Source organism: Undibacterium sp. Ji22W (assembly GCF_049340305.1).
GTDB lineage: Bacteria > Pseudomonadota > Gammaproteobacteria > Burkholderiales > Burkholderiaceae_D > Undibacterium.
Genome location: NZ_JBMPOU010000001.1, coordinates 1,556,990 through 1,607,512, shown reverse-complemented (window position 1 = coordinate 1,607,512; position 50,523 = coordinate 1,556,990). Strand labels below are relative to the sequence as shown.

Here is a 50,523-nt window from a genome sequence, read left to right as displayed (position 1 = left end):
TCCCGAACAGGACCGTGAAACGACTTTGCGCCGATGATAGTGCTGCAACCAGTGTGAAAGTAGGTCATCGTCAGGCTTTTATTCCGCATAGCCCCTGATTCCCAGTGAATCAGGGGCTTTTGCTTTTGGCTTTCGGCAAAAATCTCCCCTTATTGCACATTAAACTTTTCTCGAACTCACCTCATAATTTATCTTTGAGGTTTTAGGCTCGTGCAGTTTTTCTATATTTTAGTGGATATATTTGAACCAAGCCCCCAATGTTTTTGTCATAGTTATCAGTAAGTCTAAGTCAATAAAAATGGATGAAAATGGCATTTGAAATGCATAGTCGGTTTTCATCTTGAGAATATTTTTGGGAGAGTTTCGTGCAAAATATTAGTCGTAATATGATTGTTGCATCCTTGTTGGCAATATCTGCGTTGGTAAGTGCAGCGGATGCACCTAAGAAAAAATGGGATGTGAATAGTCCGCCAGGTGAAAGTAAAACGGCAAAATTAGATATTAAAACCGGCACTTGGATGAGCGTCGATGTGAGCCCTGATGGTAAGCAAATTATTTTTGATGTACTTGGTGATTTGTATCTCATGCCGATAGCTGGTGGCGAAGCGAAAGCATTGACACATAGCATGGCTTGGGAGATGCAGGCGCGGTTTTCGCCTGATGGCAAACAAATCGCTTATATGTCAGATGCTGGTGGTGGCGATAATATTTGGGTAATGAATGTCGACGGTAGTAATCCTCATGCGGTCACAAAAGAAGATTTTCGTTTGTTGAATAATCCCGTGTGGCATCCAAATGGCGAATTTATCGCCGCCCGCAAACATTATTCAGGTACACGCTCTTTGGGGTCAGGTGAAATTTGGATGTTTCACTCTAGCGGTGGTTCTGGTGTTCAGATTAATGAGAAACCAAATTGGCAAAAAGACTTGGGTGAACCAGCATTTTCACCAGATGGACGCTACGTTTACTATTCACAAGATACGACAAGCGGCACCGCGTTCGAATATAACAAAGATTCAAACGGTCAGATTTATCAAATTTTTAGAAAAGATTTACGTGATGGAAAAACTATTTCATTCGTAAGTGGAGCGGGTGGCGCGGTTCGTCCCACGCCTTCGCCTGATGGCAAATATTTGGCTTTCGTGCGTCGAGTGCGCAATCAATCAACCTTGTTCTTGAAGGATTTGAAGACTGGTGAGGAGTTTTCAGCTTGGGGCCATTTGGAACGTGATATGCAGGAAGCATGGGCGATACACGGCGTATACCCTGCTTTCTCATGGATGCCTGACGCGAAACAGATCGTAGTGTGGGCACAGGGCAAAATATGGCGGGTAGATCCGTTTGCTCAATCGGCTAAAGAGATTCCATTTCATATTCAAGATACGCGTGAAATTAGACCAGCAGTCCGTTTCGAAACAGCTGTTGGTAGCGATCAATTCGATGTAAAACAATTACGTTGGGTTAATGTGGCGCCAAGTGGAGATAAAGTCATTTATTCTGCGATGGGGCATCTGTATATCCGTGATTTGCCGAATGGTACGCCACGTCGCTTGACTAAACAAACCGATCATTTTGAGTATTTCCCACGGTTTTCTCGAGATGGATTATCCGTTGTATTTACGACTTGGGACGACAATAAATTAGGCAGTGTACGTATTTTAAATCTGCGTACTGGTCAAGAAAGTCTATTGACTAAAGAGCCCGGTAAATATTCCGACGTCAGCATTTCGCCCGATGGAAAACAAGTTGTTTTTGTGAAAGCGCGTGGCGGCTATTTAACTACACCTTGGCATGGATTAGAGACCGGTGTTTTCGCAGTTGCTGCGGATGGCAAGTCATTGCCTCGTAAAATCGCAGACGACGGAAATGCACCGCAATTTTCAAGTGAGAATGATGCGGTTTATTTGACTCGCACAAAATACGCGGGCGAGGTTGAATGGACGACTTCCTTGTTTCGCGTTGCATTAGATAAAACGGAGGACGTCGCTGTTGCGAAAGGTGATTTCGTTTCGGCATTTTCAATTTCTCCCGACGGTAAATGGCTCGCATTTAGTGAGCGTTTTCATGCCTATGTAATGCCTATGCCCTTAGCTGGTAAAGCGATTAGTGTGGGTGCGAAAGCAGATGCTTTGCCGGTTAAGCAATTAGATGTGAATGCCGGAGATTATTTGCATTGGTCTGGTGATAGCCTGAAGCTGCACTTTTCCTTGGGTGACGAGTTGTTTACAAGTTCCCTGACGGATGCTTTCAATTTTGTTCCAGGCGCAGCAAAAGAAGTTGCGAAACCAATTGAAAGCGGCATGAAAATTGGATTCCGTGCAAATGCAGATAAACCGAGTGGCGTGACGGTAATTTCTGGCGCTCGTGTAGTCACTATGAAAGGTGACGAAGTCATTGAGAATGCGCGGGTGGTGGTAAAAGACAATCGCATCTTGGCCGTTGGTAGTGTAAATAGTGTAGCGATTCCAGCTGGCGCAACACAAATAGATGCAACCGGTAAAACCATCATTCCAGGCTTGGTCGATGTGCATTGGCACGGTGGAATGGGTGAAGGCCAAATTATCCCGCAACAAAGCTGGGTCGATTTTGCGTCCTTGGCGTTTGGTGTCACCACAATTCATGATCCATCGAATAACACTTCTGAAATCTTCACACATAGTGAGATGCAGAAGGCGGGTAATGTTGTTGCACCTAGAATATTTTCAACTGGTACGATTTTATATGGGGCGAAAGCCAATTTCAGTGCTGTCGTGAATAGCCTGGATGATGCGTTAACTCATATGAAGCGCCTTAAAGCAGCCGGAGCCATATCAGTAAAGAGTTATAACCAGCCGCGCCGCGAACAACGACAACAAATTCTGGAGGCTGCTCGTCAAACCGGCATGATGGTGGTGCCCGAGGGCGGCTCGCTGTTCCAGCACAATATGACGATGGTGATCGACGGTCATACCGGAGTAGAGCATTCGATCCCGGTTGCAAATGCCTATGATGACGTAAAACAGTTGTGGTCACAGACTCAGGTTGGTTATACGCCGACTTTGATTGTTGGTTATGGCGGTCTAGATGGCGAGCATTATTGGTATGCCCGTACCGATGTCTGGAAGCACCCGATCTTATCGCGTTATGTTCCGCGTTCCGTATTAGAGCCTCGTAGTGTGCGTCGTGAGACTGCACCAGAAGAAGACTTTAATGTATTTAATGTTGCTCGTACCGCGACTGAGCTGCAACGCGTAGGTATTCCTGTCAATATGGGCGCGCATGGGCAGCGCGAAGGCTTGGGGGCACATTGGGAAATGTGGACTTTAGCTCGCGGTGGTATGAGCTCATTGGAAGCGATTCGAGCGGCGACGATGAACGGCGCACGCTATTTGGGAATGGACAAAGATATCGGTTCGCTAGAAGTGGGTAAGTTAGCTGACATGGTCATTATTAGCGGTGATGTTTTGAAGGATATCCGTCAGTCGGATCAGATCGCTCAAGTGATGATTAACGGTCGTCTATATGATGTAAATACCATGAATGAAGTTGGTGCACGCAGTAAAGCCAGAAAGCCTTTATTCTTTGAAGGTAAAAATGGTGGCAATATGCCTGTAAATGTCGAAACTTATGGTGAGGGGCACGGTCATTAATCTAAGATTTTAGTTTTTGTTTGCTAAGCAAAAAAATGCCGCATTAAGAAATCTTATATGCGGCATTTTTGATTTGTTCGAGATGAAAATGTCGTTTATATGCAGGTGCTTATCCTAGAGTGAATATTGATAGAATAAATCATGAAATTGATCAATATTTAAATAAATCTAGAGTTTACTCATTTTTCACCAGAAAAAAGCCCAATTTGATGTTATTAATGCCTTAAAGCTGACATCACGCGCCTGCAAGTTCAGCTAAATACTTTAGAATAGAGGGCTACGTTAAAAATATAGTGAATAGCTGGCTAAATAGCTGCTATTGACGCAGGGAAAAACCATGAAACTATCGAATACCCAAGAAATCGTTGAAGAATTACGCGCTGGTCGCATGGTGATTTTGGTCGATGAGGAAGATAGAGAGAATGAAGGGGATTTAGTTTTGGCGGCTGAATTCGTCACACCTGAAGCAATAAATTTTATGGCTAAATATGGTCGTGGATTAATTTGCCTGACACTGACGGAAGAGCGTTGCGCTCAACTTAATTTGCCGATGATGTCGAGTCGGAATGGCACTGCATATGGTACTAATTTTACTGTGTCGATTGAAGCTGCTGAAGGAGTAACAACCGGCATTTCTGCAGCAGACCGCGCACGCACTATTCAGGTTGCCGTGGATCCGAAGATGACTGCGGACGATATTGTGCAACCCGGCCATATCTTCCCTTTGAAGGCACAAAAAGGTGGTGTGTTGATGCGTGCAGGTCATACAGAGGCCGGATGTGATTTTGCGGAGTTAGCTGGATTAAATCCATCTTCTGTGATTTGTGAAATCATGAAAGATGACGGTACCATGGCGCGTTTGCCAGATCTCCTCGAGTTTGGGGTAACGCATGGTTTAAAGATTGGGACAATAGCCGACTTAATTCGTTATCGCAGTCAAAATGAGAGTATGGTTCAACGTGTAGCTGAGCGTGAGATGAATACTGTTCACGGCATGTTCAAGGCAATTGTCTATCGAGATTTACCAAGTAATTCAGCACATTTGGCATTAGTGCATGGTAGCGTTAGTGCAGACCAAGAAGCGTTGGTGCGGGTGCATCAGCCAGTTTCTATTTTGGATCTATTGGAAAGCCAGGTCTCAACGCACTCCTGGAATATTGCAAATGCTTTAGCGGCGATCAAAGCATCAGATAATGGCGTTATGGTTTTGTTGAATTGCGAAGAGACAGCCGAGCAATTGTTTGCGCAATTTAATGCTTTAGATACGCCTGAAAAACGTCCACAAGGCCGTGCTGCACGTATGGATTTAAGGACCTATGGCATTGGTGCTCAGATCCTCAGAGACGTTGGTGTTGGACGCATGCGTTTATTGGCAAATCCGCGAAAAATGCCTTCTATGACGGGCTTTAATTTGGAAGTTACAGGGTACTTGGATTGCCCAGAGGATTGATAGTCATTGCAAATAGTTGTGGTGCTTTCAAAATAATCTATTAGAAATGTATGTGGTCGAGTCGACCTGAAGGGAAATAAAATGACAGTTGGACACTACGAATCAAATTTAGATGGAGCAGGTGTGCGTGTCGGTATCGTGCAAGCGCGCTTTAATGAAAATATTGGTGCTGGTTTGTTGGATGCATGTTTGCAAGAATTAAAGAATTTGGGTGTAATGAATGAAGACATTCTTCATGTGACTGTTCCGGGTGCGTTAGAAGTTCCTTTGGCTCTGCAGAAAATGGCTGCCACTAACCAGTTCGATGCACTGATCGCTTTAGGTGCGGTGATTCGTGGCGAAACATATCATTTTGAATTGGTTTCAAATGAATCGGGTGCTGGCATTACACGCGTTGGACTTGATGCAGGAATTCCTATAGCAAACGCTATTTTGACGACAGAAAATGACGAGCAAGCAGAAGTCCGTATGCAAGAAAAAGGTGCGGACGCGGCGCGTGTTGCAGTAGAAATGGCCAATTTAGCATTGGCCCTAGAAGAGTTGGCTGAAGCGACAGAGGACATTGATTATGACGACGAGTAAATTATTCACTAATCATATTTAGTTGCAAAGATAGATCAATAGAGAATGAGCAGAACCTGCAGATTAATCTGCAAAGTCAGAAAGAAAAGATAGGAAACAGAATGACATCAAGTACCCAACACGCAAATCCAAGCAAAAGCCGTTCACCGCGCCATCGTGCTCGTGAATTCGCTTTGCAAGGCATCTATCAATGGCTTTTGAATAATGAAGATTCTGGTGTGATTGATGCGCATATTCGCGAAGCACATGGCTTTGATAAAGCGGATAGAGAGCACTTTGACGCATTGTTGCATGGCGCGATTAACCAATCTATAGAATTGCGCGAAGCATTTTCGCCATTTATTGACCGTGGAATTGCCGAGTTGTCGCCGATTGAACATGCAGCATTGTTAATCGGTGCGTATGAACTGAAAAATCACATCGAAATCCCATATCGCGTAATTATTAATGAGGCTGTCGAATTGACAAAGTCATTCGGCGGTCAAGATGGTCATAAATATGTGAATGGCGTTCTTGATAAGCTCGCGACACGTTTGCGCACTGCAGAGGTCGATGCGAAAAAATAGGCCTTAAATGCTTCGTTGTATTGCTTAAGATTTCGTTTTAAAGAGTTTTGATTTCTCAACCAGAATTCAAACACCTATTGATTGGTTAAAAAGCCCCGGCTCAGCGTGTGAGACGGGGCTTTTTTTGTGCCAGATTACTCAAAGCTGTATTCCAATAACACTTGCGAGGCATCGTTCCCTTTAGTGCTCCATGTAGTGCGTCCGTGCCCCTTAATGCCGGTGAAATCTCCGGTTCCGGAACCATAAATAACATTTAAGGTACTGATAGACTGGCCTGACTTCATCGAACCTATGTGCTGTAAGATAAAGCCACCGACGCGATCGCCGATTCTCCCCGTTAAATACTCAAGTCCGACGAAGTTGGACGTACCGGCCGCACCAGCAAATGCCAAGCATTCAAAGCGCGATTCTGCTTCAATATCGCCGAGATAGAGGTGTGTTAATTTTGAACGTCTCAATCCTGTCGTTAGATCTAACTTTTCGTCCATACCAAACAGCTTAACTGTGCCGCATGCCAACATTTCGCTCTCCCCCAAGGCGTTTCAAAAGATGATTTACAGGCTTTCTGGTGCATTGAAGTAGACCTTGTCTTCAGAAAGTGAAAGCTTCTTTTGAATGTTTATTTATTACGTTATTTTTGTTTTGAATACATGTCGGACTTGATGCCTCTTATTTGTATCTTTATTGAGTATTTCAAAAAATGCATATCATGTCTAGTCACAAATTCACATACTCTATGTTATTTTGTTATGGCTTGGATGTTGTGCAAAAATTATTTTAACTTAAAAAATAGTAAACTATGATGAAATTTAGACAAATTGAGGCGTTTCGTTGCCTTATGGTCGCTGGGACTAGCATTGGCGCCGCCAGAAAAATGAATATTACACAGCCAGCGATTAGCCGTCTGGTTTCCGACTTAGAGGACTCTCTCGGTTTTCGGCTTTTTAATCGATCAAAAGGACGACTGGAGCCAACCACGGCTGGAGTGCGTTTTTACCGCGCGGTTGAAGAGAATTTTCTTGGATTGGAGCGTTTAACGCAGGTCGCAAGTAATATCCGTAACGATGCACCAGAGGGCATTTCCGTGGCGTGCTTGTTCGTACTCTCTACAACATTGATGCCTTTGGTCTTAAAAGAATTTTTTAAATATCACCCTGATGTGCCAGTGACTGTTGATACGTGCAATGGACCGGAAATTCTGGTACGCCTGCAAGATATGAAAGTGGATATGGCAATTGCCCTGGATTTTCCAGCATTTGCTGGGGTTGAAATAGAAAAAATCTTAAAAGTGAATGTGATGTGCGCTATGCCTGAAGGGCATCGCCTGAGCTCTAGGGAATTAATTTATCCTAACGATCTGGATGGAGAGGACATGATCGGGTGGGTGCCGATTATTTCGCAAAACTATGAAAAAGAGCGAAAGAGTCTCGCAGCGGCTGGAAGTGTTCCAAGAAATGTCGTGAAAACACACACTTCACATACTCGGTATGCAATGGTGGCAAATGGCCTAGGTTTATCTATCGTGGAGCCTTTTGCTGCCAAAATTTGGAAGGCAAATGGTGTTGTCGTGCGCCCATTTGCTGGCAATATTAGTTATGAATACGTATTGGCCTATCCGGGGGGCGGTATCCGCTCAGAGTTGATGCATGATTTTAGAGATGCTGTGATGAAAGTCGCCAAAGAATATGACTTTGGTTTTGATGCTCGAGCCGAGTCCAATGCAGACTGACATGCATTTAGCCATTTAACGTACGTGAAATGCAAAAAAAGCATTCAATAAATTCGTATTTCTACGTTCATTGAATGCTCTTTTTCGTCCGTGAATTTTGTCAGTAAAGTGAAGCAGCTTGATCCGTCATCCGAAAGCTGTCGATCTTAAATGCCAGCTAATTGTTCTGCTTTGATTGAGGAATGCTGAGTAATTTCTTCACTACGTTTCTCATTCACTGTTTCTTGCGGACGTGAAATCATTGTTGGTTTTGCAGTAGTAGAAAAAATGGAGACGGTTTTTCCAGCTGCGACGTCTTTTAAACGCTTATATTCAGCCATCACCAAGCCACCGTAGCCTCCATCGGTCTCGTTCTCTGCAGCGCCAACATAGCGTTTCAGGCCAGCCTCAATGGACCCAGTGCTAGCAACATATTCCTTTAAGATCATCGCGCCAACTTTGATATTGGCAACAGGATTAAGCGCTGCTTTGATGCCACCTAACTCAGCAAATTTGTCGTGATGAACTTTCGACATGACTTGCATCAAGCCTTGTGCTCCTACTGGACTTTCGGAAAATGGATTGAAGCGCGATTCAATCGCAATCACAGATAAGATAAGCAAAGGATCCAGTTTCGTTTCTTTGGCAGTCAAATATGTTGCCGATACCAGCATATTGATTGCCTCATCAGCGACGCGATAGCGTTTTGCCAGCCAATTAGTGACAAGCTGCTGTTGGCGTTGATTGCCAAGCAGATTCTTATAACTGTTGTTGACAGCAGTTTCTACGTGCGCTTCGCTTTCATCGCTGACATTGGCGATTAATTGTGGCGTTGCCATCAGTGAAGACAAATCAGGCTCCGCTGCCTTGCCCTCTGTATTACTTGCTGTGTCTGCCGCAAAAGGGGAAAGTGCGCGGAATTTATCGGCTAGCCCTGGGTTGACGAACATGCTGGCGAGAACCAGTAAAGCTAACAGGCCTATACCAGATGTCATGTGTAGAACTGTGGTCAATGTGCTGACTTTAGTTTTGCTAGCAATTAAGCGTGCCATCTCTTTTTCTGCAGATAAGCACTTGCTCGGCGAACGAGCTGTTAGAATCAAATTTTGAAGCATACAACCTCCTGAAATTTCGAGAAGTGTCACGCAGGCAAAGTCGGTGAATGAGTTTGCATGCCATCTGCGAATCAGAAACATCATCTTGGTATCGAAAAAATGATACTAAGACGCCGGAGTTCCTCATTCTTTTCGGTCTTGCTATGGCATGGCAGAAAAGAATGAATAACGAAATTCGGGTTGAGGCTTTCGCCTAGATTGACATAAGGAGATTTGTTGTCCTTAGGTTTTGGAGGGAACCCGATTCCCAAACTTTAATATTTCAAATTCTGAATCAACTAAGAATTTGAATCGAACCCTGAAATATTACTGTAAATCAATTCAGTGGTTTTTTAAGTTGGGCGAATTGTAGGGGGGCATTTATATCGAGTCAATACTATAGATTCAATTCTTAATTACTTTTAAGTCTTACTTTTTGTGTTGCAATGCAGCAAAACCTAATAAAATCAACTACTTGCCGCTGAATTTTAAGTAAAATTGTTGACCATTTGAAATCGTAAAAATAGATGAAATATTCCGACTTGAGGGATTTTATTTCCCAATTGCAGCAACAAAATGAATTAAAACAGATAGTTACGTCGGTCTCTCCGAATCTGGAAATGACCGAAATATGTGATCGTACCCTGCGTGCAGAGGGCCCTGCTTTGCTATTTGTGAATCCCACTGGGCATTCAATACCCGTGTTGGGTAATTTGTTTGGAACGCCTAAGAGAGTTGCAATGGGCATGGGTGCGAGCGACATTAGTGAGCTGCGAAAAATTGGCCATGTTCTCTCTACATTGAAAGAGCCAGAGCCGCCAAAAGGCTTTAAAGATATTCTTGGTTTGGGATCCTTAGTGAAAGCGGTCTGGGATATGGCGCCAAAAGAATTGCGGAGCGCGCCGTGTCAGGAAATTGTATGGGAAGAGAATGATGTGGATCTGGCCCGTCTGCCAATTCAGCATTGTTGGCCTGGCGATGTAGCGCCACTGATTACGTGGGGTTTAGTGATCACGAAGGGGCCACATAAAAAGCGTCAAAATTTGGGAATTTATCGCCAGCAGGTCTTAAGTCGAAACAAAGTGATTATGCGTTGGCTTGCGCATCGGGGTGGAGCATTAGATTTTCGAGAACATACATTGGTAAATAAAGGTCAACCTTATCCGATTGCGGTGGCACTAGGGGCTGACCCCGCGACAATATTGGGGGCGGTAACGCCTGTTCCGGATAGTCTGTCTGAGTATCAATTCGCCGGATTGTTGCGTGGTAGTCGGACGGAATTGGTAAAAGCTATTGGAAGTGAGTTACGTGTGCCAGCCTCAGCCGAAATTGTGTTGGAGGGACATATTTACCCAGATGAATCTCATCCGAGTGGTTACGAGCACGCGTTAGAGGGGCCGTATGGCGATCACACTGGCTATTACAATGAGCAGGATAGTTTCCCTGTATTTACGATAGACAGAATCACCATGCGTCATAATCCTATCTACCATTCCACTTACACTGGCAAACCGCCAGACGAGCCTGCGATTTTAGGCGTTGCTCTAAACGAAGTCTTTATTCCACTTTTACAAAAACAGTTTCCAGAAATTACCGATTTTTACTTGCCCCCAGAAGGGTGTAGTTATCGCATGGCAGTGGTGCAGATGAAAAAGTCGTATGCGGGGCACGCCAAGCGAGTGATGTTTGGGGTCTGGAGTTTCTTGCGTCAATTCATGTACACCAAATTTATCATCGTGGTGGATGAAGATGTCAATATCCGGGATTGGAAAGAAGTCATTTGGGCTATTACTACACGAGTTGATCCGATTCGTGACACGACAATGGTAGACAATACGCCGATCGACTATTTGGATTTTGCATCGCCGGTCAGTGGATTGGGTAGTAAGATGGGTTTGGATGCGACCAATAAGTGGCCGGGCGAAACCACACGGGAGTGGGGGACTACAATTCAGATGTCTCCCGAAGTGAAAAAACGCATTGACGGTATTTGGCAAGAGTTAGGTTTGTGAGTTCGCGCAGATAGTCGCGACGGCAGTTTTGATTTCAACTACGAATAACTGGCAATGCGCTATAACAATGGGATATAATGTCACTTGGCGGGCCCCTGCGCATTGCGGCGTGACCAATCTGGTCAGGTCGGGAACGAAGCAGCCACAGTCATTTCCCGTAAGTGCCGCAGATCAGGCTCGCCTCTATTAATTTATTCACTTCTCTTCACCAGACTATCGTCACCTTTTTTCCCCTTAATTCGTTTCAATAATTAACTTCGTGCACGGATGTTTCTTTTGTGTATTTTGTACTTTCTGCATAGTGTATGACGCTGTTTTCTTCGAGGGAAATTGCCACGCATTGATGTAAAGCACAATTTTCGAGTTTTTTTGCACTCTGTTTTCGTTCGATAAAGATCTTGCAAGTCAAATTATCCAAAGAAGATTGCTTGTTGACGCCGTTTGGTCGTGGTATGTACATCATCATCTCGGCACAGTAAAGAAAATTAATCCTTGATAAGGTGGTTATTTTTGAACACGCCGTAAGTAAAGTGCCCTCAAATTTCCATTTGTGAGAGATGGAATGGTTATTTCGTTTTGGTCTGTGCGCGGTGATTTTGTTGCGTATCGCAACTTTAGTTTCACCAAACATTTAACCTAGTTATTCAATGTAAATGACGTCCTTAGCCTTGATTCTCATAAGTAGTGTGGGTGCTGGTCTCTATTGGCTGGAACCGAATGAAGTCAACTATGTTGATGGTGTTTTGTTTGCCTTTATTGCTGTGCTAACAGCAGGTTGTTGTGATCGTGTTCCATCTACGCCTGCCTCCAAAATTTTAGCGGTATTTATTGTATTGCTTGGTGATGCGATGAGTTCTTATATGATCGCGAATATAGCGCTTTGTTTGTCGGCGAGTAGGATGGGACGTTTGAATTGGAATTCCAAAAAGATATTCGTGCGTGACACTAAGAAGTCGCAGCAGTACCTGAAGAGTCCCGAATACAAGATAAGTGGCTGCATCGTCAATTTGAACAAGTGACTCTGTGTCAGCAAGAACCATCAAAATAGCTGCTGCAAGTTTCGTTAAAACTCTTTAAAATGCAGCAGCCAAAATGACATCTTCGTTCTGAAGATCGCAAAATCTTCATACGTGATGTTTCTGAATTAAGTGACTAAATTGACGGAAGAAACTCGATATGCCGTATGAAGCGGAGTGATGCGCAGTTTCATTAGGGCACTTTCCTGAAATTAGATGTCAAACTGTCCAAGAATATTGGTAATAGATCGCGAATTTTCGCATGCAAGATTAAGGTAAAATTCTAAGATGTCCTATCAAGTCCTCGCCCGAAAATATCGCCCTAAGAGTTTTGATACTCTGGTTGGTCAAGAGCATGTTGTGCGCGCCCTTATGCATGCGTTAGAGCAGCAACGTCTGCATCATGCCTATTTATTTACCGGAACCCGTGGAGTCGGTAAAACGACCTTGTCGCGTATTTTGGCTAAATCGTTCAATTGTGAGAAGGGAATTACTGCGCAAGCTTGCGGAGTATGCGATGCTTGTTCAGCGATTGATGCAGGCCGATTTGTTGATTATATAGAAATGGATGCTGCTTCAAATCGCGGTGTCGATGAAATGGCAGCTCTGCTTGAACAGGCGATTTATGCGCCATCGAATGCACGTTTCAAAGTGTATATGATTGATGAGGTGCATATGCTGACCAATCATGCCTTTAATTCGATGTTAAAGACGCTGGAGGAGCCGCCCGAGCACGTCAAATTTATTCTGGCAACGACCGATCCGCAAAAAATCCCAGTGACCGTATTGTCGCGCTGCTTGCAGTTTAATCTCAAGCAAATGCCTCCAGGGCACATCGTCGGGCATTTGGAAAACATCTTGGGGCAAGAGCAAATTGATTTTGATGTGCCTGCATTGCGTTTGTTGGCGCAAGGTGCACACGGCTCAATGCGTGACGCATTATCATTGACTGATCAGGCGATCGCTTATGCTGCTGGAAAAGTTAGCTTAGATGCCGTGCAAAGTATGTTAGGAGCTTTGGATCAGTCTTACCTGATACGTTTGCTTGATGCCTTGGCACAGCAAGATGGTGCTGCATTACTGGCTGTCGCGGATGATATGTCGGCAAGAAGCTTGTCCTATAAAGCGGCGCTGCAAGATTTGGGGAGTATGTTACATCAGATTGCCATTGCTCAAATCGCGCCCGCTGCTTTGGCTGAGGACTTGCCAGAGCGTCTTGAATTGTTGCGTCTGTCGCAAATTTTTCATAAAGAAGAAATTCAGTTGTTTTATCAAATTGCGGTTCATGGTCGCAATGAAATAGGTCTGGCTCCTGACGAATATGCAGGCTTTAGTATGACACTTTTGCGTATGCTCGCCTTTAGACCGGCATCGGCGAGTATAGGTGCTGCGAGTGGTGATGCTGGTAATGGTCGTATGAGTCCGTCTATAAATAGACCGACGACAATAGCATCTGGGCGCCCAGCAGTTGTGTCATCGCCAATAGCGTCGGTGGTTAGCGCGCAGGCTCCTGTGGCATCAATGGCGCCAGCTGTGTCAATCAATGCGATGACGCCAATTGCTCAAAATTCAGCATTGGTGCCAACTCCCGCGTCGGCCATGCCCTTAGCGAACAATGGTGAGCCAAGTTCGGCGGTGGCTCCAACAATCGTTAGTCCTGGCATGCCAATAAAGCCAGTGAGTCCAGCAATGGCAGCTTTGGCTGCCGCTCGCGCTGCTAGCGGTAAACAAGGTGCTCATTCAGCTTCTAGAACTGCTCCAGTTCAAAGTCAAACTTTGGTCGCACCCGTGTTAGTTGTGGAGCCGTCTGTAAGTCAGTTAGCGACGCCTGCTTTGCAAAAGCCACATCAGATGCCAATCTCGACGCCCGCGGTTCAAGTAAAAAATACTGTGACGGTATCTGGCTTCGTTGAGGAAAGTCAAATGCCTCCACCTTGGGATGAAATTGATTTTGAACAGCAAGCGATGCCGCCACAATTGGGGCGTCATAAAGAAATCCAGGATGCTGATTATTGGGCAGAGAATAACTCTGAGGAGCTGCCGTTGCATCCTGCGGAAGCGGTATTGACGAGCCCGATTTCGATAGCGACGCCTGCAATCTCCAACAACACAATTTTGTCGGAGCAAGTTGAATCTCCGGCGAATAGTGCCAATATAGATAATAGCCATGAGCCGCAAACAATCACTCCGATAACTAACGCGTCGATTTCAATATCAGCAGAAACCGTGAGCAAGTCTTTGCAATTGATGCCGAAGACCGAGATTAATTGGGATGGGCACTGGCCGAATCTTGCAGCCTCATTGCCAGTGCGTGGCGTAGCACAACAATTGGCGCAACAAAGCGAGCTGCGTCAATGTACGCTCAATGGGAACGCGATTTTATTCAAATTGTGCGTACCTCTACAAACCCTGTTATCTGCAGGTAGCGGTGAAAAGTTAACTGCGGCATTGAATGATCGCTTTGGTGAATTCGGGCATGAAATTCGAATTGATTTTGAAATTGGTGCTGTTGAGCAAACTGCAAATGCCCAAGCTGTTGCCGAACGAGCGGAACGCCAAATTCAGGCCGAGCAAGCGATTCATTCAGATGGTTTTGTGCAAACCTTAATACGTGAATTTGGTGCCAGTATTTTGACCGGCAGTGTGCGTCCGATTTAGTGCATGTACATGTTAGTTGCACTTTTGTGAGCCGATGATGGCTTACCAGATATAGCGCAAAAACATTCTTTATTTAATTTGTTTAGGAGAAGTTAGTATGATGAAAAATCAATTGGCGGGTTTGATGAAGCAAGCACAAGCCATGCAAGACAATATGAAAAAAGCCCAGGATCAATTGGCATTGGTTGAGGTTGAAGGTCAATCTGGCGCGGGCCTGGTGCGTGTGGTGATGACGTGCAAAAATGATGTGAAGCGCGTGACTATTGATCCATCTTTGCTGGCCGATGATAAAGATATGTTGGAAGATTTGGTTGCTGCAGCCTTCAATGATGCGGTTCGCAAAGCAGAAGCAACTAGCCAGGAAAAAATGGCAGGATTGACTGCGGGTATGCCATTGCCCCCTGGTTTTAAAATGCCGTTCTAGTAGATAAAATAATCAAGGTTTTTGGAGATTTTGTCTGCATTATTTTGAAGCGCACCTTTCCTTGGTGCGCTTCTTTCATTGAGATTCCCGTGTGAAATCATTAAGTAGTCTGGAACAACTAGCCGAGGCACTTCGCCGCTTGCCTGGAGTCGGACCGAAGTCTGCATTACGCATGACTTATCATCTATTGCAACACGATAGAGAAGGTGCGGAACAAATCGGCAAGGCGATGTTAAATGCATTGAATATGGTGCATAACTGCCGTTCATGTAATACCTTTACCGAACATGAATTGTGTGACACCTGTAACGATGCTCAGCGTGATTTGAGCATGCTATGTGTAGTCGAATCCCCAAGTGATCAGTTGATGATAGAACAGACCATGACGTTTAAAGGTTTGTATTTCGTCTTGATGGGGCGTTTGTCGCCACTCGATGGTGTAGGGCCACAAGATATTCACTTGGAAAAATTAATTCAACGTGCGACCGATGGAGTGGTAAAAGAAGTTGTTCTCGCGACAAATTTCAACAACGAAGGTGAGGCTACTGCGCATTACATCAGTGAAACCCTAAAAGCGCGTGGATTGCATGTGAGTAGATTGGCGCGTGGGGTACCTGTTGGCGGCGAACTGGAGTATGTTGATCCAGGTACGATAGCACGTGCTATGTTAGACCGTAGAGTGACATGATGAGTAATTCCACAGCTACAAAACCTGGCCCCTTAGCAGGAATTAAGGTACTCGAACTGGGGACTCTGATTGCAGGCCCATTCTGCGCGCGCATGTTGGCAGAGTTCGGCGCAGAAGTAATCAAAATTGAAGCGCCCGATGGTGGTGATCCTTTACGTCACTGGAGGGTGTTGAAGGATGGTACATCCTTATGGTGGAGTGTGCAGGCGCGTAATAAGAAAAGCGTGACGTTGAATATGAAGTCCGAGCAAGCGCAAAAAATTGCGCGCGAACTAGCGCTCGACGCCGACATCATCATCGAAAATTATCGCCCTGGCGTATTAGAAAAGTGGCAGCTTGGCTATGATCAATTAAAAATAATCAATCCCGCCGTCATCATGGTTCGCTTGTCTGGTTATGGTCAGACGGGCCCCATGCGTGATCTGCCTGGATTTGGTGCAATTGGCGAATCGATGGGCGGCTTGCGTTATGTGTCCGGTCATCCAGATCGGCCACCAGTTCGGGTTGGTATTTCGATTGGTGATTCAGTTGCAGCCTTGCATGGTGTGATCGGCGCGATGATGGCGTTGCGTCATCGTGATGTAACGGGTGGTCGTTGGAATGGTAAAGTCGGAAGTGATTTGATCGCCGGACAGGGGCAGATGGTCGACGTTGCGCTATATGAATCCGTATTTAATTTAATGGAGTCACTGGTGCCAGAATTTGACTTCGCAGGCGTTGTTCGTGAACGCACTGGTGGCGCTTTGCCTGGCATTGTTCCTTCGAATACTTACACCACTAGCGAAGGTGAAAATATTGTAATCGCTGGGAATGGCGATGCGATTTTTCATCGCTTGATGTTGGCAATTGACCGCGCTGATCTGGCGCATGACGTGAGCTTGCAGCGTAATGACGGGCGAGTGCCACGAACCAATGAGATTGATGCTGCGATTCAAACTTGGTGTGATACCCAGACGATAGACACAGCCCTGGCGTGTTTGCGCAAAGCCGATGTTCCTGTTGGAAAAATTTATTCGGTGCGAGACATGATGAGTGATACACAGTTTCAAGCACGCGATATGTTTGAACAGCATCAATTTGCGGATGGTACACCAGTGAAATTGCCAGCAATTAGCCCTAAGTTGTCTGAGACTCCAGGTCAGACTTTGTGGCTAGGGCCTGAGTTGGGCGCACATACGGATGAAGTTTTGGTGGGGCTTGGTTATACAGATGAGCAAATACAAAATCTAAAAGAGCAGCACATTATTTGAATGTGCTGCTTTTCTGGATGTTTTGTTCGATTGAAATTTTGCGTTGAAGTTTTAAGTCAAAGTCTTTAAGTAATCACGAATGCCTGCTAACAACATTTCGACTGCCATGGCGGTCAGAATCAGGCCCATCAATCGTTCAACCGCTGTCATCGTGCGTTCGCCCAAAGCACGCTGCATACGTTCAGCGCCAAGTAATACAACTAGCCAGACCAAAGCAACCGCGACGAGTGCGCCGACATGAATCATCACGTCAGAGCGACTGTCGGATGAAAATAATAGCACGGTAGCTAGTGATGACGGCCCTGCTAAGGCTGGGATGGCAAGGGGTACGATGAAAGGCTCGCCATCGCTTTCTGTGCCGCCAAAAACGCCACCTTCTTGCGGAAATACCATGCGTAAGGCAATTAAAAACAGAATCACACCACCGCCAATGCGCAAAGCAACTTCAGATAATTGCAATGCATGTAGAAAATGTTTGCCGAAGAACATAAAAAGTAAAAGTAAGATAAAGGCAATCGCACATTCTCGCACGACGACCCGCCAGCGTCGTTCTGGAGTGACGTTGGCGAGGGCACTGACAAAAATGGGAATATTCCCAAATGGATCAGTGACAAGAATAAGGAGAATGAAAGCTTGAAAGAAGTCTTGTGTCATTTTGATGTACGCTGTTTGTTGAGTGAGATGAAATTTGTTATGTTGAGTGACGTGGTTTTTAGCGATGCCTGATTTTGCGGATGATTTACAATTAGGTCAATCAGCTTGTCTCATTCTGTTGGTCTAATAAAAATAATCACTGTAATAATTTCGCCGCCATGATCGGTACCGGCAGTGTGAAAAACTAGTTTGGGTAAAATTTAAATTGAAATGATCGTAATGGAAAAAAATAATCGACCTGATACCCCGTGTGTTGCCGTATGCTCGACTACATTTGATGATGTATGTCGTGGTTGCGGTCGAACGGTGGCAGAGGTGGCTGACTGGGTATTCATGACGCAGGAGCAAAAGGATTTGGTTTGGGAGCGTATATTGAAAGAAGGGTATCCGCGTCGTAATTAACGCTGAGATTCGCCTGACGTAAAATTTATGGATTGTCAAATCAAAAGTCTATGAATGTGCAGGGAATAGAATAATTGCTTTGTTAGTAAGCGAAATACGACATTTTTGATTAATTCATGTTAGGATTTCTATCGTAAGTTTTTGTTATTCTTTAGACCTTAGGGTTGCAAAGTTTTTTTTGCGATAATTGCCACTAAAGGTTGGGTAATAATTATTTTTAAAGTGGTTTAATACGAATTTGTAATTCAACGTAATGAGAATGTGATGAAGATTTCAGGCGCTATGGATCAAAAGAAATATCAAGAAAATAGGGCGGGGATTTTCGCCAAAGGTTTTACCCTAATCGAAATTATGATTGTGTTAGTCATTATGGGTATTTTGGCGAGTTTGGTCGTGCCAAAGCTGATGGGGCGCACTGATGATGCTCGTGTACTACAGGCTAAGCAGGACATCTCAACGATGTTAGGCGCGCTCAAAATGTATAAACTGGACAATTTGCGCTATCCAACGACGGAGCAAGGTTTGCAATCTTTGATTACCAAACCTACGTCCGGCCCGGCTGCGAACGGCTATAAAACTGAAGGTTATATTTCTAAATTGGCGAAAGATCCTTGGGGTAATCCATATCAATATATGTCCCCTGGATTGAAGTCCGATGTCGAGATTTTCTCCTATGGTCAAGATGGAAAACCGGGCGGCGTTGGTTATGATGCTGATATCGGTTCGTGGGATCTGTAACCTCTCATCCTGTGGCGGTGTCATTTAAATCAAGAGATCGCAGGAATTCTGGCTTTACTCTGCTAGAACTCTTAGTGGTCTTGGTGATCATGGGTATCATGCTGGGTGCTGTCTCTTTGAATGCAGTGCAAAGCATCCATCAACGACTGCAAACAGATGCTCAACGTATTTCATTATTGCTCCAGTTAGCCAGGGAAGAGGCGATCGTGCGTAATCGCCAAACTGCGTTTGAAGTATTTGAGCAGGGCTATCAGTTCCTTGTTTTGAATGATAATAAATGGGAGCGCATTGTAGATTTGGATACCTTACGAGGTCGCCCATTTACGTTCCCAGAAACCAAACTTAGTATTATTTCCAACGACGTAACTGCAGTCGAAAAATTGCGCATTGTATTTGGCCGTGAGCCAGTCAGTCGACCATTTACGATAGTCTTACGCGTCGGTACCGATCAAGTCTCAATTAACGCCGATGGCGTTGGTCATTTCGTTGTGGAGTGAAGGATGATATCCATGACTAGACACCTTAATTTCCCCAGAAAAATAGATGGATTCACTCTCTTGGAGGTGTTGGTCGCCTTAGTCATTGTGGGCACTGTGTTAGGCGCAAGCCTGCGGGCAGTTGCCAGTCTGGCGCAAAATAGCAGTGGACTACGCGCTACGATGATGGCTAACTGGTCCGCAGAGAATCGTCTGGCGCAGATTCGATTAGGTAAAGAATGGCCGGAAATAGGTGAGCGTAGTTTCCCATGTCCTCAAGGCGAACTAAATTTGCTTTGTGAGGAGCATGTGTTGTCAACGCCAAATCCTTCATTTCGGCGAGTTGAGGTTCTGGTTTTTGATGCCAGTAATCTGCAAAGACGTTTAGCAAAGCTCACTCAGGTGGTTCCAAATGCGCCACAATAAATTTCCGGCGCAAAGCGGCTTTACGCTAATCGAGTTATTGGTTGCCATCGCTATTTTGGCAATTATCGCCGTGATGGGGTGGAGTGGCTTGGATAGTATTATCCGTGCACGCCAAACCTTAAATCGCGAATTAGAGCAAAGTCGAGGCACACAGATTAGTTTCGTGCAATTAGAGAATGATTGCGCGCACTTGGTCAGTGAGGCTGCATTGCCGCGACGTGAGAATTTACGTGCGATTGATACGCAACTGATTCTAATTCGAACAGTGTACGAAGATAATCAGGCACCGCAATTGCAAGTGGTCGCGTATAAGGTGCAGAATGGTGTGTTCAGTCGACGTGAGTCGGTGGCGACGCGAGACTTGAAAATTCTTGATTCTTATTGGCAAAGTGCGATTAATGGCAGCGATAATATGCCTGTCGTTAAGTTGCAAACCGACGTCAGCACTTTTCAAATGCGCACGTGGAATAGCGATGAAAATAGCTGGCGTGTTGCGGGCACGGATATCTCTGCGGTAACTCCGAGTGCAGGCGTACAGACGCCAGGCAAAGGTGTTCCACGAAAAACAGGTCTAGAAGTGACCATGCAATTGGTCGGGCAGCAAAATCCTATGCTGAAGATTTTCTTGCTGGGAGCCGCATGATGCATCGCTTGATCCGGCGCCGACAATCTGGAGTCGCGGTAGTCACCGCACTACTATTAACCACTCTCGCCATTACGATAGTGGCTAGTTTGTTCTGGCAGCAACAGGTACAGGTTCGCTCGATAGAAAATCAACGTTTTCAATTGCAGAAAAAATGGGTATTGCGTGGCGCCCTTGATTGGGCAGGATTGATATTGCGGGAAGATCGACGCATTAGTAAGGTAGATCATTTGGGGGAGCCGTGGGCGGTCAACTTGGGTGATACGCGTTTGGATCAATATGTCGAAAATGGAAGAACGGAAGTTGAAGACAGTGATGCCACATTATCTGGCCAAATTAGCGATGCCCAAGCGAAGTTCAATTTGACGAATTTGGCTGTTAACGGAAAAGTCGATATCCGTGAACAAGTTGTTTTTTCTAAGCTGCTAAGCAATCTGCATTTGGATCCAGGGTTGGCGCAACAAGTAGCGGTTCAGATCGCAATGACCCAAGAGCGCTTGCTGGTCGGTCCCGAAAATCCAGGGGCCCCCGATACTGGCCAAAATCCGACTGGTTCGAAAGGAAGTCAAACTGGTAGTGGCGCTGGCGGAACAAAAACAACGATTGGAGGCGGAGATTCAACTGTTGGTCTATCGACAAGTTCCAATTCCGAAGTACAATTCTTGAAGTTTAGTCAAATCGAAGATCTGTTGGCGGTACCAGGTTTCAATCCTTTGATAATTGCGCGTTTGCGAAATTTTGTTACCGTATTGCCGAGGTGGACAAAGATTAACGTGAATACAACCACAGCAGAGGTGCTTTCCGCTCGTTTGGAAAATGTGAATATGAGCGATGCGGCGCTAATGATTGCGACGCGAGATCGCGCTTATTTTTTGGATTTTTCTCGATTTAAGTTGAATTTTCCAGACAAAATAAAAGATACAGATGTCAATTTCTTAGAGTTTCAAACGAATTTTTTTGTGGTCAATGGAAAGGTGAAGTTGAATCGCTCTTTATTAGAAGTCGATGCATTGTTAGAACGGGATGACGTAGGGACGCGCATTTTGTGGATAAAAGAAAATTGAGTCTACGTGAAAATTAAAGTATCAAAAAATATGAAAACTCAATTCGGCAAGAAGGTGTAGGAGAACATGGCAAGCACGCTTTATATACAATTACCTCCACGAACAGTCGCGGATAAACTGGGCGGATGGGGTGAGCAGTCATTTTCATATTGTCTTGCTTCTGCTGAGAAAAATATACTGCAGCAAGGTCGCCATGCATTCGCGAATTTGCAGTCTTTGGTACATCAAGCTGATCAAACGGTTTTATTGGTTTCGGCCAGTGATGTCAATTTTTTGCAAGTGGCAGTACCACCCATGCCGTTTGCGAAATTGAAGGCTGCTATTCCCAATTTGTTAGAAGAGCAATTACTGACAGAGTCTGCGGATTTACTATTTGTGCCGAGTCCGCCAGTGAAAGGACAATGCTATGTCGCTGTGGTCACGCGCTCTTGGATTGAGCAAATATTTGGATTTGGCGTGCAGCTTGGTGCCACCAAAGTTTCGGCATTCGCTTTATCCGATAGCCTGAGTCAGCACGCTGAGATAGCGACTATCTTGATAGAATCAGTACCGGCTGAGAGCCAAATTTTTGAGATCTCTGTGAGAAGCGCGGATCAGATCGCTTCTGGCTTAAGTATTGATGTGCCAAATGCAGCAATTGATCAATCTCATACCGTTCAACAGATAATTGCAGCAATTAATATTCTTGCTCCTCAAGAAGCTTTGCAGATATATGTAGAACCAAGTTTGGAAACCGCGTTGCGGCAAGTATTTATTGCGCCAAATGACGGGAGTAGACAAGTGCAGCTGGCATCACTTGATTGGAAAAGTAAAATTGGCGGAGTTTCCAATCGTAGCATCGACTTATTAGCGTTCTTAAGTTCCGATGGAAAGCAAAGTTTTGATTGGCTCAAATGGCGTTGGTCTGTGTCGATGATCGTATTTATGGTTATGGTTAGTTTGTTCGCTTTAAACTGGAAATGGTGGAGTTTACAGCGTGAGGCCAATACTATCCGTGATTCAATTCAGGCTACTTATCAGTCGGCATTTCCAAAAGAGCCCGCCTCACGTGATCCTTTGTTTCAAATGCAGCAAAAAATTAATGCGGCAAAAAAAGTGGCAGGGCAATCTAGTAGTGATGATTTTCTGGTGTTGAGTGCGCAATTTGCCATGGCATGGGATCAATTAAATCCAGCACAGCCTGCGTCCACGGTGACAAGTGTTGAGTATCGGGAACGCAGTTTATTTGTGACACCGAAGAGTATGGCTGACGTTCGGGTTGAGCAACTTCGCCCCTTACTTAAAGAGCGTAATCTGAAGCTGGAAGTAAAAGATGGTTCGTTAAAAGTTTTTTCTGATGTGGGTGGTATGTGATGACGGCTGTCGAAATAGTCAATAAATTGCGTGATGATTGGAATAAACGAGAGTTGCGCGAGCGACGTATTTTGCTTGGTGTTGCCATACTAGTGATTGCGAGCATATTGTATTTGTTTGGAATTCAACCGGCACAGAGCAATATTAAGAATCTTGAAAACTCTACCCCAACTCTGAAGTTACAAGCTGCGACGATGGCGAATATGGCCTCGCAATACAGTGCCTTGTCAAAGACTATGGCGGAAAATATTCCAGCGGTAACTCGTGAAGCGATCGAGTCGACTTTGACGCGACGCAATATCAAAACACAATCATTGACCGTATCGAACGATATTGTGCGTTTTCAAGTGAATGTCGTTGCGTATGCAAATTTGATGGAATGGATATTGGAAATGCAAAAAGCAGCGCGATTAGGAGTTGATGAAGTGAAGTTGACCTCGCTTGCAGAGCCAGGTCAAGTGAGTGCGGTGATTACTTTACGTCAGCAGAGGTCTGGTAATTAGTATGCAAAGAAAAACGATCTTTGGTTTGTTTTTGATTGGTATTGTTAGTGTGTTTGGCACAGTATTATATTTTCTTCCTGCAAGTTGGGTTGGATCGTTTCTAGAAAAACAAACCATGGGAAGGGTGAGTTTAGGTGATATTCAGGGAAGTTTTTGGCGAGGCTCTGCCTTCGTTGGTGTGGCGGTCGACAGCAAGTCTGCGGTGACACCATTATTTCCCGGACGATTTAATTGGCAAATCTCGCCAACGATTTTGTTGGGGCAGGTGGCTGTGGTATTAGAGAACTCCTCGGTAATGTCCGCACCATTGAAAATTGATGGTAGTTTTCAACAGTGGCAGATAAGCGCCAATACCCTAAATCTGCCGCCTGAGCGATTAGAAGGGTTGGGTGCTCCGCTCAATACGATAGGGCCGAGTGGCAAAATTAGTTTGCGTTGGGGGCAGTTGGAAGTAAGTTTAATCAACGGAAAAACCCTCTTGAATGGCCACATTCAGTTGGAAATGAATGAAATGGCGTCACGCGCATCGTCGATTAAACCTTTGGGGAGTTACGCAATGGAATTTGATTGGCGTGGCGAGAAGGCGAACTTGGTTTTGACTACCAGTAAGGGACCAATGATGTTGGAAGGCACTGGAGCACTTCAACAGGGAAAGTTTCAGTTTTCTGGCAAGGCATATGCCGAGGCTGGGCAAGAAGAAAAAATGGCAAATTTATTGAATTTGCTTGGGAGGCGTCGTCAAGAAGGCGACAAACAGATCATCGCTTTAGAATATAAATGAGACAACTGGCATGAAGAATACTATCAACACTTCGACAAAATATAAACATAGCCCTGGTACAAAAAAATGGCTGGGTGTGATGATACACGCAGCATTTATCGGCGTTATCAGTACCGTTGGCGCTGCTGGGGGCGTTACCTCACCTCTCGTTTTTGCGCAAGAAGCCAATCAAAATGCCGCTGGTTTGAATTTTGTGAACGCTGATATTGAGTCAGTGATTAAGGCTGTTGGGCATTATACCGGTACGACTTTTGTCATTGACCCACGGGTTAAAGGTCAATTGACACTGGTTTCGGAAAAGCCACTCACTAAAGACCAGGCATTTAAGTTGTTGACTTCGAATTTGCGTATGCAAGGTTTTGCCGTGGTCACGTCTGATGGGTTTTCAAAAGTCGTGCCAGAAGCTGATGCCAAATTGCAGGGTGGTCCGACACAGGTAAAAAGTATTAAAGGCGACCAGATAATTACGCAAGTTTTTAGAGTGAATTATGAAGCCGCAAATAATATTGTGACCGCATTGCGTCCTTTGATTTCACCGAACAATGTGATTAACGTGAATCCTGGCAATAACTCCATCGTAATCACTGACTATGCCGACAACATGCGACGAATGGCAGAGGTGATAGCTCTGTTGGACGTGCCCTCGAATCCTGAGTTGGAAATCATTCCAATTAAACATTCGATAGCTGCCGATGTGGCTACCATGGTGACCCGTTTAAGTGAAGGTAATCAGGCTAGTGCAGATGCTGGTCGTACACTTATTTTGGCAGATTCTCGTACGAATTCTGTCTTGATTAAGGCACCATCAGTAGCACGCGCCAATTTGGTGAAAGCCTTGGTATTGAAGTTGGATCAACCTACGTCGTTGCCTGGCAATGTCCATGTGGTCTATTTGAAAAATGCAGAAGCGGTGAAGTTGGCTGCGACTCTGCGATCCATTTTGAGCGGTGACAGTTCGCTCCCGTCTAATTCAAACAGTGCAAATAATAATTCCAGTTTTGGAACCTCGCCACAACCTGGAGTGGGAGGTAGTTCGAACCAAGGAAATAATTCTGCCTTGAGTTCCACTTCATCGAACTTGAGTTTGCCCATTAGTAATAATAGTAATAGTCAAGGTCAGAGTGGCGGTGCAGGTGGATTTATTCAGGCAGATCAGGCGACGAATACGTTAATTATTACCGCCAGTGATGCCGTTTATAAGAATTTGCGAGGCGTAATTGATCAGCTAGATGCGAGACGGGCTCAGGTCTACATTGAGACAATTATTGTTGAGGTGTCTGCAAGTAAATCCGCTGAGCTAGGCGTTGAATGGGCAGGGCTAACAGGCGACAGTACAAGTAATTACCGCTTAGGAGCGTCAAGTGCAAATCAAGGCAATCTAGTCAATCTTGCAGTAGGCGATGCTACTAAGAAAGCTGCGGTACTGGGGTCAGGATTCAATATTGGACTATTTCGTCAAATTGGCGGTCAATTGGGAATCGGTGCTTTAGTTAAAGCACTGGCAAGCGATGGCGGATCGAATCTGCTTTCTATGCCGAATCTTGTTACCTTGGACAATGAAGAAGCGACTATCGTGGACGGACAAACCGTCGGCATCGTGACTGGACAATATACGAGTGCATCCTCAGGGACAGCCGGAGCAAATCCATTTCAAACCATTGAACGCAAAGAAATTGGGATCAAGCTGAAAGTTAAGCCGCAGATATCAGAGGGTGGCACCGTCAAGCTCTCGATTGCGCAGGAAGTGTCAAGTGTAAGCAAGACGCCGGTTGCAGGTAGTGCTGGGATTACAACTATCTTGCGTTCGATTGCGACGAATGTCTTGGTTGAGGATGGCCAAGTCATCGCTTTGGGTGGATTGATTCGCGACGACTCTTCAGGTGCGGAAGATAAAGTACCATTTCTTGGGGATATCCCAATCTTGGGTAATTTGTTCAAATATCAGCAGAAAAAGCGCGACAAAGTTAATCTCATGGTGTTCTTACGTCCGACAATCATTCGAAATGCAGAAGATAGCAAGAACGTATCACTTGATCGATATGACTACCTGCGTACCCAATATTTGCGCAGCATGGAAAATGAAACAGATGTTCCTTTGATGACGCTTGAGAAGGGGAAGTTAATTACACCTGAGTCATCGTCTTCGACTGCGGACAAAAACAAATCCACTAAAAAAGAAGACAAGTAAATCGTATGTCAGAAAATCGATTATTGCCTTTCGCCTTTGCGCGTGATTTCTCAATCCTTGCGAATCGTCGTGAGGATTTAGAAGGCGCTCCGGTAGAACTAAAAGTGTCTAGTGAGACCCGTCAAGCTGCCATATTAGAAGCTGGGCGTCGCTTTGGACGGATTCATCTGGATGTATTGCCACATGCAGATTTATTACTCGAAATTGCACGTGCGTATGCCGGCTCTGGTGGCGACGCGGCTGATGTCGTTGGTGAAGTCGAATCCGATATGGATTTGGCGAAACTGATGCAAGACATGCCGGCGATCGAAGACTTGCTCGAATCAGCCGATGATGCCCCTGTAATTCGTATGATAAACGCCTTATTGACGCAGGCTTTGCGTGAAGGCGCATCCGATATTCATATCGAACCGTTCGAACAAATTTCTGTAGTGCGTTTCCGCGTTGATGGCGCTTTGCGTGATGTCATTCGCCCCAAGAAAGCGATTCATGCTTCATTAGTGTCGCGTATCAAAATCATGGCGCAACTCGATATTGCCGAAAAACGTTTACCGCAAGATGGTCGGATTACTTTGCGTATCGGTGGCAAACCAGTCGATGTGCGCGTCTCGACTCTTCCGACGGGACACGGCGAACGTGCGGTGTTGCGTTTGCTCGACAAGGAAGCTGGTAAGCTTGATTTAACTCATCTCGGTATGAGTACCGATGTGTTGACGCAGTTCGATCAATTAATTGCGCAACCCCATGGTATCGTGCTCGTCACAGGTCCAACCGGTTCAGGTAAAACGACGACTTTGTACGCTGCTTTATCGCGTGTGAATGCTGGTACTACCAATATTTTGACGGTAGAAGATCCAATCGAATATGAGTTGGCTGGTATCGGTCAGACTCAGGTGAATGCAAAGATCGATATGAGCTTTGCAAAAGCTTTGCGAGCAATCCTTCGACAAGATCCAGATGTGATCATGATTGGTGAGATTCGTGATTTGGAAACGGCTCAAATTGCGGTACAGGCTTCCCTGACAGGTCATTTGGTATTGGCGACTTTGCATACCAATGATGCGGCGGCGGCAGTCACACGATTATTGGATATGGGTATTGAACCCTTCCTTCTTTCCTCGTCACTATTGGGCGTCGTAGCACAACGTTTAGTGCGCAAACTTTGCACACATTGCAAAGTGCGCGAGGGCGACGTGTGGAAGTCAGTTGGTTGTGAACACTGTGGACATACTGGCTATCAAGGACGAGTTGGCGTCTACGAATTATTGCTCACCACTGAAGCGATTTCCGCGCAAATTCATCATCAGGCCTCAGAGGCAGAAATTCGTTTGGCAGCACAAGGCGATGGGATGAAGACTATGCGGGAAGATGGGCAGCGTTGGCTGGATGCGGGCGTGACGACTAGAGAAGAGTTGTTGCGCGTGACTAAAGAGTAAGTGAAGAGCAAGCCTGAAGCAAAACAAGTAATCCTAGAATAAATCAAGAGAGACACTGACTGTGCCCGCATTCCGATATGAAGCCGTAGATCCCAATGGCTCAACAAAAAAAGGTGTACTGACCGCAGATAGTGCACGTGCAGCGCGTTCTGATTTGAGGGCGCAGCACCTAGTGCCAGTCATGGTAGAGTTGATTGTCAACCAAACGGGCGAAGGGCGTCGCGGAAAATCATTATTTAGTGAGCATTTGTCAAACGTCGAATTGGCATTATTTACGCGACAATTATCGAGCCTGTTGGAAGCTGGTTTGCCTTTGGAGCAAGCCTTCTCGGCTTTGTTAGAACAAGCTGAACGTGTTTATATCCGTGACTTGGTTGCCTCTATTCGTTCAGAAATTTTGGCAGGATCGGCCTTGTCTGATGCGTTAAAGCAGCATCAAAACGATTTCACGGATATCTATTGCGCATTGGTTGCGTCTGGTGAGCAGATCGGGCAATTGTCTAGAGTTTTGTCACGTTTAGCGGATTATATTGAGCGACGGAATGCCTTAACGCAAAAAGTGAAGCTGGCGTTCACTTATCCGGCCATCGTGACAATTGTGGCGTTTGCCATCGTGATTTTCTTGTTGACCTACGTGGTGCCGCAAATCGTATCCGTATTTGCCAACACCAAGCAAAAATTGCCGTTGTTGACGGTGGTGATGTTGGCTATTTCTGACTTTGTACGAGCCTATGGTTGGTTGGTGGCGATTGTCGTGATTGTGGTTACTTTTGCTTGCCGACGTGCCTTAAAAGATCCTCAAATTAAGATGCGTTGGCATACATGGTTGCTAGATGCTCCCATGTATGGAAAATTTGAACGTAGCTTAAATACAGCACGTTTTTCTAGTACTCTGTCAATTACAACAGGTTCTGGAGTTCCCATTCTTAAAGCCCTACAGACTAGCCGCGAAACGCTATCGAATGTGGCAATGCGGGAGCAAGTCGAGGAGGCAACTAATAGTGTGCGGGAAGGTGTCAGTCTGGCACGTGCACTCTCGGCACATAAGCACTTTCCGCCTATGTTGATTCATATGATACGAGCAGGTGAAGTAACGGGTGAGTTGCCGGCAATGTTAGAAAGAGCGTCGTCGGCGCAAGAACAAGATTTAGAGCGGCGGGCGTTGACAATTGCGGGTTTGCTTGAACCGCTCCTGATCTTGGCAATGGGGGTAGTCGTGTTGTTGATCGTGTTGGCGGTATTGATGCCTATCATCGAAATTAACCAATTGGTCAGATAAACCGTTTGTGATCACCTACCGATCATCTGCAAAGAATCAACAATACGAATTACAGTGAGAACATCATGAAGCGTCTTCCATTAGTCATTAATATTATTTTGTTTTCCTTAGTTTGTGTGTTGCTAAGTTATTGGGGTTTGCAAATATTTAAACCGACAATAAGACCTATGCAAGCTCCAATTATCGTTGACAGCTTTGAACCCAACGTTGGGCAGTGGGGCAATTTATTTGGCACGCCTGCAAGAACGGAATCAGCACCTAGTAGTTATCAATTGAAGGGCGTGATCGTCGCACCTCGTGCGAGTGACAGTGTGGCAATAATTGTGATTGAAGGTAAACCAAATTTTACAATTGGAGTTGGTAAAGAGTTGATGGCAGGAGTGAGCCTGAAAGAGGTTCACTCTGACCATGTCATTGTGAGCGAGTCCGGCATTTCTCGTCGCATCGAATTGCCAGTTCCAGCTCCGCACGCAGGCATTGTATCAACGCAAGCCAATGACCCGCTTAATTTTAGATCACAGGGTGTTGTGCCTCCCTTGTCACCACCTCTTTCTCCTGTGGCGCCAGTCGGTCGCTAATCTGGTTTTGATTGCGCTTATCGATGCATTTCCCAGATTTTTTCTTGCAAGATATTCAGCTAGCTGATCCTTCATGGCATTTGGTATTGCATCAAGGCTTGGAGGCTGTGTATCAACAACATCCTGACTATCTGTCTGCATTGGCAAACTCTCATTTTTTCCCAGATTCTCACCGTCTATTTGCGGCATTTTCTATTCCTTTGCACAAAGTTAACTATGTATTAGTTGGTGAGGGGCCATATCCACGTGTCGAGAGCGCAACTGGATATTGCTTTATGGACGGTGCCGTAGATGAAATTTGGTCTCGGGATGTGAGTGCAGGCTTGAGCAAGGCCGTTAATCGTGCAACGTCTCTTCGTAACTTCGTGAAAATGTTGTTAATAGATGATCAAAAAATTAAGCTTGAGCAAACTAGTAGCGCCACTATCGTGCCGATCGTGCAAGAGCTACGTTCAGATCCTGATCATTACGTGCAAACAATGGAGCAACTAAAGACCAATTTCTTGCGGCAGGGTTTTTTGATGTTGAATGCTTCATTGGTTTTTCGTGCGGATGTTTCGCCCACAGTAGATGCTCGCGCTTGGTTACCATTTTTACAGGTGGTTTTTTACGCTTTGGCTCAACAGAAAACTCGCCCAGCATTAATTTTGTGGGGGAAAATTGCGGATAAATTGGCACAAATTTCTATTGTGAATGAATTTGAGTCATTCAAGTCAGAGCATCCGTATAACTTAAGTTTCATCACCAATTCAACCATGCAAAACCTCTTTAGTTCATTTAACTTGCTTCGAAAATAAACGCTCCACATTGATCATCTGGCGAAAAAATTCTATTAATTCTATTTTGATGGACATTTTTTTCTGGGTGTTGTACTCGAAGCGATTTGAAATAAAAAATCGAAATAGAATGAGATAGATTTAATTTCGCAAATTTGCCGCAAAACAATAAAAATCATCCTCGGTGCACACACTTCTGCTTGTTCGCTCGTGTAGAATGAAATTGAAATTTCACACAAGAACTTTAGTTGATGACTTGCTGCAAATATTGGTTTGCTAGTAAGAATTCCTTGAATGAGCCGATGTCGATTAAGCATGCTGAAAAAAATCAAATTTACCCAACTTCGCCAAGGGATGTATATTCAAGAGCTTTGTGCATCTTGGATGAGTTCTCCATTTTGGCAAAAATCTTTCTTGATTGATAGTCAGTCAGTTCTTAATAAGATCAAAGTAGCGGGCATTCAAGAGGCTTGGATCGATACAAGCAAAGGTTGCGATGTTCTGGTAGAGGAGACTAAGTCCGAATTGCCACTACCTGTTAAATCTGAAGCTCCCGATTCATCTCCGTCGCAGGTTAGGGCACCCATTACCTATTCGGAAATCGAGTCTGTATCGATGGACGCAGAAATTGGACGTGCGGCAAAGATTGTGGACAAATCTAAAGGTGCTGTTTTTTCGATGTTCAGCGAAGCTCGCATGGGAAATGCAATCGAAGCTGAGCAAGCAATGCCATTGGTCGAAGAAATTGCGCATTCGGTTATGCGTAATCCTGGGGCCTTAATCGGATTAGCAAGGCTTAAGACGGCAGATGACTACACCTACATGCATTCGGTCGCTGTTTGCGCATTGATGATTGCCCTAGCGCGGCAACTTCGGCTCAGCGATGAAGATACGCGTGAGGCTGGTCTGGCCGGTTTGTTACATGACATCGGTAAGATGGCAGTTCCATCTGGAATTTTAAATAAGCCCGGTCGGCTTACCGATGAAGAATTTGTCGCGGTCAAAGAGCACCCCAGCGCCGGACACGCCATGTTGTTGGAGTCAAAAGGGGTGGGACAAATTGCACTAGATGTTTGCTTGCACCATCATGAAAAAGTTGATGGTAGTGGTTATCCAAAAGGATTGAAAGGCGATCAAATCAGCCTATATGCCAAAATGGGGGCCGTATGCGATGTGTATGATGCGATTACTTCGAATCGTCCGTATAAAGTTGGATGGTGCCCGGCAGAGTCTTTGAAGAAAATGTCGGAGTGGAGCAGGGGGCACTTTGACGAGGCAGTGTTTCAAGCCTTCGTGCGTAGTATTGGTATTTATCCAGTAGGTACTTTGGTAAAGATGCAATCGGGACGTCTAGGTGTCGTTGTCGAACAGCAAGTCGGAAAATCATTGCTGTTGCCAAAAGTACGAGTATTTTTTTCGACGAAATCAATGACCTATATTTCTCCTGCCTTCCTTGATTTGGCCGCCGCAGGTGCGCAGGATAAAATTGTCTCACGTGAAGATGCTAGTACATGGGGATTGAAAGATATTGATCGTTATTGGCTTGGGGATGCAGTTGGCTGAGTTAATGGCGTAAATGGTCTTAAGTTTGCTATGTGCTTATGTGGTGTTTGTCTTAAATATTTACCATATTTGTTCGAATTTTGCTGCAAAACCAACGCTCTGAAATAATTCGCCCATGTGGCGATTTTCATTATGGGCATCAGGTAAAATGTACGCATGAGAATTTTAATTAGCAATGATGATGGATATTTAGCTCCAGGCATAGTCGCTTTGGCGCAAGCTTTGCGTCCATACGCCGATATTACCGTTGTCGCTCCTGAAAGCAATCGGTCTGGCGCTTCAAATGCGTTGACGCTTGATCGACCGCTGTCTTTATCCCGCGCAGACAATGGGTTTTATTTCGTAAATGGCACACCTTCTGATTGTGTGCACGTCGCATTGACGGCGCTGATGAATGAACCGCCTGACTTGGTTGTGTCGGGAATTAATCAGGGACAAAATATGGGGGACGATACCCTGTATTCCGGGACGGTAGCGGCGGCAACGGAAGCATATTTGTTTGGGATTCCAGCGATCGCTTTTTCACAGGTAAATAAGGGCTGGGGTGAGCTCGAAGCGGCGGCTAAAATTGCAGCCGAAATGGCGCTGCGTGGCTTCCCATCGCTACTGAAGCCATATTTGCTGAACGTCAATATTCCTAATCTTGCGTATGAAAAAATCTTAGGCGTTCGCGCTGCACGACTTGGTAAACGACATAGTTCTGAGCCAGTCATTCAAGCACAAGATCCTGCCGGTAGGAATATCTATTGGATCGGCCCAGCTGGTGCGGCTAAAGACGCCAGTGAAGGCACAGACTTTGATACCACCGCAAAAGCATATGTTGCTGTGACACCTTTGCAAATTGATTTAACGAACTTGAAGCAAATGCAGGCGTTAGCAGTGGATTTGGCATGAGTAATAATGAAAAACGATTCCCATTAAGTCTGTCTGCCGTAGTTGATCAGCGTGGACGTCAAGGCAAAATATCTACTGCCATGCCACAAACTGCCGTCAAAAATGCTGCGAATAACCAGCAACATACACAAGGGGTGCGCGCTTTAGGCAATCGTTTGGCACAGGATATTCCTGTACCTATGAAACCAGTAATGCCCGGAGTTGGCATGGTGTCGGATAAATTTCGGCAAGCCATGGTGTCGCGCGTTGCGCAGCAAGGCGTGAAAGATCCTTTAGTGTTAAGTGCGTTACAAGCGATCCAACGTCATTTATTTGTTGAATCAGGCTTGGCGAGCCAAGCTTACATCGATGCTTCTTTGCCCATTGGACATCATCAAACAATTTCTCAACCGTATATAGTCGCCCGCATGGCCGAGATTTTGCGCAATGGCAAAAGCCTGAATAAGATCTTGGAAATCGGCACTGGGTGTGGATATCAGGCAGCTGTACTCTCTCTTGTAGCAAAAGAAGTTTATTCAATTGAGCGAATTAAAGCCTTGCATGAATTAGCGAAAACGAATTTGCGTCCGATGCGAATCGCAAATATCCGTTTGCATTATGGAGATGGCATGTTAGGTTTGCCACAAGTCGCGCCGTTTGACGGTATTATATTGGCGGCGGCAGGATTGGAAGTGCCAAACGCTCTGCTCAGTCAGTTGACGATCGGGGGGCGCCTGATTGCGCCGGTGGGTGGTCGTCATCAAGTGCTGCAATTGATTGAGCGTTTAGGGCAACATGAATGGAAAAGCACCGTGTTGGAGCAATGCCATTTCGTGCCCTTGCATCAAGGTGTAATTTAATGTTCGGCATAGACATAGAACAAGAGTAATTTTTCTTCTGATGATTGTAGTTAACAAATTAAGACATATTTATGAAGCAAAGCTGGATTTTTAATGTGAAGCATCGTTTTTTCTTCTTAGTTTTTGGGCTGCTCAGTGCTTGTAGTAGTGTGCCTAATAACGCGCCTGTGGTAGAACGCAGCAAAGATGTGCCTTCAGAAATCGTCAAAACAGTGGTTGATGCACCAGCAAAAAACGTTGAGCCACGCCCAAGTTATATTGTTAAGCGTGGGGACACCTTATCGCGTATTGCGATAGATCAAAATCTAAATGTCAACGATTTGGTAGCTTGGAATAACTTGAAAAACCCCAGCGATATTAAGGTCGATCAGGTCTTATGGATGGGTCCACCGGACGGAAATGGCGTGAAAATTTCACCCGTGTCGAATAATTCTGGGGTGGAAGTTCGTAATTTGAATCCGATCAATCCGGCGACAAACAAGACCGCACCTAAAGGGGAAAAACGACCCTACTCAGAAGCTAATTTGGTTGAGCTGCAAAAAGCCGATAATGGTGCAGTAGTGGCCTCAATTAAGTTGGATAATCCAGCTATCAAACCAGCTGAAAAAAGTGCACCGGTAGCTGCGCCAGTGGCAGAAACAATTGAGTGGATTTGGCCTGCGAATGGTAAGGTCTTAGCGACATTTGATGACCCGAAAAATAAGGGTATTGATATTGGTGGTAAGCTAGGTCAAGAAGTTGTTGCGGTAGCGCCTGGCAAAGTAATCTATGAAGTTGGTGCAGTGCGCGGCTATGGCAATATGCTGGTGATTACGCATGCTAATAATTACTTATCGGTGTACGCACATAATAAAGCGAATCTGGTGAAAAAAGGTCAGACCGTCAGTAAGGGGCAAAAAATCGCCGAAATGGGAAATTCCGACAGTGAAACTGTGAAATTGCACTTTGAGATTCGTCAAGCTGGTAAGCCGGTTGATCCTTTAAAACTCTTACCTGTACGTTGAAATTCGAAGGATTTTTCCTGAATGTCGGATAGCCTCTTTGTCCGTTTAAGTGCCGCTTAAATTTGTTTCATTCATTTTTGGTCTAAAGTTCAGATTATGCATAAATATTCTCAACAGGAAGTGCAAAGCGATACATTGGAAAATGATGCTGGCGCATTATCGTCGGAGATAAATGTCGAGAATCTGATTGAGTCGCGAGATGATGAAGTGAGTGATGAGGGTGATAACGATGAAAAAATGGATGAGGTTCCGTCCGTCTCAATTGCGCCAATTGATGAGATTAAGAACATCCTGGCTGCCGAATTATCGACCGATACAACTCAGCACTATTTGAATCAAATTGGTACCAGACCATTATTTTGTGCTTCAGAAGAATTGCATTTTGCCACTTTAGCTAAGCAAGGTGATTTTGAAGCGCGTCAAAAAATGATCGAACATAACTTGCGCCTAGTGGTCTCAATTGCGAAGCACTATATCAATCGCGGCGTTGCTTTGCTTGACATGATCGAGGAAGGTAATTTGGGTCTCATGCACGCAATCGACAAATTCGAGCCTGAGCGCGGATTTCGATTTTCGACATACGCAACCTGGTGGATACGGCAGAGTATAGAGCGTGCGATTATGAATCAGGCGAGAACAATTCGTTTACCAGTACATGTTGTGCGTGAACTGAATCAAATCTTACGTGCTAAGTATCACTTGGAATCACAACAGCGAGATGGTAAGGATGCGACCGTAGATGATATTGCGCATCTGGTTAGCCGTCCTTTGGATGAAGTCCAAGATATTCTTGCATTATCTGAACACGCGATGTCACTAGATACGCCTTTAGATGGAGATCCACAAAGTAGCTTGCTCGACATGTTGCCGGGTGATAGTGACCATGCTCCAGATGCACAAGCAGAGCACCATGAAGTAACTGTGTTAGTGCGTGATTGGTTATCTAAATTACCGGACAAGCAGAGAATCGTCATTATGCGCCGTTTCGGCCTTGATAATGATGACCCTGTGACGCTTGAAACGTTGGCTGAGGAAATGGGTATTACCCGTGAGCGTGTTCGTCAGATTCAACAAGAAGCCTTGATTAAATTGAAGCGCAGTTTTGCTTCCCGTGGCGTTGGCCGCGATGCATTGTTATAAAGATTTAATGGAACACGATAAGGCTTCGTGCGATCCAGACTAATAGTGTACTGAGCTAAGTGCAATGTTCTGATCTGTCCATTAAAACTGTATAATCTTGGATCTTTGAAATCCCTTATCCTCCTTTGGCGCTTTAGCGCCCTCATTTGTTTATCATGAATACAATTAATATTCGTTCCTTAGATATGGACGCGCGCGGTGTCGGTCATCTCCTCAATGAAGATGGAAGTCAAGGGAAAGTCGTATTTGTTGAAGGTGCTCTGCCCGGCGAGGTAGTTGGCTTCAATAGTTATCGTAAAAAGCCAAGCTGGGAAGCCGCCACGCTCGGACCGATCGTGAAGGAGTCTTCTCAGAGGATTACGCCAAAATGCCCGCACTATGGTGTCTGCGGAGGTTGCTCTATGCAACATCTAGAACCGAATGCGCAAGTCGCTATGAAGCAACGTGTGTTGGAAGATAATTTAGCACATATTGGTAAAGTGAAGCCAGAGATGGTTATGCGTCCGATTTACGGGCCCACCTGGGGATATCGTTATCGTGCACGTTTATCGGTGCGTAATGTACATAAAAAGGGCATCGTTTTGGTGGGATTTCATGAAAAAAAATCCCGTTATGTCGCGAATATGGAAACGTGCGAAATTTTGCCTCCGCATATTTCTAATATGTTGATGCCTTTACGTGATTTGATTACATCACTTACTATCATTGAGGCTTTGCCGCAAATTGAGTTAGCTATCGGTGAGAATGTCACCGCGATGGTATTGCGTATAATGCAGCCATTGGGTGATGGCGATGCAGAAAAATTGAAAGCATTTGCTGATCATCATCAGGTTCAATGGTGGTTGCAGACTGCTGGCCCAGATAGTGCTGAGCCGTACTATCCAGCACATTCAGATTTGCATTATTTGTTGCCAGAGTTTGGCGTCAAGATGCCTTTCAAACCGACCGATTTTACACAGGTAAATCATCATATCAATCGGGTTTTGGTAGCTCGCGCTTTAGGTTTGCTCGCAGTCCAAAAAGATGAAAGAATTTTGGATCTGTTTTGTGGTTTAGGAAATTTTACTTTACCTATCGCAACACAAGCACGCGAGGTGGTTGGTATCGAAGGAAGTGCTGCCTTGACGGAACGTGCATTGGATAATGCAAAGGCGAACGGTCTAGCAGCGAAAACCTCATTTACGACACGCAATTTGTTTGAAGCAAAAGCAGAGGATTTTGTTGCTTTAGGTAAATTTGATCGTTTCTTAATCGATCCTCCTCGCGATGGTGCTATGGCTGTTTGTCAGGCGCTGATTGACCTTGGTAAGTTAGCGCCGGAACTTCGGCCAAAACGTATCGTCTATGTGTCATGCAGTCCTTCGACACTCGCCAGAGACGCAGGTATGTTAGTGAATGAGGCCGGATATACGATGACAAAGGCGGGAGTTGTGAATATGTTTCCACATACGTCACATGTCGAGTCGATGGCCGTGTTTGACTTGCGTTGATTACACTGCTGAATTTTTAGAAAGCCGACCGTGTGTCGGCTTTTTTTATGCAACACTTTTATTGTTGCTGACTTGAAAGTTTTAAGAATTACGGGGATACTCAATGTCCGAATATACGAAAAACAATAGTGAGGAAATGAGTTTATGGATTTCGAAGTAATGAACACACAAATAGCCCCCGACGGACACTTGGAGGTTTTGTCAAAAGCGGAAGTGGCACGTTTATGGGATACCAGCCATGGCGGCCTTTACCAATTGTTCCGCAGTTGTGCACTGGCGGTTCTCAATTGCGGTAGCGGCCTTGATGATGGCAAAGAATTATTGGAACGTTACAAAAGTTTTGATATTAGTATTGTTCAACGTGAACGGGGCATTAAGTTAGACGTAAAAGCGGCACCTGCGAGCGCATTCGTCGACGGAGTGATGATTAAGGGTATTCAAGAACATTTATTTGCGGTGCTTCGTGACATATTATTTATTGATGGTGAGATTTTAAGAAATGCGCACATTGATCTGGAGACGACTGAGGGCGTGACAGATGCAGTGTTTCATATTCTTCGCAACGCCAATTTGTTACAGCCGCAAATTAGTCCCAATCTGGTTGTATGCTGGGGCGGACATTCGATTTCCGGTCATGAGTACGATTACACCAAACTTGTTGGTTATCATCTTGGCCTACGCGCGATGGATATCTGTACTGGTTGTGGGCCTGGCGCGATGAAGGGGCCGATGAAGGGGGCGACGATTGGCCACGCTAAACAGCGTATAGAGAATGGGCGATATCTTGGCGTTTCAGAACCAGGAATTATCGCTGCCGAGGCGCCGAACCCCATCGTCAATGATTTAGTTATTTTGCCGGATATCGAAAAACGCTTAGAAGCTTTTGTGCGCATGGCGCATGCAATTGTCGTGTTTCCGGGTGGTGCCGGCACAGCGGAAGAAATTCTTTATTTACTTGGGATTTTGTTGCACCCAGATAATGCAGGGTTGCCATTTCCTGTGATATTCACTGGACCAGCTTCAGCTGCTGAATATTTTCAGCAAATAGATCAATTTATCGGTGCGACGCTGGGAGCAGAAGCTCAAAGTAAGTATCAAATTATTATTGACGATCCAGTTGCCGTAGCGCGTGAAGTACAAGCAGGTATTAAGACGGTGCGTTCTTATCGTAAACAGCATGGTGACGCCTATTACTACAATTGGTTGTTGAAAATCGATCGAGAATTTCAACATCCATTTGCACCTACGCATGAAAATATGCGTGGCTTAGCGCTTCATAAAAATCAACCAGCACATTTGTTAGCGGCGAATTTGCGCCGTGCATTTTCTGGTGTAGTCGCCGGCAATGTAAAAGACCAAGGTATCCGCGCAATTGAACAATTTGGCCATTTTGAAATTTGTGGAGATCCTGACATCATGCACGCGATGGATGTTTTGTTGGATTCTTTTGTGCAGCAGACTCGAATGAAGTTGCCAGGAAAAGCTTATATTCCCTGTTATAAAGTTATTAAATGATAACTGCTTGATTAAGGGATAAACCTGATTTTTCGTGGTGCCTTAGATCGTCGGAAATAAATTTTGTTGCTTCCTAAAAAAAATCAAATATTTCAACTAGGAAATTAGTGTTTCTTGGGAAAAAAGTAGCATAATAAGAAGAGCATGTAACTTTAGATTGACGTTTAGCAAGATAAATAAAAAAGGTGATAAACATGAGTACTGTACAACATGAGGTTGATGAACGTACCAACTTGATCAGTTCAAATAAGTTTGAACTGCTGTTGTTCAGATTAGGGAATGATGCCGTCAATCAACGCTCAGAATTATTTGGAATCAATGTATTTAAAGTGCGTGAGATCGTTGCGATGCCCGAAATTACTGCGGTAGCAGGCGCTTTGCCACACAACTTGGGAGTGGTAAATTTGCGTGGACAAATTATTCCGGTCATTGATTTACCCTCAGTTGTGGGCCGTACGCCAGTCACAGGTTTAAATATTATGTTAGTGACCGAGTTCGCCCGATCCACTCAAGGATTTGCTGTTGAGTCGGTTGAAGAAATCGTTCGCTTAGATTGGAGTCAAGTGCTGTCGGCAGAATCTAGTGCAGCTGGCGGGATGGTGACAAGTATCGCTCGACTTGATGGTGATGCCGAGGATACGCGTTTGGCGCAGGTATTAGACGTCGAGCAAATTTTGCGTCAAATTGCGCCGAGTGGAAATAAAGATGTTGATTCAGAAACGATAGGCGCAAAACTAAAAATCAAACCGGGTGCAATGATACTGGCGGCTGATGATTCTGCTATTGCACGTGCTTTGATTGGGCAGGCTCTCGACGCAATTGGCGCGCCATATATGATGTGTAAAACTGGAAAAGAAGCATGGGATAAGTTGCAGGCATTAAACGCCAACGCGCTGGCAGAAGGTAAAGTTTTACGCGATAAAGTGGCATTGGTGTTGACGGATTTGGAAATGCCCGAAATGGATGGATTTACTCTAACGCGTAATATTAAGCAAGATGATCGGTTTAAGGGTTTGCCTGTCATTATTCACTCTTCATTATCAGGGACGACTAATGAGGATCACGTTCGTAGTGTTGGCGCAGACGCTTATGTCGCTAAATTTGTTGCGGAAGAACTCGCCGCAACAATACGTGAAGTGATTGCGCATTAAGGCAACCATAAACCCGGCTGAGAAAATCACTTCCAATTTGATATTTCAGAAAAAAACATGCTGACACAGTACATTGCTGCGGTCAGCATTTTTTTATTGGGAGAGCTTAGATTTACTTTAAATCAGAGTAAGATGCAGCCCTCTCTCACTTACATAGCGTTAAAAGGAATATGGCAATGGAAAAGTTCATGACTTATGAAGAATACTTGGACGAAGTAACGACACTTTTGACGGAAATGTACAAGCTCAACGATGAAGCTGCCATCAAATATGTGATGCGTGCGCAGGCAGCTGAATATTTTAGCCCGCATGATGAACATGAAGAAATGCGTACCTTAGATCGTGCTATGAAAGATGCGAAGATTGTGTATGAAACTCGGAATAAATCACGTCCTGAAATTTATCGAAAATAGCTGCTTGTAGGTGAGGAGGGCAGCCTTTGTTCTCCACCCACTTCAAACCTAGGTCATTCCAATTCAAAATCCAATTTAGTACTGACAGCTGCAAACAAATCTGTAGCGATAGCCGTAGTCGAGCATACTACTCGTGCTATCGATACGGAGACCTTTACGTTAAATTTTTTCCATTTCTTCTGCATCCAGCGCAATCACGTGGGTTTGCAATTGGCCACGCTCATCATGCCATTCACGCATCACGCAGGCCTGTCCTTCTTCGTCGATCGCAATAATTTTGAAGAAGTTGCCCATCATCGATTCAATTAAAATTCTCTCATCTTCCGGAAAACTCTGAATAAATTCTTTGCTTAAGGTGGTTATGCGAACGATGTCGCCAATATCAACGGTTTGTTGTTTGCAATCATAGATAGTTGTATCGCTCATAATATTGTCGCTCTTTTTTTGTTTTGAGATTGGCTCATTTTGGGCTTGGTTTTTAGTTTAGTTACTTGCTTTTTTGTCGCTCGGTTTCGCTGGCTTTATTTTTTCACGACCAACGAGATATAGCATGATCGCAATCAAACCGAACGGGATCAAAGAAAGTGCATCTGCCTTCATACCTTCGAAGAAAGGATTGTTTGCCAGCGCCCAGTCGCCAATTTTCTTGTCGAAATCGGTCATAATACCTGCGCTAAATGCAATGACGATACCCGCTAAAGCACCGCCAGCTATATAACCGGAAGAAAGCAGAACACCTTCACTACGATCACCTGCAGCTTGTTGCTCATCTTCACTTAAATGCTTATTCTTCTCTAATTTACTATTACGCAGATCAACCAGCCAACGTATCATGCCGCCGATAAACAGTGGCGCTGACGATGCCAATGGTAAATATACCCCGACAGCAAATGCGAGTGAGGGAATACCAGACATTTCTAAAGTCAAAGCAATGATTACCCCAAATAAGACCAAGGCCCATGGTAGTTCGCCATCAAGGATACCTTTGATAATGTAAGAAATAAGTACTGCTTTTGGCGCATCATATTTTTTTACTTCAGACCCATCAGGTCGCTTAGTATGCGTACCGTTAATGCCAGGATCAACCAGATACATGACTTGGCCATTTGCATTAACTAAATATTTGCCAGCCGGTGACTGAACATTGTCTGTCTTATGCCAGACTTTGTAAGTTCCAGTGTCTTGTGCCGCTTGTGGTCCTTGCAACTGTGCGACTTCTTTCAGCTTACTTACATCAGTTTGCAAGCCGGGTGCAATTTCTGCAATGGGTACATACACTGTGCTGGCGTCATTCAATTTGAGCAAAATCGGACCTAGAATTAAGGCGGAGCAAAATGCGCCGATGAGAATTGCATACTGTTGGTAACGCGGTGTTGATCCGACCAGATAGCCGGTTTTCAAATCCTGTGAAGTACATCCGGCGACACTCGATGCAATGCAAACTATTGCTCCGACAGATAGGGCGGTCACGTAATACTGGCCACCGATCCAGCCCATCAATAAGAAAATCAAGCAAGTAAATAAAAGGGTGGCAACAGTCATGCCCGAGATCGGATTGGAAGATTGGCCAATTTGTCCGGTTAATTGTGAGGAAACGGTCGCGAATAAAAAGCCGAACACCAAAATTAACAGCGCACCTAAGAGATTCATGTGCAGGGGCGTGGCGACTGTAATCACTGCGATAATCGCGAGCGCACCAATGACCACCCATTTCATGTGTATGCTTTGCTCGGTACGTGGAATTGTCTTTTTATCTGTATCAGTCAATGCTATCTTGTTACCACCAAACCCAGATAAGCCAGCGGCAAGACTGCGCCAGATAAGAGGCATAGCACGTGCAAGGCTAATTAAGCCACCAGTGGCAACCGCACCTGCACCAATATATAAAATATAGGCACCACGTATTTCGTGTGGACTCATTTCGCTGATTAATTTAGTTGCTGGTGCCAGCGGTTTAAGTAAGCCATCACCAAAAAATTTAATCAGGGGAATTAACAACATATACGACAGGACGCCACCTGCCGCCATGATAGAGGCGATTTTTGGGCCAATGATGTAACCCACGCCCAATAATTCGGGTGAAATTTCTGTGCCGATAGAACCACCTTTGAGTGGTGCTGGGAAAACAAATTCGACTGTATCTTTCCAACCTTTGAGCGCAATATTACCTACTTTATAGATGAGACCAATAAAAAAACCACCAAAGATGATTTTGGCGCGTCGGTTTGCATCTGATTGCGCGTTCGGATCACTCGATTCACCAGCCGCCTGACGTGACGAATCAGTCGCCGCTGCCTTTAGCACTTCCGCGCAAGCTGTGCCTTCTGGATATTTCAGCTCATGATGTTTTTCGACGATCATCGTGCGGCGCATAGGGATCATCAGCAAAATACCGAGTAAGCCACCTAAAATCGCCACCAACATGACTCGATAGATTTCTAGGTCGAATCCTAAAATAAGAATTGCTGGCATGGTGACGCCCAAACCAAAGGCCAAAGATTCACCCGCTGAGCCGGCGGTCTGTGTGATGCTGTTTTCTAAAATTGTGGAATCGTTGGCCCCCATTTTGTGCATCATGCGAAAAAGGGTAATCGCGATGACCGCAACCGGAATCGAGGCGCTCACAGTCAGGCCAACTTTTAAGACCAAGTAGAGCGAAGACGCACCGAATATCATGCCTAGAACCGTGCCCATGATCAACGCACGTAAAGTGAATTCCGGCAAATTGGCAGAGGCTGGGATGTAAGGCTGGAAAACGCCCGATTCTTTCGGCTGCGACATAAGGTTCTCTCAAAATCGTCTTTAGTTTTATTAATCTGTGCTGAGTGAATAATTGGAAAGCACATAGGCGGGCTGCATTATCCCGCGTTTTATTCGTCAAGTGTAAATTTTGCAAACCTAATTGATGAGAACTGTCGCATGAGATTGACAGCAGCTTAGATTGCTTGGAGCTACTTATATCAGCTTATAGCTGCGGCAGCGTTGTGATACCTCGTATAGTTTTACTGCGCCAGGCAAATATAGCCAATAGCAGTGCTGCTATACACGAGAAGCCGAGTGCTTGCCGTAGGCCATAGTGTTCACCTAGCCAGCCGCCAATCAATGCCCCCGGACCTGCTGGTAATAATGTTAGCCAGCGCATCGTACTCGTAATTCTGCCCAGTAAAGGTTCGGGTGTGACTGCTTGGCGCAATGCCAGAAAGTTAATAAAGATAAACACGCCACCGACCGCATACAGTATGAGCATAATGCCAAATGCGACTACGCCAAATGCATTGGCGGGGGCGACGGCTAATATTCCCCAACCTGTTGCGCAAAGTAAAACCCCGAGAATCATGCATAAGCCCGGCCCAAGGCGTTTGCTGATTCGGTTTCCAAAGATACTGGCGATTACAGTGCCTACGCCCATGCAAACGTAACTAAGACCAACCGCATGTTCTGATAAACCTAGCGTGCGAGTCGCGAACAAAATTTGTACAACTAATGCTGCGTTATAGGCCATTTGCCAAATACCGACCGTTATCGCCAACGCGACCAGAACACGATTGTGTGCAACGAATTTCAGGCCAGCCTTTAAATCGCGCCAAAAATTTGCGTCAGAGGCGACGACCCGAATTTCTTGGATGTGAATCTTTCGTAATATCGTTGCAGATGTCAGTAAGAGTATCGCATCGGCAAATAGGGCGAGCGGTGCGCCTAATAATTTGATGAGTGCACCAGCCGAAGCAGGGCCTGCCACTTCAGAACCAGAAGTAGCGAGTGCATTTTTTGCATGGGCTTCAATCAGACGTTCGCGCGGGACGATTTGTGTTAATACAATTTGCGCTGCTGTCCCTGCAGTCGTATTCACTGCGCCAATCACAAAACCAACGAAATAGAGCCAAGGCATGTTGAGGAAACCTAGCCACCAAGCGATGGGTACGCTAGCGACGGACAGTGAAATAGCGACCTCACCGGCGATGTAGACAGGTAGTTTTTGAACCCTGTCTAACCAGACACCAGATGGTAGCGATAGTAGTACATAGGGAAAAATCTCCATAAAAGTGAGTAAGCCCATTTGTGTCGGTGTTGCGTGCAGTAATACAGCTGCCGTTAACGGCAAAGCCAGTAAGGTAATTTGCGCACCAAATGAACTAATTAGAATCGAAGTCCACAAGCGACGATAAACAAAGTCTCGCAGTAAATCATTTTTAGCGAGAATTTTGTCTAAGGAAAACAGGGTTTTAAGATCCCTAAAGAGTTGGAACTGTGTTGATTTAGGCATGGTGAAACAAAATAGAAGTAATGTCGTGTCGGCTGTAGCACGATGACAGCTTACAATAGCAAATTTGTGACGTTTTGAGTGAATGCGTCCGTTAAAGTTTTCTATGAACTATGGTTATTGAGTGACATAAGACGACAGAAGTTCCCCGACCAAGCGGACAGACAAAGATGAGAGAGTTATGCTAGCAGAACCAATAGTGATGATTGACTTTGAGACGACTGGGATTAGTCCAGATCATGGTGATCGTATTACCGAAGTCGCAGCCTTGCGCATACAAGGTGGTGAGATCGTTGAACGTTACGTGTCCTTGATTAATTGCAATGTCAGAATTCCGTCTTTCATAACGCAGTTGACCGGCATCACGCAGGCGATGGTGAATCAAGCGCCGTCTGTCACAGAAGTAATGCCAGCATTATTGGACTTTATCGGTGGCGATTACCTGGCTGCCCACAATGCGAGCTTTGATGAGAAATTCCTAATCGCCGAAGCCCAGCGTTTAGGTTTAAAAGCCCGCCATCGTGGCACGATATGCTCGGTAAAACTAGCGCGACGGGTTTTGCCCGGCATGTCTAGCTATTCACTAGGGCCGCTCGCTGCTGATTTGGGTTTGCGATTTAAGGGTAAGGCGCATAGAGCGGAAGCGGATGCCGAGGTCGCTGCGAACTTATTGCTACATATCGCGTCTCACCTGCAGCAAAAACACCAATTTGAGATGGTTTATCCAGCTTTGTTTGGACAGATTACTAAATTGAGTGCAGCGAAAGTGCCAGCATTCTTGCGTGATCATGTGATGGCCGATAAGGCTGGCAGCAACACGAGTGTTGGTGCGTTTAAAATTGCAGGAGCTTCGAAAAATAAAGCTAATAAGGTAGTTCGCTATCGCCATTACAAAGGCGGTATCTATGAATTGGTCTGCGAAGCCACGCAAGAAGCAGACCTGAAACCTGCGATTGTGTATCGGGCACCTGATGGAAGTTTATGGATACGGCCAGCCTCAGTTTTTTTTGAAATGATAGAAGTTGGTGGAAAAATGGTTCAACGTTTTACTGAAATAGCCTGATTCTTTTTTAGGAAAATCATCAGCATGGATAGCATTGATTTAGAAGTGCTTAAGACGTGTGAGCAATGGCTGCAAGAGGGCAAGCGTTGTGAACTCGTGACGGTGGTGAAAACTTGGGGCTCTAGTCCTAGGCCCGAAGGGGCGATGTTGGCGATTACAGAAAGTGGACAGGTGGTTGGGTCAGTTTCTGGTGGTTGCATTGAAGACGATTTGATCGCTCGCGTACAAGCTGAAGGATGCCAGCGTCAGCGACCTGATATTGTGACGTATGGTATCAGTGCGGATGAGGCTCATCGTTTTGGCTTGCCTTGTGGCGGAACTATACAATTAGCGATAGAGCCTTTGAGCCATCAGAGTAAGATCGGTGCAATGCTTGCGCGTTTGTCCCAGCACGAATTAATTGCGCGAGATTTGAATTTGTCAGATGGCTCCGTCAGTTTGAGCACGGCAGCGGCAAACGAAGGCTTGCAGATAAACGAGGATCGGTTGCGTACCATACATGGGCCGCGTTGGCGCTTATTGATTATTGGTGCTGGTCAACTGTCGCGATTTTTGGCGACTATCGCGGTTGGGATGGATTATCAAGTCACGGTCTGTGATCCGAGGGAAGAATATCTTGAGGGCTGGCAAGTCGAAGGCGTGCAGCTTGTGCGTGAGATGCCGGATGATGTGGTGCTGGCTATGCAACTCGATGAGCGTAGCGCGGTAGTGGCGTTGACGCATGATCCTAAGCTAGATGATTTGGCATTGATGGAGGCTCTGAAGTCGCGGGCGTTTTACGTGGGCGCGATTGGTTCGCGTGCCAATAATGCGAAGCGAAAAGAGCGCTTGTTGGAATTTGATGTCAGTCGCGAACAAGTTGAGAAATTGCATGGTCCAATTGGTTTATACATCGGCAGTAAAACGCCTGCTGAGATCGCGATTTCAATCTTGGCGGAGATGACAGCCGTGAAGAATCGCGTTCCGCGAGTGAAGGAGAATCAAATCGAATTTGCCAAGCAGCGACTCTCAGCAGAAAATGTAGCGATTGATTCATACAGTTGTGGTGCTTGAAATCAAGAATGCTGGTGAAATTAGGCTGAATTTCGCGACTGAAAGGCAGCTTTTACATGACTTTTGACGTAAAATTCACGCTTATCGGAATAGTCTACAAGAATAGGAACAACAATGAGTATTAAGTCAGACAAGTGGATACGTCGGATGGCCGAACAACATGGCATGATAGAGCCGTTTGCACCGGGGCAGGTGCGTCATGAAAATGGTCAAAAAATCGTCAGCTATGGTACTTCGTCTTATGGTTACGATATTCGTTGTGCCGACGAATTTAAGATTTTTACGAATATCAATAGTACGATCGTTGATCCTAAGAATTTTGACGAAAAGTCTTTCGTTGATTTTAAGGGGGACGTTTGCATTATCCCGCCTAATTCTTTTGCATTGGCTCGAACAATAGAATATTTCCGGATTCCACGTAGTGTCCTCACGATTTGCTTGGGAAAATCGACGTATGCGCGCTGCGGCATCATCGTCAATGTCACGCCATTTGAACCTGAGTGGGAAGGCTATGTGACCTTAGAATTCTCTAACACCACTCCCTTGCCAGCAAAAATTTACGCTGGTGAAGGTTGCGCGCAAGTTTTGTTCTTTGAGAGTGATGAAATCTGCGAAACTTCATATAAAGATCGTGGCGGTAAATATCAAGGACAGGTCGGGGTGACTTTACCTAAGGCTTGAGATCTTCGACCACGTCGCATAGAGCTTTTGAGGCCGGTATCGTTATCGGTAGGGAATAAAAAAGCAGAATTCTGGTCACAGAATTCTGCTTTTTTTATGTGGACATGGGTTTTCCTTGGATGAACTTAGAGGAAGCCCAAATTGCGATTGTTGAAGTTGATAATATTGGGGAAGACATCATTAATTTGTGTCGTACTTAAGCCAAACCAATTGGCCAAGGTTGCCCCATATTGATCGACCGAGAATTGTGGTAACAAACTTCCAGACCCCACGTCCTGCGAGTGCTTAAGGCCTGTCACTGGGAAATCGCCGTAAATATTTTTCCCTTTTACCGCACCGCCTACGACAAAGTGATGTGAGCCCCAACCGTGATCTGTGCCATCACCATTGCTGGTGAAGGTGCGACCAAAGTCAGATGCCGTGAACAAGGTGACTTGTTGGCGTAAATCGCTACCCATTACATTGGCCATCGTCGTATCGAAGTAGGCAATTGCATGGGAAATTTTTGCTAGTAAATCGGCTTGCAAGGTGCGTTGCGCATCATGCGTATCGAAGCCACCCATACTGACGAAAAATACCTGACGCTTCGCGCCAAGTGTATTGCGCCCGGCGATAATACGTGCCACGGTCTGTAATTGAATTGCCAGCGCATTATTTGCCAATAAGCCGGTATTTGGATTTGTATATTGACTTGGATTGGCAATGCCACCGGCGCCAGCCACTGCCATCGCCGGAGCCAGCATGCTTTGTGCGCTGATCGAACGATTTGTTACTGCGGCATGTTCTTTCTGAAAATAATTTGCTGTGTCAGCACTGATGATATTGCGCAAAGTAGCTCCGGCCGTGGTCGAGCCATATAAGCTACCGCTTAAACCCGCAATAGCAACTGCACCTGAATTACCTACTTGATATTGTCGGATTGATCGGCCTGAAAGAAAAACCGCGTTGCCGGATGCTGAAATTGCGGTAAAGATAGGATTACTATTGTTCGCTGCGAGTAAATCTCCCATACGTCCACCCCAGCCGTAAGCTGCCCCCTCAGGTGCATAGGCTTGCCACAAAGATTGCTGATCGTTGTGTGAAAATAATTTGGGCGGCAACGGCACGCTTGCAGCTTTGTATTGCTCTAAGGTCGTCGGGACCATTAAGGGGCCGAGGTTAGCAACAATCGCGGCACGTCCAGCATCAAAAATGCCTTTGAGTTCAGTCATAGATGGATGCAATGCGAAAGTGCGACCTACCTGATTGGTGTTCGGAATTATCGGTAAAACCCCACCGCTACTTCCCACCGCAGGCAGGGCAATTGAGCCTGCCTCATTGGTGGTTCTGACATTGGTGTATTGTGTCCACGAAGTGCTATCCGTGGCTAAAACCGTGTTCGCATGATCATTGGCACCATACATGAATAGGCAAATTAAGGCCTTATAGTCGTTCACGTTACCTTGTGCGGCGGCCGAACCCATGGTCGCTAAATTCAAGGCAAATGGGGCCGCTACACCGAGTGCACCAGCAGAACTGAGTAAGGAGGATAAACGCAGAAACTCCCGACGCGAGGCATTGAAGTGTTGCATGGTATTCTCCTTATTTCTGTACCAAGTATTCTGGGGATGCCATCGTTAGATATACGCTCATGTAGACCCGATTGAGTTTCGCTGTATCAATTGCGGTCTGTGGGCTAGCGGGAATCGTAATGGAATTAACCGCCGCAATAATCTGGGAACGCAGATTGCTGCTCATCTGATTTGCCATCAACAGGAGGTTAACCTTATCGACCAACTGATCGGGTGTTGTTGCTAATGGTGTGAAGACAGAATAATCAGCTTTGACGTCGCGACTGCTACCAGTGCCATTCGCGATGATATCGCGCATGAAGTTCAAATAGCCAACCACAGACGTTTCGGCGGTGATTTGCATTTCTGGTGATACTAATTGTGCATCGGCGATGCCTGAATTTGGTGGCACATAACCCGGACGATAGAAATTGAAAACAGAAGGCGAGCGCATCGGCGTTTGTGCGAGTCCGGTCAATGGATCGTCAAGGTTGGTAATCCGATAGAAGCCTGAAGTTGATTTGGCACTAAACGCGCGTAACCAGTTAGCCAAGCGTAGAACTGGCTCTTTCAGTTTTCCGATTCCTGCATTGCTTAGTGATGGATCATTGCGCGCTTCGACATCGAGTAAAATCGCCCGGATTACCGCTTTCATATCACCGCGCTCACCTTGCCCATTGTTATTGAACGCTGCCGTTACACGCGCCACATATTGCGGACTAGGATTGCTGGTCACTAGACGTTGTATCAATTGTTTGCCAATGAAGGGCCCCACGTTCGGATGATTAAATAAGGTATCGAGCGCAATCTTCATACTTGCCTCTGGATTTGCGGGTGATTGCGCAGGGATAGTGACTCCCAAAAAAGACTTGATACTACTGGAGTGGAAGGTGGGATAAGCCTGCATGGCTAACCAATCTCGATTGGGGTCTGGGGTGCCACCATAAAAGCGGGTGCTAGTTTTGTCTGGACCCGCCCAGCTCCAGCCAGTGAATACCTTAGCAAGGCCAGTGATGTCAGCATTATTGTAAGTTTCTACTGGCTTACCATTTTCTATGACATAGCTTCCATCTGGATTTAACTTGTACAGACCGATAGTGAATAACTGCATGACTTCACGTGCATAATTTTCGTCGGGAACACGCGTACCAGATTCCTTTTGGTTCTTCAAAGAAGTCAAATAAATGCCCATCATAGGATGCAGGCTGACTGCTTCTAATAGTTGGCGGAAGTTGGTAAATGCATGGGTATTGAGCGTATCGTAATAACTCGCCACGCCGCGAGGATAATTGGCGACGCCACTATCTTGAAACGAAGTTACCATAATTTGTGATAAAGCAAAACCAACACGCTGACGTAGCTGATCCTCGCCTTTAACGGTTTGCTGCCAAAAGGATTCGAAGAAGTGATTTTGATTCAGATCACTGAGTCCTTTTGGTAAAGTCGCGGCGGCGGTATCCATATAGTTGCGATGCAGAGTTTGTCCGATACTAAATTGCGCATCGATCCAACTCTTAAATCCCACATTGCCG

At 45.3% G+C, this 50,523-nt stretch carries 45 protein-coding genes and 1 other RNA gene (1 of these 46 running past the window's edge); 38 read left to right on the top strand and 8 right to left on the bottom strand.

Annotation, left to right across the window (positions count from 1 at the left end):
* The first annotated feature begins 365 nt into the window (after positions 1–365).
* The 4 genes from ACO0KW_RS06865 (at position 366) to nusB (ending at position 6,227) form a co-directional block, all read left to right on the top strand.
* Positions 366–3,629 carry an amidohydrolase family protein gene (locus ACO0KW_RS06865; protein ID WP_423051899.1) on the top strand — a complete coding sequence of 1,088 codons (3,264 nt, stop codon included), beginning with the start codon at positions 366–368 and terminating at the stop codon, positions 3,627–3,629.
* A gap of 337 nt (positions 3,630–3,966) precedes the next feature.
* Complete coding sequence (ribBA, locus tag ACO0KW_RS06860; protein ID WP_423051897.1) at positions 3,967–5,079, top strand: bifunctional 3,4-dihydroxy-2-butanone-4-phosphate synthase/GTP cyclohydrolase II; 1,113 nt, start codon at positions 3,967–3,969, stop codon at positions 5,077–5,079.
* An 81-nt stretch (positions 5,080–5,160) separates the two neighbouring features.
* Positions 5,161–5,661, top strand: coding sequence for a 6,7-dimethyl-8-ribityllumazine synthase (ribH, locus tag ACO0KW_RS06855; protein ID WP_423051895.1), 501 nt, complete (start codon positions 5,161–5,163; stop codon positions 5,659–5,661).
* 101 nt (positions 5,662–5,762) lie between these two features.
* Complete coding sequence (gene nusB, locus ACO0KW_RS06850) at positions 5,763–6,227, top strand: transcription antitermination factor NusB (protein ID WP_423051893.1); 465 nt, start codon at positions 5,763–5,765, stop codon at positions 6,225–6,227.
* A 134-nt stretch (positions 6,228–6,361) separates the two neighbouring features.
* Here the strand turns inward: nusB and ACO0KW_RS06845 are convergent, their stop codons facing one another.
* Positions 6,362–6,763, bottom strand: a complete 402-nt coding sequence (locus ACO0KW_RS06845) for a DUF3224 domain-containing protein (RefSeq protein ID WP_423051892.1) — start codon at positions 6,761–6,763, stop codon at positions 6,362–6,364.
* A gap of 263 nt (positions 6,764–7,026) precedes the next feature.
* On the opposite strand from ACO0KW_RS06845, the gene ACO0KW_RS06840 reads away from it, so the two are divergent.
* Positions 7,027–7,956: a LysR substrate-binding domain-containing protein gene (locus tag ACO0KW_RS06840; RefSeq protein ID WP_423051891.1), complete on the top strand. Its 930-nt coding sequence runs from the start codon at positions 7,027–7,029 to the stop codon at positions 7,954–7,956.
* Positions 7,957–8,102: 146 nt separating this feature from the next.
* Here ACO0KW_RS06840 and ACO0KW_RS06835 read toward each other — a convergent pair whose 3' ends face one another.
* A complete protein-coding gene (locus ACO0KW_RS06835; RefSeq protein ID WP_423051889.1) occupies positions 8,103–8,987 on the bottom strand; it encodes a transglycosylase SLT domain-containing protein in 885 nt (294 codons plus the stop codon).
* 569 nt (positions 8,988–9,556) lie between these two features.
* On the opposite strand from ACO0KW_RS06835, the gene ubiD reads away from it, so the two are divergent.
* The 7 genes from ubiD (at position 9,557) to ACO0KW_RS06800 (ending at position 17,077) form a co-directional block, all read left to right on the top strand.
* Entirely contained in the window at positions 9,557–11,041 is a 1,485-nt protein-coding gene (gene ubiD, locus ACO0KW_RS06830) for a 4-hydroxy-3-polyprenylbenzoate decarboxylase (RefSeq protein WP_423051887.1), read from the top strand.
* Between the two features lie 86 nt (positions 11,042–11,127).
* Positions 11,128–11,226, top strand: an RNA gene (gene ffs, locus ACO0KW_RS06825) — signal recognition particle sRNA small type.
* A 468-nt stretch (positions 11,227–11,694) separates the two neighbouring features.
* Positions 11,695–12,060, top strand: coding sequence for an ion channel (locus tag ACO0KW_RS06820; RefSeq protein ID WP_423051885.1), 366 nt, complete (start codon positions 11,695–11,697; stop codon positions 12,058–12,060).
* Between the two features lie 285 nt (positions 12,061–12,345).
* Positions 12,346–14,715 carry a DNA polymerase III subunit gamma/tau gene (locus ACO0KW_RS06815; RefSeq protein ID WP_423051883.1) on the top strand — a complete coding sequence of 790 codons (2,370 nt, stop codon included), beginning with the start codon at positions 12,346–12,348 and terminating at the stop codon, positions 14,713–14,715.
* A 97-nt stretch (positions 14,716–14,812) separates the two neighbouring features.
* Positions 14,813–15,139 (top strand): YbaB/EbfC family nucleoid-associated protein, encoded by a 327-nt coding sequence (locus ACO0KW_RS06810; RefSeq protein ID WP_186889702.1) that lies wholly within the window; start codon positions 14,813–14,815, stop codon positions 15,137–15,139.
* A 91-nt stretch (positions 15,140–15,230) separates the two neighbouring features.
* Positions 15,231–15,827 (top strand): recombination mediator RecR, encoded by a 597-nt coding sequence (recR, locus tag ACO0KW_RS06805; RefSeq protein ID WP_423051880.1) that lies wholly within the window; start codon positions 15,231–15,233, stop codon positions 15,825–15,827.
* Positions 15,824–17,077: a CaiB/BaiF CoA transferase family protein gene (locus tag ACO0KW_RS06800; protein ID WP_423051878.1), complete on the top strand. Its 1,254-nt coding sequence runs from the start codon at positions 15,824–15,826 to the stop codon at positions 17,075–17,077. The genes recR and ACO0KW_RS06800 overlap by 4 nt, the downstream gene beginning before the upstream one ends.
* Before the next feature lie 51 nt (positions 17,078–17,128).
* Here ACO0KW_RS06800 and ACO0KW_RS06795 read toward each other — a convergent pair whose 3' ends face one another.
* A complete protein-coding gene (locus ACO0KW_RS06795) occupies positions 17,129–17,731 on the bottom strand; it encodes a MarC family protein (RefSeq protein ID WP_423051876.1) in 603 nt (200 codons plus the stop codon).
* A 219-nt stretch (positions 17,732–17,950) separates the two neighbouring features.
* Here ACO0KW_RS06795 and ACO0KW_RS06790 point away from each other — a divergent pair, with 219 nt between their 5' ends.
* The 23 genes from ACO0KW_RS06790 (at position 17,951) to ACO0KW_RS06680 (ending at position 40,383) form a co-directional block, all read left to right on the top strand.
* Positions 17,951–18,133, top strand: a complete 183-nt coding sequence (locus tag ACO0KW_RS06790) for a DUF1289 domain-containing protein (protein WP_186940341.1) — start codon at positions 17,951–17,953, stop codon at positions 18,131–18,133.
* Positions 18,134–18,397: 264 nt separating this feature from the next.
* Positions 18,398–18,871 (top strand): type II secretion system major pseudopilin GspG, encoded by a 474-nt coding sequence (gspG, locus tag ACO0KW_RS06785; RefSeq protein WP_423051873.1) that lies wholly within the window; start codon positions 18,398–18,400, stop codon positions 18,869–18,871.
* Complete coding sequence (locus tag ACO0KW_RS06780) at positions 18,859–19,368, top strand: GspH/FimT family pseudopilin (RefSeq protein WP_423051871.1); 510 nt, start codon at positions 18,859–18,861, stop codon at positions 19,366–19,368. Before gspG ends, ACO0KW_RS06780 begins: the two co-directional genes overlap by 13 nt.
* Before the next feature lie 12 nt (positions 19,369–19,380).
* Positions 19,381–19,773, top strand: a complete 393-nt coding sequence (gspI, locus tag ACO0KW_RS06775) for a type II secretion system minor pseudopilin GspI (protein WP_423051869.1) — start codon at positions 19,381–19,383, stop codon at positions 19,771–19,773.
* Positions 19,760–20,416, top strand: a complete 657-nt coding sequence (locus tag ACO0KW_RS06770) for a PulJ/GspJ family protein (protein WP_423051867.1) — start codon at positions 19,760–19,762, stop codon at positions 20,414–20,416. The genes gspI and ACO0KW_RS06770 overlap by 14 nt, the downstream gene beginning before the upstream one ends.
* On the top strand, positions 20,413–21,480 hold the full coding sequence (gene gspK, locus ACO0KW_RS06765; RefSeq protein ID WP_423051865.1) for a type II secretion system minor pseudopilin GspK: 1,068 nt from the start codon (positions 20,413–20,415) through the stop codon (positions 21,478–21,480). The genes ACO0KW_RS06770 and gspK overlap by 4 nt, the downstream gene beginning before the upstream one ends.
* 66 nt (positions 21,481–21,546) lie before the next feature.
* Positions 21,547–22,833, top strand: a complete 1,287-nt coding sequence (gene gspL / locus ACO0KW_RS06760) for a type II secretion system protein GspL (protein WP_423051863.1) — start codon at positions 21,547–21,549, stop codon at positions 22,831–22,833.
* Entirely contained in the window at positions 22,833–23,336 is a 504-nt protein-coding gene (gene gspM / locus ACO0KW_RS06755; protein WP_423051861.1) for a type II secretion system protein GspM, read from the top strand. The genes gspL and gspM overlap by 1 nt, the downstream gene beginning before the upstream one ends.
* A gap of 1 nt (position 23,337) precedes the next feature.
* Positions 23,338–24,117, top strand: coding sequence for a type II secretion system protein N (locus ACO0KW_RS06750; RefSeq protein ID WP_423051858.1), 780 nt, complete (start codon positions 23,338–23,340; stop codon positions 24,115–24,117).
* 10 nt (positions 24,118–24,127) lie between these two features.
* Positions 24,128–26,305 carry a type II secretion system secretin GspD gene (gspD, locus tag ACO0KW_RS06745; RefSeq protein WP_423051856.1) on the top strand — a complete coding sequence of 726 codons (2,178 nt, stop codon included), beginning with the start codon at positions 24,128–24,130 and terminating at the stop codon, positions 26,303–26,305.
* A 5-nt stretch (positions 26,306–26,310) separates the two neighbouring features.
* A complete protein-coding gene (gspE, locus tag ACO0KW_RS06740) occupies positions 26,311–27,741 on the top strand; it encodes a type II secretion system ATPase GspE (protein ID WP_423051854.1) in 1,431 nt (476 codons plus the stop codon).
* 61 nt (positions 27,742–27,802) lie between these two features.
* Entirely contained in the window at positions 27,803–29,020 is a 1,218-nt protein-coding gene (gene gspF, locus ACO0KW_RS06735; RefSeq protein WP_423051852.1) for a type II secretion system inner membrane protein GspF, read from the top strand.
* Positions 29,021–29,085: 65 nt separating this feature from the next.
* On the top strand, positions 29,086–29,598 hold the full coding sequence (locus ACO0KW_RS06730) for a type II secretion system protein N (RefSeq protein ID WP_423051850.1): 513 nt from the start codon (positions 29,086–29,088) through the stop codon (positions 29,596–29,598).
* A gap of 23 nt (positions 29,599–29,621) precedes the next feature.
* A complete protein-coding gene (locus ACO0KW_RS06725; RefSeq protein ID WP_423051848.1) occupies positions 29,622–30,395 on the top strand; it encodes a uracil-DNA glycosylase in 774 nt (257 codons plus the stop codon).
* Positions 30,396–30,668: 273 nt separating this feature from the next.
* Positions 30,669–31,937, top strand: coding sequence for an HD-GYP domain-containing protein (locus ACO0KW_RS06720; protein WP_423051846.1), 1,269 nt, complete (start codon positions 30,669–30,671; stop codon positions 31,935–31,937).
* Between the two features lie 156 nt (positions 31,938–32,093).
* Positions 32,094–32,831: a 5'/3'-nucleotidase SurE gene (gene surE / locus ACO0KW_RS06715; RefSeq protein ID WP_423051844.1), complete on the top strand. Its 738-nt coding sequence runs from the start codon at positions 32,094–32,096 to the stop codon at positions 32,829–32,831.
* Positions 32,828–33,670: a protein-L-isoaspartate(D-aspartate) O-methyltransferase gene (locus ACO0KW_RS06710; RefSeq protein WP_423051842.1), complete on the top strand. Its 843-nt coding sequence runs from the start codon at positions 32,828–32,830 to the stop codon at positions 33,668–33,670. The genes surE and ACO0KW_RS06710 overlap by 4 nt, the downstream gene beginning before the upstream one ends.
* Before the next feature lie 71 nt (positions 33,671–33,741).
* Complete coding sequence (locus ACO0KW_RS06705) at positions 33,742–34,674, top strand: peptidoglycan DD-metalloendopeptidase family protein (protein WP_423051840.1); 933 nt, start codon at positions 33,742–33,744, stop codon at positions 34,672–34,674.
* 96 nt (positions 34,675–34,770) lie between these two features.
* Positions 34,771–35,814, top strand: coding sequence for an RNA polymerase sigma factor RpoS (rpoS, locus tag ACO0KW_RS06700; RefSeq protein ID WP_423051838.1), 1,044 nt, complete (start codon positions 34,771–34,773; stop codon positions 35,812–35,814).
* Between the two features lie 155 nt (positions 35,815–35,969).
* Positions 35,970–37,304, top strand: coding sequence for a 23S rRNA (uracil(1939)-C(5))-methyltransferase RlmD (gene rlmD, locus ACO0KW_RS06695; RefSeq protein ID WP_423051836.1), 1,335 nt, complete (start codon positions 35,970–35,972; stop codon positions 37,302–37,304).
* A gap of 144 nt (positions 37,305–37,448) precedes the next feature.
* Entirely contained in the window at positions 37,449–38,819 is a 1,371-nt protein-coding gene (gene ppnN / locus ACO0KW_RS06690; RefSeq protein WP_423051834.1) for a nucleotide 5'-monophosphate nucleosidase PpnN, read from the top strand.
* A 194-nt stretch (positions 38,820–39,013) separates the two neighbouring features.
* Positions 39,014–39,970: a chemotaxis protein gene (locus ACO0KW_RS06685; protein ID WP_423051832.1), complete on the top strand. Its 957-nt coding sequence runs from the start codon at positions 39,014–39,016 to the stop codon at positions 39,968–39,970.
* Positions 39,971–40,146: 176 nt separating this feature from the next.
* Positions 40,147–40,383, top strand: coding sequence for a hypothetical protein (locus tag ACO0KW_RS06680; RefSeq protein WP_423051830.1), 237 nt, complete (start codon positions 40,147–40,149; stop codon positions 40,381–40,383).
* 159 nt (positions 40,384–40,542) lie between these two features.
* On the opposite strand, the gene ACO0KW_RS06675 is transcribed toward ACO0KW_RS06680, so the two are convergent.
* The 3 genes from ACO0KW_RS06675 to ACO0KW_RS06665 all read right to left on the bottom strand — a co-directional run bounded on the left by ACO0KW_RS06675 (position 40,543) and on the right by ACO0KW_RS06665 (position 44,647).
* The gene (locus tag ACO0KW_RS06675) at positions 40,543–40,809 is read right to left on the bottom strand and encodes a hypothetical protein (protein ID WP_423051828.1); all 267 of its coding nucleotides are present in this window, start codon (positions 40,807–40,809) and stop codon (positions 40,543–40,545) included.
* Positions 40,810–40,866: 57 nt separating this feature from the next.
* Positions 40,867–43,164 carry an OPT family oligopeptide transporter gene (locus ACO0KW_RS06670; RefSeq protein ID WP_423051826.1) on the bottom strand — a complete coding sequence of 766 codons (2,298 nt, stop codon included), beginning with the start codon at positions 43,162–43,164 and terminating at the stop codon, positions 40,867–40,869.
* A gap of 184 nt (positions 43,165–43,348) precedes the next feature.
* Entirely contained in the window at positions 43,349–44,647 is a 1,299-nt protein-coding gene (locus tag ACO0KW_RS06665; RefSeq protein ID WP_423051824.1) for an MFS transporter, read from the bottom strand.
* A 178-nt stretch (positions 44,648–44,825) separates the two neighbouring features.
* Between ACO0KW_RS06665 and ACO0KW_RS06660 the strand changes: the two genes are divergently transcribed.
* The 3 genes from ACO0KW_RS06660 to dcd all read left to right on the top strand — a co-directional run bounded on the left by ACO0KW_RS06660 (position 44,826) and on the right by dcd (position 47,441).
* Positions 44,826–45,707: a DUF1653 domain-containing protein gene (locus ACO0KW_RS06660; protein WP_423051822.1), complete on the top strand. Its 882-nt coding sequence runs from the start codon at positions 44,826–44,828 to the stop codon at positions 45,705–45,707.
* A 24-nt stretch (positions 45,708–45,731) separates the two neighbouring features.
* Entirely contained in the window at positions 45,732–46,760 is a 1,029-nt protein-coding gene (locus tag ACO0KW_RS06655; RefSeq protein WP_423051820.1) for an XdhC family protein, read from the top strand.
* Positions 46,761–46,874: 114 nt separating this feature from the next.
* Complete coding sequence (gene dcd, locus ACO0KW_RS06650) at positions 46,875–47,441, top strand: dCTP deaminase (RefSeq protein ID WP_423051818.1); 567 nt, start codon at positions 46,875–46,877, stop codon at positions 47,439–47,441.
* Positions 47,442–47,566: 125 nt separating this feature from the next.
* Here the strand turns inward: dcd and ACO0KW_RS06645 are convergent, their stop codons facing one another.
* Together ACO0KW_RS06645 and ACO0KW_RS06640 are read right to left on the bottom strand one after the other, a co-directional pair.
* Positions 47,567–49,012: a DUF1501 domain-containing protein gene (locus tag ACO0KW_RS06645; protein WP_423051816.1), complete on the bottom strand. Its 1,446-nt coding sequence runs from the start codon at positions 49,010–49,012 to the stop codon at positions 47,567–47,569.
* Between the two features lie 10 nt (positions 49,013–49,022).
* On the bottom strand, positions 49,023–50,523 hold the 3' portion of the coding sequence (locus ACO0KW_RS06640) for a DUF1800 family protein (RefSeq protein WP_423051814.1). 962 nt of this gene lie beyond the right edge of the window; the window shows 1,501 of its 2,463 coding nt (coding positions 963–2,463); the start codon falls outside the window, past its right edge — the gene reads right to left on this strand; the stop codon is at positions 49,023–49,025.

What these genes read in the sequence shown, in the direction of transcription:
- ACO0KW_RS06655 (WP_423051820.1), top strand. Translation starts at nt 45,732, where the DNA reads ATGGATAGCATTGATTTAGAAGTGCTTAAGACGTGTGAGCAATGGCTG.
- ubiD (WP_423051887.1), top strand. Translation starts at nt 9,557, where the DNA reads ATGAAATATTCCGACTTGAGGGATTTTATTTCCCAATTGCAGCAACAA.
- ACO0KW_RS06720 (WP_423051846.1), top strand. Translation starts at nt 30,669, where the DNA reads ATGAGCCGATGTCGATTAAGCATGCTGAAAAAAATCAAATTTACCCAA.
- ACO0KW_RS06725 (WP_423051848.1), top strand. Translation starts at nt 29,622, where the DNA reads ATGCATTTCCCAGATTTTTTCTTGCAAGATATTCAGCTAGCTGATCCT.
- gspG (WP_423051873.1), top strand. Translation starts at nt 18,398, where the DNA reads ATGAAGATTTCAGGCGCTATGGATCAAAAGAAATATCAAGAAAATAGG.
- ACO0KW_RS06680 (WP_423051830.1), top strand. Translation starts at nt 40,147, where the DNA reads ATGGAAAAGTTCATGACTTATGAAGAATACTTGGACGAAGTAACGACA.
- rlmD (WP_423051836.1), top strand. Translation starts at nt 35,970, where the DNA reads ATGAATACAATTAATATTCGTTCCTTAGATATGGACGCGCGCGGTGTC.
- dcd (WP_423051818.1), top strand. Translation starts at nt 46,875, where the DNA reads ATGAGTATTAAGTCAGACAAGTGGATACGTCGGATGGCCGAACAACAT.
- ACO0KW_RS06710 (WP_423051842.1), top strand. Translation starts at nt 32,828, where the DNA reads ATGAGTAATAATGAAAAACGATTCCCATTAAGTCTGTCTGCCGTAGTT.
- surE (WP_423051844.1), top strand. Translation starts at nt 32,094, where the DNA reads ATGAGAATTTTAATTAGCAATGATGATGGATATTTAGCTCCAGGCATA.
- gspK (WP_423051865.1), top strand. Translation starts at nt 20,413, where the DNA reads ATGATGCATCGCTTGATCCGGCGCCGACAATCTGGAGTCGCGGTAGTC.
- ACO0KW_RS06800 (WP_423051878.1), top strand. Translation starts at nt 15,824, where the DNA reads ATGATGAGTAATTCCACAGCTACAAAACCTGGCCCCTTAGCAGGAATT.
- gspM (WP_423051861.1), top strand. Translation starts at nt 22,833, where the DNA reads ATGACGGCTGTCGAAATAGTCAATAAATTGCGTGATGATTGGAATAAA.
- gspL (WP_423051863.1), top strand. Translation starts at nt 21,547, where the DNA reads ATGGCAAGCACGCTTTATATACAATTACCTCCACGAACAGTCGCGGAT.
- gspE (WP_423051854.1), top strand. Translation starts at nt 26,311, where the DNA reads ATGTCAGAAAATCGATTATTGCCTTTCGCCTTTGCGCGTGATTTCTCA.
- ACO0KW_RS06660 (WP_423051822.1), top strand. Translation starts at nt 44,826, where the DNA reads ATGCTAGCAGAACCAATAGTGATGATTGACTTTGAGACGACTGGGATT.
- ACO0KW_RS06810 (WP_186889702.1), top strand. Translation starts at nt 14,813, where the DNA reads ATGATGAAAAATCAATTGGCGGGTTTGATGAAGCAAGCACAAGCCATG.
- ACO0KW_RS06730 (WP_423051850.1), top strand. Translation starts at nt 29,086, where the DNA reads ATGAAGCGTCTTCCATTAGTCATTAATATTATTTTGTTTTCCTTAGTT.
- gspI (WP_423051869.1), top strand. Translation starts at nt 19,381, where the DNA reads ATGACTAGACACCTTAATTTCCCCAGAAAAATAGATGGATTCACTCTC.
- rpoS (WP_423051838.1), top strand. Translation starts at nt 34,771, where the DNA reads ATGCATAAATATTCTCAACAGGAAGTGCAAAGCGATACATTGGAAAAT.
- ACO0KW_RS06665 (WP_423051824.1), bottom strand. Translation starts at nt 44,647, where the DNA reads ATGCCTAAATCAACACAGTTCCAACTCTTTAGGGATCTTAAAACCCTG.
- gspD (WP_423051856.1), top strand. Translation starts at nt 24,128, where the DNA reads ATGAAGAATACTATCAACACTTCGACAAAATATAAACATAGCCCTGGT.
- ACO0KW_RS06795 (WP_423051876.1), bottom strand. Translation starts at nt 17,731, where the DNA reads ATGACACAAGACTTCTTTCAAGCTTTCATTCTCCTTATTCTTGTCACT.
- ACO0KW_RS06705 (WP_423051840.1), top strand. Translation starts at nt 33,742, where the DNA reads ATGAAGCAAAGCTGGATTTTTAATGTGAAGCATCGTTTTTTCTTCTTA.
- ribH (WP_423051895.1), top strand. Translation starts at nt 5,161, where the DNA reads ATGACAGTTGGACACTACGAATCAAATTTAGATGGAGCAGGTGTGCGT.
- ACO0KW_RS06815 (WP_423051883.1), top strand. Translation starts at nt 12,346, where the DNA reads ATGTCCTATCAAGTCCTCGCCCGAAAATATCGCCCTAAGAGTTTTGAT.
- ACO0KW_RS06675 (WP_423051828.1), bottom strand. Translation starts at nt 40,809, where the DNA reads ATGAGCGATACAACTATCTATGATTGCAAACAACAAACCGTTGATATT.
- nusB (WP_423051893.1), top strand. Translation starts at nt 5,763, where the DNA reads ATGACATCAAGTACCCAACACGCAAATCCAAGCAAAAGCCGTTCACCG.
- ACO0KW_RS06840 (WP_423051891.1), top strand. Translation starts at nt 7,027, where the DNA reads ATGATGAAATTTAGACAAATTGAGGCGTTTCGTTGCCTTATGGTCGCT.
- ACO0KW_RS06685 (WP_423051832.1), top strand. Translation starts at nt 39,014, where the DNA reads ATGAGTACTGTACAACATGAGGTTGATGAACGTACCAACTTGATCAGT.
- ACO0KW_RS06770 (WP_423051867.1), top strand. Translation starts at nt 19,760, where the DNA reads ATGCGCCACAATAAATTTCCGGCGCAAAGCGGCTTTACGCTAATCGAG.
- ACO0KW_RS06670 (WP_423051826.1), bottom strand. Translation starts at nt 43,164, where the DNA reads ATGTCGCAGCCGAAAGAATCGGGCGTTTTCCAGCCTTACATCCCAGCC.
- ACO0KW_RS06750 (WP_423051858.1), top strand. Translation starts at nt 23,338, where the DNA reads ATGCAAAGAAAAACGATCTTTGGTTTGTTTTTGATTGGTATTGTTAGT.
- ribBA (WP_423051897.1), top strand. Translation starts at nt 3,967, where the DNA reads ATGAAACTATCGAATACCCAAGAAATCGTTGAAGAATTACGCGCTGGT.
- ACO0KW_RS06820 (WP_423051885.1), top strand. Translation starts at nt 11,695, where the DNA reads ATGACGTCCTTAGCCTTGATTCTCATAAGTAGTGTGGGTGCTGGTCTC.
- ACO0KW_RS06645 (WP_423051816.1), bottom strand. Translation starts at nt 49,012, where the DNA reads ATGCAACACTTCAATGCCTCGCGTCGGGAGTTTCTGCGTTTATCCTCC.
- ACO0KW_RS06790 (WP_186940341.1), top strand. Translation starts at nt 17,951, where the DNA reads ATGGAAAAAAATAATCGACCTGATACCCCGTGTGTTGCCGTATGCTCG.
- ppnN (WP_423051834.1), top strand. Translation starts at nt 37,449, where the DNA reads ATGGATTTCGAAGTAATGAACACACAAATAGCCCCCGACGGACACTTG.
- ACO0KW_RS06835 (WP_423051889.1), bottom strand. Translation starts at nt 8,987, where the DNA reads ATGGCACGCTTAATTGCTAGCAAAACTAAAGTCAGCACATTGACCACA.